General features: G+C 43.3%; 49 protein-coding genes, 1 tRNA gene and 3 pseudogenes (1 of these 53 running past the window's edge). 25 read left to right on the forward strand and 28 right to left on the reverse strand.

Features of this window, described 5'->3' with window-relative positions:
- Positions 1-231 precede the first annotated feature (231 nt).
- Both istA and istB read left to right on the forward strand, forming a co-directional pair.
- On the forward strand, positions 232-1,764 hold the full coding sequence (gene istA, locus P4S59_RS15775) for an IS21 family transposase (RefSeq protein ID WP_337167981.1): 1,533 nt from the start codon (positions 232-234) through the stop codon (positions 1,762-1,764).
- A gap of 10 nt (positions 1,765-1,774) precedes the next feature.
- Positions 1,775-2,515, forward strand: coding sequence for an IS21-like element ISVch3 family helper ATPase IstB (istB, locus tag P4S59_RS15780; protein ID WP_238131037.1), 741 nt, complete (start codon positions 1,775-1,777; stop codon positions 2,513-2,515).
- Between the two features lie 172 nt (positions 2,516-2,687).
- On the opposite strand, the gene P4S59_RS15785 is transcribed toward istB, so the two are convergent.
- The 4 genes from P4S59_RS15785 to P4S59_RS15800 all read right to left on the reverse strand — a co-directional run bounded on the left by P4S59_RS15785 (position 2,688) and on the right by P4S59_RS15800 (position 6,768).
- Positions 2,688-4,403, reverse strand: a complete 1,716-nt coding sequence (locus P4S59_RS15785; protein ID WP_337168656.1) for an LA2681 family HEPN domain-containing protein — start codon at positions 4,401-4,403, stop codon at positions 2,688-2,690.
- A gap of 148 nt (positions 4,404-4,551) precedes the next feature.
- Entirely contained in the window at positions 4,552-4,962 is a 411-nt protein-coding gene (locus P4S59_RS15790) for a hypothetical protein (RefSeq protein WP_253658258.1), read from the reverse strand.
- Positions 4,949-5,713 carry a hypothetical protein gene (locus P4S59_RS15795; RefSeq protein ID WP_253658259.1) on the reverse strand — a complete coding sequence of 255 codons (765 nt, stop codon included), beginning with the start codon at positions 5,711-5,713 and terminating at the stop codon, positions 4,949-4,951. The genes P4S59_RS15790 and P4S59_RS15795 overlap by 14 nt, the downstream gene beginning before the upstream one ends.
- A gap of 797 nt (positions 5,714-6,510) precedes the next feature.
- Positions 6,511-6,768, reverse strand: coding sequence for a helix-turn-helix domain-containing protein (locus P4S59_RS15800; RefSeq protein ID WP_228084435.1), 258 nt, complete (start codon positions 6,766-6,768; stop codon positions 6,511-6,513).
- A 566-nt stretch (positions 6,769-7,334) separates the two neighbouring features.
- On the opposite strand from P4S59_RS15800, the gene P4S59_RS15805 reads away from it, so the two are divergent.
- Positions 7,335-8,285, forward strand: a complete 951-nt coding sequence (locus tag P4S59_RS15805) for a hypothetical protein (RefSeq protein WP_253658260.1) — start codon at positions 7,335-7,337, stop codon at positions 8,283-8,285.
- Between the two features lie 157 nt (positions 8,286-8,442).
- Here the strand turns inward: P4S59_RS15805 and P4S59_RS15810 are convergent, their stop codons facing one another.
- A complete protein-coding gene (locus P4S59_RS15810) occupies positions 8,443-8,631 on the reverse strand; it encodes a hypothetical protein (RefSeq protein ID WP_104975198.1) in 189 nt (62 codons plus the stop codon).
- Between the two features lie 349 nt (positions 8,632-8,980).
- On the opposite strand from P4S59_RS15810, the gene P4S59_RS15815 reads away from it, so the two are divergent.
- On the forward strand, positions 8,981-10,243 hold the full coding sequence (locus tag P4S59_RS15815; RefSeq protein WP_337168657.1) for a hypothetical protein: 1,263 nt from the start codon (positions 8,981-8,983) through the stop codon (positions 10,241-10,243).
- Positions 10,230-11,123, forward strand: a complete 894-nt coding sequence (locus P4S59_RS15820) for a hypothetical protein (protein ID WP_337168658.1) — start codon at positions 10,230-10,232, stop codon at positions 11,121-11,123. Before P4S59_RS15815 ends, P4S59_RS15820 begins: the two co-directional genes overlap by 14 nt.
- Positions 11,124-11,201: 78 nt before the next feature.
- On the opposite strand, the gene P4S59_RS15825 is transcribed toward P4S59_RS15820, so the two are convergent.
- Complete coding sequence (locus P4S59_RS15825; RefSeq protein WP_253658262.1) at positions 11,202-12,239, reverse strand: hypothetical protein; 1,038 nt, start codon at positions 12,237-12,239, stop codon at positions 11,202-11,204.
- A gap of 110 nt (positions 12,240-12,349) precedes the next feature.
- Here P4S59_RS15825 and P4S59_RS15830 point away from each other — a divergent pair, with 110 nt between their 5' ends.
- Positions 12,350-12,721 (forward strand): hypothetical protein, encoded by a 372-nt coding sequence (locus P4S59_RS15830; RefSeq protein WP_253658263.1) that lies wholly within the window; start codon positions 12,350-12,352, stop codon positions 12,719-12,721.
- Complete coding sequence (locus P4S59_RS15835) at positions 12,718-13,440, forward strand: hypothetical protein (RefSeq protein ID WP_025612742.1); 723 nt, start codon at positions 12,718-12,720, stop codon at positions 13,438-13,440. Before P4S59_RS15830 ends, P4S59_RS15835 begins: the two co-directional genes overlap by 4 nt.
- Here the strand turns inward: P4S59_RS15835 and P4S59_RS15840 are convergent.
- Together P4S59_RS15840 and P4S59_RS15845 are read right to left on the reverse strand one after the other, a co-directional pair.
- Complete coding sequence (locus tag P4S59_RS15840; protein WP_025612743.1) at positions 13,437-13,880, reverse strand: hypothetical protein; 444 nt, start codon at positions 13,878-13,880, stop codon at positions 13,437-13,439. The genes P4S59_RS15835 and P4S59_RS15840 overlap by 4 nt on opposite strands.
- Complete coding sequence (locus tag P4S59_RS15845) at positions 13,877-15,055, reverse strand: hypothetical protein (RefSeq protein ID WP_253658264.1); 1,179 nt, start codon at positions 15,053-15,055, stop codon at positions 13,877-13,879. The genes P4S59_RS15840 and P4S59_RS15845 overlap by 4 nt, the downstream gene beginning before the upstream one ends.
- Before the next feature lie 196 nt (positions 15,056-15,251).
- Between P4S59_RS15845 and P4S59_RS15850 the strand changes: the two genes are divergently transcribed.
- Positions 15,252-16,631 carry a zincin-like metallopeptidase domain-containing protein gene (locus P4S59_RS15850; RefSeq protein WP_337168659.1) on the forward strand — a complete coding sequence of 460 codons (1,380 nt, stop codon included), beginning with the start codon at positions 15,252-15,254 and terminating at the stop codon, positions 16,629-16,631.
- An 82-nt stretch (positions 16,632-16,713) separates the two neighbouring features.
- On the opposite strand, the gene P4S59_RS15855 is transcribed toward P4S59_RS15850, so the two are convergent.
- The 6 genes and pseudogenes from P4S59_RS15855 to P4S59_RS15880 all read right to left on the reverse strand — a co-directional run.
- Positions 16,714-17,442 carry a hypothetical protein gene (locus P4S59_RS15855; RefSeq protein ID WP_253658266.1) on the reverse strand — a complete coding sequence of 243 codons (729 nt, stop codon included), beginning with the start codon at positions 17,440-17,442 and terminating at the stop codon, positions 16,714-16,716.
- Positions 17,439-17,789, reverse strand: a complete 351-nt coding sequence (locus tag P4S59_RS15860; protein WP_253658267.1) for a hypothetical protein — start codon at positions 17,787-17,789, stop codon at positions 17,439-17,441. The genes P4S59_RS15855 and P4S59_RS15860 overlap by 4 nt, the downstream gene beginning before the upstream one ends.
- Before the next feature lie 9 nt (positions 17,790-17,798).
- Entirely contained in the window at positions 17,799-18,005 is a 207-nt protein-coding gene (locus tag P4S59_RS15865; RefSeq protein ID WP_253658268.1) for a hypothetical protein, read from the reverse strand.
- 11 nt (positions 18,006-18,016) lie between these two features.
- The gene (locus tag P4S59_RS15870; protein ID WP_253658269.1) at positions 18,017-18,715 is read right to left on the reverse strand and encodes a pentapeptide repeat-containing protein; all 699 of its coding nucleotides are present in this window, start codon (positions 18,713-18,715) and stop codon (positions 18,017-18,019) included.
- A 559-nt stretch (positions 18,716-19,274) separates the two neighbouring features.
- Positions 19,275-21,242 (reverse strand): recombinase family protein, encoded by a 1,968-nt coding sequence (locus tag P4S59_RS15875; RefSeq protein ID WP_253658270.1) that lies wholly within the window; start codon positions 21,240-21,242, stop codon positions 19,275-19,277.
- A 58-nt stretch (positions 21,243-21,300) separates the two neighbouring features.
- Positions 21,301-21,420 (reverse strand): annotated as a pseudogene (locus P4S59_RS15880) (OsmC family protein); the annotation flags it as partial.
- Positions 21,421-21,623: 203 nt separating this feature from the next.
- On the opposite strand from P4S59_RS15880, the pseudogene msrB reads away from it, so the two are divergent.
- Positions 21,624-22,765, forward strand: a pseudogene (gene msrB / locus P4S59_RS15885) (peptide-methionine (R)-S-oxide reductase MsrB).
- Between the two features lie 51 nt (positions 22,766-22,816).
- A complete protein-coding gene (locus tag P4S59_RS15890; protein WP_074189751.1) occupies positions 22,817-22,963 on the forward strand; it encodes a DUF2256 domain-containing protein in 147 nt (48 codons plus the stop codon).
- 71 nt (positions 22,964-23,034) lie between these two features.
- On the opposite strand, the gene P4S59_RS15895 is transcribed toward P4S59_RS15890, so the two are convergent.
- The 3 genes from P4S59_RS15895 to P4S59_RS15905 are packed head-to-tail and all read right to left on the reverse strand — an operon-like array spanning position 23,035 to position 26,624.
- On the reverse strand, positions 23,035-23,742 hold the full coding sequence (locus P4S59_RS15895; protein WP_337168660.1) for an SDR family oxidoreductase: 708 nt from the start codon (positions 23,740-23,742) through the stop codon (positions 23,035-23,037).
- The gene (locus P4S59_RS15900) at positions 23,742-25,286 is read right to left on the reverse strand and encodes a cryptochrome/photolyase family protein (RefSeq protein WP_337168661.1); all 1,545 of its coding nucleotides are present in this window, start codon (positions 25,284-25,286) and stop codon (positions 23,742-23,744) included. Before P4S59_RS15900 ends, P4S59_RS15895 begins: the two co-directional genes overlap by 1 nt.
- 3 nt (positions 25,287-25,289) lie before the next feature.
- The gene (locus P4S59_RS15905) at positions 25,290-26,624 is read right to left on the reverse strand and encodes a DASH family cryptochrome (RefSeq protein WP_337168662.1); all 1,335 of its coding nucleotides are present in this window, start codon (positions 26,622-26,624) and stop codon (positions 25,290-25,292) included.
- 365 nt (positions 26,625-26,989) lie between these two features.
- Between P4S59_RS15905 and gefA the strand changes: the two genes are divergently transcribed.
- A complete protein-coding gene (gefA, locus tag P4S59_RS15910; RefSeq protein WP_005393654.1) occupies positions 26,990-28,003 on the forward strand; it encodes a diguanylate cyclase GefA in 1,014 nt (337 codons plus the stop codon).
- 111 nt (positions 28,004-28,114) lie between these two features.
- Here gefA and P4S59_RS15915 read toward each other — a convergent pair whose 3' ends face one another.
- The gene (locus P4S59_RS15915; protein ID WP_248379337.1) at positions 28,115-28,690 is read right to left on the reverse strand and encodes a hypothetical protein; all 576 of its coding nucleotides are present in this window, start codon (positions 28,688-28,690) and stop codon (positions 28,115-28,117) included.
- Positions 28,691-28,866: 176 nt separating this feature from the next.
- Here P4S59_RS15915 and P4S59_RS15920 point away from each other — a divergent pair, with 176 nt between their 5' ends.
- Positions 28,867-30,423, forward strand: a complete 1,557-nt coding sequence (locus P4S59_RS15920; RefSeq protein ID WP_104973366.1) for a DUF3612 domain-containing protein — start codon at positions 28,867-28,869, stop codon at positions 30,421-30,423.
- A gap of 388 nt (positions 30,424-30,811) precedes the next feature.
- On the opposite strand, the gene P4S59_RS15925 is transcribed toward P4S59_RS15920, so the two are convergent.
- Entirely contained in the window at positions 30,812-32,167 is a 1,356-nt protein-coding gene (locus P4S59_RS15925; protein WP_256956230.1) for a sensor domain-containing diguanylate cyclase, read from the reverse strand.
- A gap of 131 nt (positions 32,168-32,298) precedes the next feature.
- Here P4S59_RS15925 and P4S59_RS15930 point away from each other — a divergent pair, with 131 nt between their 5' ends.
- On the forward strand, positions 32,299-32,904 hold the full coding sequence (locus tag P4S59_RS15930; protein WP_048624683.1) for an alpha-ketoglutarate-dependent dioxygenase AlkB family protein: 606 nt from the start codon (positions 32,299-32,301) through the stop codon (positions 32,902-32,904).
- A 69-nt stretch (positions 32,905-32,973) separates the two neighbouring features.
- Positions 32,974-34,062: a DUF3541 domain-containing protein gene (locus tag P4S59_RS15935; RefSeq protein WP_337168663.1), complete on the forward strand. Its 1,089-nt coding sequence runs from the start codon at positions 32,974-32,976 to the stop codon at positions 34,060-34,062.
- 54 nt (positions 34,063-34,116) lie between these two features.
- On the opposite strand, the gene P4S59_RS15940 is transcribed toward P4S59_RS15935, so the two are convergent.
- Complete coding sequence (locus tag P4S59_RS15940) at positions 34,117-35,325, reverse strand: NupC/NupG family nucleoside CNT transporter (RefSeq protein WP_337168664.1); 1,209 nt, start codon at positions 35,323-35,325, stop codon at positions 34,117-34,119.
- 561 nt (positions 35,326-35,886) lie between these two features.
- Here P4S59_RS15940 and P4S59_RS15945 point away from each other — a divergent pair.
- Positions 35,887-35,970, forward strand: a tRNA-Leu gene (locus P4S59_RS15945).
- 32 nt (positions 35,971-36,002) lie between these two features.
- Positions 36,003-36,614 (forward strand): DUF2913 family protein, encoded by a 612-nt coding sequence (locus tag P4S59_RS15950; RefSeq protein ID WP_047102823.1) that lies wholly within the window; start codon positions 36,003-36,005, stop codon positions 36,612-36,614.
- 74 nt (positions 36,615-36,688) lie between these two features.
- Here the strand turns inward: P4S59_RS15950 and P4S59_RS15955 are convergent, their stop codons facing one another.
- A complete protein-coding gene (locus P4S59_RS15955) occupies positions 36,689-38,089 on the reverse strand; it encodes a tryptophanase (RefSeq protein WP_048624681.1) in 1,401 nt (466 codons plus the stop codon).
- 300 nt (positions 38,090-38,389) lie between these two features.
- On the reverse strand, positions 38,390-39,634 hold the full coding sequence (locus tag P4S59_RS15960) for an NADH:ubiquinone reductase (Na(+)-transporting) subunit B (protein WP_337168665.1): 1,245 nt from the start codon (positions 39,632-39,634) through the stop codon (positions 38,390-38,392).
- 162 nt (positions 39,635-39,796) lie between these two features.
- Between P4S59_RS15960 and P4S59_RS15965 the strand changes: the two genes are divergently transcribed.
- The 4 genes from P4S59_RS15965 to P4S59_RS15975 all read left to right on the forward strand — a co-directional run bounded on the left by P4S59_RS15965 (position 39,797) and on the right by P4S59_RS15975 (position 42,776).
- On the forward strand, positions 39,797-41,194 hold the full coding sequence (locus P4S59_RS15965) for a cytochrome ubiquinol oxidase subunit I (protein WP_337168666.1): 1,398 nt from the start codon (positions 39,797-39,799) through the stop codon (positions 41,192-41,194).
- 10 nt (positions 41,195-41,204) lie between these two features.
- Positions 41,205-42,203, forward strand: coding sequence for a cytochrome d ubiquinol oxidase subunit II (gene cydB, locus P4S59_RS15970; protein WP_301583302.1), 999 nt, complete (start codon positions 41,205-41,207; stop codon positions 42,201-42,203).
- Positions 42,203-42,301 (forward strand): DUF2474 family protein, encoded by a 99-nt coding sequence (locus tag P4S59_RS24430; RefSeq protein ID WP_074189740.1) that lies wholly within the window; start codon positions 42,203-42,205, stop codon positions 42,299-42,301. The genes cydB and P4S59_RS24430 overlap by 1 nt, the downstream gene beginning before the upstream one ends.
- A 76-nt stretch (positions 42,302-42,377) precedes the next feature.
- The gene (locus P4S59_RS15975) at positions 42,378-42,776 is read left to right on the forward strand and encodes a cystatin (protein ID WP_337168667.1); all 399 of its coding nucleotides are present in this window, start codon (positions 42,378-42,380) and stop codon (positions 42,774-42,776) included.
- A 40-nt stretch (positions 42,777-42,816) separates the two neighbouring features.
- Here the strand turns inward: P4S59_RS15975 and P4S59_RS15980 are convergent, their stop codons facing one another.
- The 5 genes and pseudogenes from P4S59_RS15980 to P4S59_RS16000 all read right to left on the reverse strand — a co-directional run bounded on the left by P4S59_RS15980 (position 42,817) and on the right by P4S59_RS16000 (position 48,643).
- Positions 42,817-43,344: a hypothetical protein gene (locus P4S59_RS15980; RefSeq protein WP_337168668.1), complete on the reverse strand. Its 528-nt coding sequence runs from the start codon at positions 43,342-43,344 to the stop codon at positions 42,817-42,819.
- Positions 43,289-43,984 (reverse strand): glycoside hydrolase family 19 protein, encoded by a 696-nt coding sequence (locus P4S59_RS15985; RefSeq protein WP_203342681.1) that lies wholly within the window; start codon positions 43,982-43,984, stop codon positions 43,289-43,291. Before P4S59_RS15985 ends, P4S59_RS15980 begins: the two co-directional genes overlap by 56 nt.
- 196 nt (positions 43,985-44,180) lie before the next feature.
- Positions 44,181-45,412, reverse strand: a pseudogene (gene lhgO / locus P4S59_RS15990) (L-2-hydroxyglutarate oxidase).
- Between the two features lie 8 nt (positions 45,413-45,420).
- Positions 45,421-47,544 carry a TRAP transporter permease gene (locus tag P4S59_RS15995; protein ID WP_337168669.1) on the reverse strand — a complete coding sequence of 708 codons (2,124 nt, stop codon included), beginning with the start codon at positions 47,542-47,544 and terminating at the stop codon, positions 45,421-45,423.
- Positions 47,545-47,632: 88 nt separating this feature from the next.
- On the reverse strand, positions 47,633-48,643 hold the full coding sequence (locus P4S59_RS16000; protein ID WP_134645369.1) for a TAXI family TRAP transporter solute-binding subunit: 1,011 nt from the start codon (positions 48,641-48,643) through the stop codon (positions 47,633-47,635).
- 837 nt (positions 48,644-49,480) lie between these two features.
- On the opposite strand from P4S59_RS16000, the gene brnQ reads away from it, so the two are divergent.
- Both brnQ and P4S59_RS16010 read left to right on the forward strand, forming a co-directional pair.
- Positions 49,481-50,791 carry a branched-chain amino acid transport system II carrier protein gene (brnQ, locus tag P4S59_RS16005; RefSeq protein ID WP_337168670.1) on the forward strand — a complete coding sequence of 437 codons (1,311 nt, stop codon included), beginning with the start codon at positions 49,481-49,483 and terminating at the stop codon, positions 50,789-50,791.
- 103 nt (positions 50,792-50,894) lie between these two features.
- Positions 50,895-52,103 (forward strand): diguanylate cyclase, encoded by a 1,209-nt coding sequence (locus tag P4S59_RS16010; RefSeq protein WP_337168671.1) that lies wholly within the window; start codon positions 50,895-50,897, stop codon positions 52,101-52,103.
- Between the two features lie 45 nt (positions 52,104-52,148).
- On the opposite strand, the gene P4S59_RS16015 is transcribed toward P4S59_RS16010, so the two are convergent.
- Positions 52,149-53,498: a sigma-54-dependent transcriptional regulator gene (locus P4S59_RS16015; protein ID WP_337168672.1), complete on the reverse strand. Its 1,350-nt coding sequence runs from the start codon at positions 53,496-53,498 to the stop codon at positions 52,149-52,151.
- Between the two features lie 169 nt (positions 53,499-53,667).
- On the opposite strand from P4S59_RS16015, the gene P4S59_RS16020 reads away from it, so the two are divergent.
- The 3 genes from P4S59_RS16020 to P4S59_RS16030 form a co-directional block, all read left to right on the forward strand.
- Complete coding sequence (locus P4S59_RS16020) at positions 53,668-55,740, forward strand: sensor histidine kinase (protein ID WP_337168673.1); 2,073 nt, start codon at positions 53,668-53,670, stop codon at positions 55,738-55,740.
- A gap of 213 nt (positions 55,741-55,953) precedes the next feature.
- Positions 55,954-57,081 carry a conjugal transfer protein TraF gene (locus tag P4S59_RS16025; protein ID WP_006741246.1) on the forward strand — a complete coding sequence of 376 codons (1,128 nt, stop codon included), beginning with the start codon at positions 55,954-55,956 and terminating at the stop codon, positions 57,079-57,081.
- Between the two features lie 217 nt (positions 57,082-57,298).
- Positions 57,299-57,671, forward strand: partial view of a glycoside hydrolase family 1 protein gene (locus P4S59_RS16030; RefSeq protein WP_337168674.1) — the start only. It continues 992 nt past the right edge of the window; 373 of the gene's 1,365 nt are visible here — the first part of the coding sequence; its start codon is at positions 57,299-57,301; its stop codon lies beyond the right edge, outside the window.

Genomic DNA, 57,671 nt, shown 5'->3' on the forward strand with positions numbered 1-57,671 from the left:
ATGCGTATTTCGGAGCATTCCGAACAGCCATTTCGGTATGACCCGAACACCTATTTCGGTTTAATCCGAACGTACATTCCGCGATTATCCGAACACTTTTAAGCGAACTCCGAAATCAGCGTTCGGAATAGCGAAAACCGCGTTCGGAATGCCCGAAATCCTTCCTTTTTCTCTTTTAAATCAATAGCTCGCTATTCTTTACTTCTTAAACAAGAACGTAAGGAAGCGACAATGGCTAAAAAGAGAACTCCAATGAACAAAATCAAAGAGATATTACGCCTTAAGTACGAGTGTGGGTTGTCCTACCGTAGTATTGCTAGTTGTCTCAATGTCAGCCTTGCAACAGTCTCAGAGCTTGTCGCTCGCTTTAAGCAAAGTCAGATAGGCTGGCCTCTCCCAGAAGGTTGCAGTGATACGGACCTTACCAAAGCCCTATATCATTCGAAGCAAGCCAGTCGAGACAAGGTTATGCCAGACTTCGCTCAGTACGCTGTCGAACTCAAACGTAAAGGCATGACAAAGATGTTATTGTGGCAGGAGTACCATGAGCAATATCAAGAGCAAGCTTACGCTTACACTCAGTTCTGCGAGCACTTCACTCGTTGGTTCAAAACCCAAAAGCGCAGTATGCGTCAGCTCCATGTTGCAGGTGATAAGCTGTTTATCGATTACTGTGGGCCTCGGCTTCAAGTGGTCAACCCTGATACAGGTGAAGTGCGCGAAGCAGAAGTGTTCGTAGCAAGCTTAGGCGCGTCCAACTACACCTATGTGGAAGCCTTCCCCAGCCAAGGGAAGTCTTACTGGTTAGAGGCGCATGCCAATGCCTTCGAGCACTTCGGTGGCGTCCCCCATCTCTTGGTTCCCGATAATCTACGCAGCGCGGTCAGCAAACCTAACCGTTATGAACCGAGGCTTAATGAAAGCTATCAAAAACTGGCAAATCATTATCAAACTGCCGTGATGCCAGCTCGCCCCTACAAACCGAAAGACAAAGCCAAAGCAGAAAATGCCGTCCTCCTAGTGGAACGTTGGATCATGATGCGACTTCGCCATCAAACCTTCCATACCTTTAAAGAGCTGAACCTCGCCATCCGTGAGCTTATGAATGACTTAAACGAACGTGAGATGAAGCAGTATGGTGCGAGCCGCAAAGCACTGTTCGACAAACTCGATAAACCCGCGTTAAAGCCCCTTCCTAAACAGCGATATCTCTATACCGAAACCAAGCGAGCCAAAGTTGGGCCTGATTATCACATCGAATATCGCCGTCACTACTACTCGGTTCCCCATCAACTGGTTGGCCACCATGTCGAGCTGGAAGCCTCCAACCGTCTGGTGCAGATCTACCACCAAGGTAACTTGATCGCTCAACATCCACGCAGCCAAAGGGAACGTGGAAACAGCACTCAACCAGAGCACATGCCGAGTAACCATCAACATCAAAAGTGGTCGCCTGGACGCTTGCTCAACTGGGGAGCCAATATCGGCCCAGCCACCCGAGAAGTCGTCAATAAGATGCTGAACGCCAAACCTCATCCAGAGCAGGCCTATCGTTCCTGTCTTGGGCTGCTCAATCTGAGTAAAACCTATGGCGAGTCGCGCCTAGAACAAGCCTGTAAAGATGCATTGATGCTGACAAAACCCAATTACACCTTCGTCAACAATCTACTCAAGAACAATCGTGAGGGGCACCTGAGTAAAGATAAAGCGAATACGCCGAACCTTGTTCACAGCAATGTTCGTGGCCCGAACTGTTATCACTAGGAGAAAGGATATGAACGCACTGAATGACCAACTCAAAACCCTGCGCTTAAGTCATGCGGCGAAAGCGTTAGAGCAGCAACAAGAGCAACTGACCACCTACGCAGAGCTGGACTTCGAGGAGAGGTTAAGCCTACTTCTGGAAAGTGAAATCTTGAATCGCAATCAAACCAAAATCCAACGCCTGAAACGACAAGCCAAGCTGAGAGTGGATGCTCAGCCGAGCCAACTTATTTACAAGGAGGGACGAAACCTCAACCGCAAGCAGATGAGCGAACTGCTAACGGGTGGCTATCTGCACAAGCACCAGAACATCTTGATCACAGGCCCAACAGGCGCAGGTAAAACGTATCTTGGTTGCGCACTGGCAACCAGCGCCTGCGACCAACAGCAAACGGTCAGATACTACCGATTAACTCGCTTGCTCGATGACCTGACCGCAGGTCGTCTGGATGGTAGTTATCAAAAACAACTTCAGTCGCTGGCTAAGAAAGGCTTACTACTCCTCGACGACTGGGGGATGGAAAAACTGACTCAAGAGCATGCTGGTCACTTGTTAGAAGTACTTGAAGATCGTTACCAAAACAGCAGCACAATCGTCATCAGCCAGTTACCAGTAAAAGAATGGTACAACATGATCGGCAACGCCACTGTCGCTGACGCTCTAATGGATCGTCTAGTTCACAATAGTCATCGAATAGAACTGGGAGGAGAATCAATGAGAAAACTGGCGCAATCCGAACACTTAGAGTAAAAATAGGGAAAGAGAAAAAGTGCTGGTTAAGGTGTTCGGAATAAACCGAAACAAGCGTTCGCAATCACCGAAATACGCAAGATCAATATGACGGTGAACTGATCGGTCATTTGACACACAAAAAAGAGAAGCGATGCTTCCCTTCTCTAAAACTCCTGATTCACAAAAATACTTAATCTTTAAGCGGTATTTCACGAGGCATTGCAAACCCCTTTTGATTTTCCTTTTTGAAGTTTGTATCTAAGTTGATAGCTAATGACAGGTACATAATTGAAGTTCTAACAAGCTTAATGAGTGTGAATAACCGCTTCTCGAATTCTTCTATCGATACATGGAGAGTGTGAGTTGACAGCTTTTGCTTTTCGTATTTTTTCTGCTCAATTTTATTACTCTTTGATTCAAGCTCTTTTCTCTTGTCTATCAGTTCAGAAAGTTGTTTAGTATCTTGTGCTTTTTTTGCAGCCCTAATCGATTGATAAACAGATTCTAACTCGCTCCCAAAGTCAGATAGCTCTTTATCCAATTCTTCCGATTTCATCTGGGCATAAGCATTATAATTCACTGATAAATCGTAGATTTCACCGTCAACTATGACAAGCGACCTATGTTCAATTGCATTGCGTATCTCAGAAAATGCTTTTGTGTCTGGATCTACCCACTGAGAAACTGATTCATGACCTTCCACGTCACGCAAATCTTGCAGTATGAAAAAAAGCGCATTGATGAAGAAGTTTCTACCATGTTCAAGCTTCTCATTTGGCTTCCACTTGTTGCCGTTTAGCTTCCTGAACAACTTATCGATATAGATTTTATTGTCCTTTGAAATATCATTCAGGTCGAAGAATCGATGCAGAAAATACGCGATTTTGTCGAATAGCGAATACAAAGTTTTAAACGATGATTTCAAATGACTGACTTTGAGATTATCCAAATTTCCACAATAACCATCTACGTGCTTATAAGTGTTGTTGAAGTAGTGCTTTTCTTCATCTTCAATCATAAATGCTTGATGCATTAGGTATCGAGCATAGCAATAGTCGTTTTTGATTTCGTCGTAGTTTACGTGATACGCCAGTTTTTCTGACTCGATAATTATTGGATTGATGTCTGACACGAATGAAGAAAGAGCTAATACATCTTGATAGACAATTTCATCTTTGCAAACGTCATTTAGATCATCGAGAAACAAACGATTCTCACCACACCATTTCAAATACTCAGCTTGTTCTTCGGACTCAAACTCTTCTTTGAAAGTTTTGAACGAGTCAAAATCATCAAAACTGAAATTACCGTGGAACCACTCGTTAAAATCGTGCAGCATTCCTCCTTGTTCTATCGGTGTTCGTTGTTCTGGTTCGAGTTGATCTTTATATGGTTCTAACTGATTCAATAGCTTTGCAGCAGTGTAGTAATGATATTGTGAGTGACTCAAGTCATAAAGTGAGCCAGCTACAAACAGTTCATTTCGAGCCTTTGCTACATACGCAACTGGATTATTGTCTAACCTAATCGCTTCATCATAAAGCTCAATACAACAAAACGCCCTGCCCTGAGAAGATAGATGGTTCGCAAGATTTGTGCAGATCATAGACTTCAAAGAGTCTGTTTCTGGTTTTGAAGCGAGTAAGTTAATCTTTGCTAACGCTTTCCGATAACAAACCGCTACTTTGGTCGATTCAGGTGCATACCATTTTGAGGTTTGTGGATGGAACAAAGCCGAGTAGCAGTTGCCGAGGGCGTAATAATACTGAGCTTCGAGGAAAGGCGAATCAAACTCGTCTTGCTGTGATGTATAATGCTCTACGTGCTGCTTAAGACCTTGTATGTCGCCTGAAAGCAACAACTCATCTGATTTTGTAGAAAATTCGATTAGCTCACTCTGATTCATACGCCAAGCCACTTATTGCATACTATGACGCTATTGTAGCGCAACTTGATAATTTATTGCTTAACATATTGTATAAAAAGGATAATTTTAGCACATAGAATGACAATTGAGCTGATATTTTGATTGGCAATTGTTGAAAAAATCGGAGCTAATGATCGTTTGATTTTAACTGTGAGAGCTGGGCTTTGATGTAACGATTTCGCAGTTGTTTGGCAGTAATGTGTCGTTTATCTGAACAGATAGATTCTGTTCGTTGCTTCAACTGCTTGAGCACATGTTGAACAAAAGCAGATGGATTGGGCAGTCGTTTCTCAACACGCTCAAAGAAATGTTGTTTGTTAGAAATAATCAATCTTTCGTAAGCTAATAACTGATAAAGACATTGCTCGATAGGCTGACCTTGACTGACTGTAAAAAGCTCCTCACCATCAGGCACTCCCACTACATCAACTCGCCAATGTTCTCGATGCTCTTTAAGTGTTATGCACACCACACAAGGGTGTGCATGTTGCCAATACGCCAAAGATTCTTCATATGGCAAGATCTTACATCTTTTCATAATACTCCTCGTAATAAAGAGGATAAACATCATGTTCCTGATCTTGAGCTGCATTAAGCTGTGAAAGATAGATGGAATAATCTTCTGGTTGAGTCAGATTCTTCTTCGGTTCTGCCAAAACAAAGCAATAATTGTGATAAGAATAACCTTGTGATTTTGATGCTCGTTTTATGACTCTTACAGCATTTTTACGGTCTTTTTCTGTCTCACGGTCATACCCGAATAAGTCGAATAAAAACTCTCGTTTAAGTTTTACTTGCTGACCATAAAAGCTTTTAAAATTGTTCATCATCCAGCCAATAATGGAACGGTGCGGTTTCATATCATCTAAGTTTATGAAGTAGCTTTGATTTGTTTTATAACCATGATGGTTATCATTCATCACAACTTTTCTTGAATTAAATGAAGCAGTATCAACCGAGTATGTCACGTAGAAATTGTCAATAGAATCAATCTGAATTAAAGGATGTTTTAGATCGTATAGTATCTCCAGCATAGGCTTTCTGCTGGATTGAAAATAACTGCATAATTCCGACAGAGATATACGGCAAGTCACAATCTCATTGCTTTTGTTGTAGTAATTGAATAGTTGATTATGATGCAGAAGAAAAAACGCCACTTTTAGCGCTTTAAAGCTCAAACCTGATGGTAAGAGTAGGCTCTGGTACATATTAAAGTGAGTATGAATGAACTGGCGTTCTACGATTAGAACCTTATGTTTTGGGTTGTTTTTCGTGGTTTTAACAGACATTAGCTTCTCCTTTGATGTTTGTCGTTAAAGAGCAAAAACCAAAGCATAAAAGCCTATCCCAGCGTGTTTGAGTGCGGTGATGGAAGTGATTTAGCGTTAGTTTATTCTGTAAATTATCTCAATTTGATTTTTATCTCTTATATCGTTGTTACATATTGAAAAGATTTGTCAAGACCGTTCATCAAAATAATTTACAAATTGTCCACCCTATGCCATTCGTCAATGAGAGAAAGGTCAAAAACGAACAAGTTGGTGAGCAGTCCATTCGACCTTGATAAACCGTCTACGTTTTTCTGATGAAACGTCCGATAATCCTGATAGAGTGCCCACCTCTTTTAATATATTTAATAATCTTAATATAATTTCTTTTTTAATATAAAGTCGCTGACCAGCCAGCCGACTCGCCACACTTTAAAAACAACCCTTTTCATTCTCCTTTTGTCTTGAAGCCCAGTGCAAGCGTTGACCGTTTGATCGTCATCCAAACTCTGCGAACAAGTTCGCCTTTTCTGGTAAAGCCAAAACAAGAATTGCAATGAGATACATGAAAATCATGCCTGATACGCTCAGAACGTGCCCCCAACGGGGCGGATTTGCTCTGGAGATTAGAGCGATTGACAAGATTTAGGGTAAATAAAGGCAGTGCAAGCCTAAAGACTGACGAAACTATCTTTCAACGATCGTTAATTGCGGTTTTTCAACCGCCGCTCTGGTTTGATAGGCCAATACACCTTCAAATCGAGATCGTGACAATACGAGCTAATTTTGAGTGATAGAAATTAAGAAATCGAAATGTGTCAGTCAATCCAAAGCTTACGCTCACGAATAGCGTTTATCTTTGAACGGTAAGTGCCACGGTTCATCCCCAATAGTCTTGATGCTTTTGCCTGATTACCACGAGTATGGACAAGTATCTGCTCTAATAACTCATCACTGACCATCTGAATAACCCAAGACATATCGGGCGTTGCTTGTCGATCTTGGCGTGTTGGTTCAAGCTCCGCTTTAATGGACTCAATAATCAATTTCTTATCAAAAATGGTAGGGGTAGACACAATTACTCTCTGGCTGGTAAAAGGGGCAAGGATTATCATAGATCGTTGATCGATTGTCCAACGGTCTGCCCAAGACAAATCAACAAAAAACCACCTGGACTATCCACCTGTAAGACCATTAACCAACGATACTGGTGAACTGGCAAAACTCCCTTCCCCCTAAAAAGGGAGTATTCAAAACCGCTAAAATCACAAAACATTCAAATCAAAAGATCAAAAACCATTGCAAGACAAGGGTTTATACTCCCACCGCTGCGTGGGTGTATCGTATGAAACCTAATCAACGGTCACCGTTGACTTCTTACCAGTCGTTTAATGAAGTGCTATTGCAATATCTGAAAAGTGCGATACAACATAGAGATAAGCACAGGAAAAGGAGACGCTATGACGACACAAATCAAACACACAAATACACTGTTAAACCGTTCTATCAGACACTCAAACCCAGAAATTATTCTTCTCTCAATAGCCCCGAAGTGGACAAATAACCCCATCACTTTCACGCCCCACTCAAAAGAATCGTTATCAAAACTGATAACTTTTAAAAACTCGATTGGGGAGAATTAATGAGCAATAAATTCTTTCACTATTCAACGAATCAGGAGGTCGAACAATACCTGTCAGAATTGACGCAACAATGCGGATTTAAGCACAAAACCCAGCTAATCAATGCAATATTCAATGGCGAAGTGTTAACGATTCAGAGCGATGATTTAACGCTTCACAACAACCAATCAGCGCTGTTTAAACGAAACGCACAGCAATTGCTGGATTTAGATACACTGTTACGAGTACACCTGCCTGATACAAATCCTATTGATTTTGACATAAGCCAGTATCAGAGCATTGAAGATAAAATTGCAGCAGCAGAACAACTCACCATTAAGAACCGCCAGTTTTTACCTACGTATCTGCATATTTTGCAAGTGCTGCTACTGGTGTTTGACTTCGAGATAGCACAGCCAAAGATCGAACAATTAGGTGATGATGAAGAGTTTATACAGGAGCATAAGGCGAAGCTAAAGTCATTGGCTCAATCAAGCAGTGCAAAATCGAAAAGACGGATTGCCGTGAGCAATCAAGTGAGATTTGAAAAGACAATGGCTCAGTTTACAACTAAGCCATTAACCAAAGCGCAAGAGGAAGCGTTATCTGTAATTAACATCGCCAAATTGCAACTAAAAGACATCGCTCTTTCAACACAAGTCAAAACAGCTTTACTACAAGATTTTGACCGAGCGAAGCAAAGGTTAACCGCTACTCAAAAGCCACTTTCTCAACTTAACAAGCTACTATTACTGTTAGGCAAAGCCAAGTTTCAGCGACTGACCATCACTGAGCAGAACAAGCAAACCATTGAAGTAATGACAAAAGGACTGAATGAATTAAACCAGCACATCAAAGCATGTCATCAAGCTCAAATTAATACTGCCTTAACCGTTAAGCAGAAGATGGTTGAGATTGTAGAGCTGGAGATACAGTTAAAACACTGTGTTGCAAAAACAGAGAAAGAATAAGCACTATACTGCAGGGAAGTAGTGCTCATCAGGCGACTCCCTTCGCATTGATTACGGCTCGTTGAGGCGAGCTACCTAATAACAACTGTAGTTAGCAATTTCGAGTAGATCAAAAAATTAACCAGATATTAAAAGTACAATAACTCAGGAATCGAGCTTAGCAGCCATCTCGGGCACAGTGGTACATTGCACGAAAATCCCCACCACAGTTGTTTTTCAGTAAGAAAGCAGCCAACGTTTCATTTGGGCCATTCATCAACGCTTCCAGCTCTGATAAATCACTACGCTCAATCAGTTCACATGTCCCTTGAACTTCATTGTAGTTCATACACTTCTTATCACACATATCAAGTAACATCCTTTTAACTTAATAACCACAATTTTAATGTAGGACATTTAAGTGGCTAATTTTGATGGTTTGAATAAAAATGTGAAAATACCGTATAGATGAACAGTGTGAATGCTGTTTATTATGACGCTGGTCACACCAGTATATTAGTTTTACTTTCTAACCGTTCGCTTATCATTCTGTCTTGGAACAACGAGAGCGGTACGCTGGCTGCCATCAGGCACAATGAAACATCAACAGTAAAAGCTGCCACTTTTACAAACGGCTCTGGGTTTATCCTGCAATACGGATTATTTGACATTTTGCGCTCTCATGATACGACATAAGTATACATGGACGTTTACTTATGATCATCAAGATGAAGAAAGTCGCTTTCTCTTGCGACAACAAACGAAAAGGGAAAAACACAGGCTCGTTAACCAACCACATCCTTTACCTCATCACAGATAAGAAGACCAAGCGCTACTCCGACAAGCGCTGCAACCTTTCCTTTTCTCTAAACCCAAATCAACCCGATTTAGGTGCATTACTGACGCACAAAGGCGCATCTCTCAGCCAACCTGAACTGTCTGAATTGGTAAACACCTACTGTTTAGAGCAGCATTGCTACATAACTCAGCATTACGTGAAAAACAGCCGTAAAGCCAAGCAACTGGACGATTACCAAGAATGTTTAGATCCTCAGAAACTGTTCAACTATCAAGGCTCATTGAGCTTTACCCAAGCGGAATACCAAAGGTTATTAAAAGCATCTGGTGGTAACGAAGCACAAGCCAAAGCGATGATGGAAAACATCACTCGCCACTATCTTGCAAGCTATTACAACCAGATAAAAAAAGAGCAGAAGATTAAAGGGAAAAAGACTAAGCCAGAAGAGATTGAGCTTGTCTCGAATTTTCATATTGAAGGGGAAGCGAATCCGCACATCCATTTTTATACCCATGCTTTTTGTCCAACAACTCAACGCTACATGAACCCACGTTATTTCTATGAAACAAAGCAAAAGGTTCATAAGCAGATTGAGCGCCAATTCGCTCAGTTTTTAGAGCAAGGTGTTGCGACAGGTCAACAAAAGAATCAAGCCAGAACAGCCCGTAGGGAGTATCTTTCGTACCTGTTAGATCATTGCCACAATTGGTTTGAAGTTAAAAAAGTGTTTAGGGATTTAGAGGGATTGCTCAGTGAAGTGTTGAACAGCGATGATCCGTTACATGCGAAAATCAATGAATTACAAAAAAGAGGAATCTCCCTTAAGGTTAAATCTAATCAACAGGTTGAAATACAGCAGAAAGACGTACCAATCACCCTCTCTATTAATACGTTCATCAACAGAAAGTTGAAACAATCGTTAAAGCGCTTCGCTAAACAACACCAGTTTGAACAGCAAAGCCAACGCTACGGCAATACAACGCCAGTCGAAAAGATGGAAACGGTACTGTTAAACAACCTTAACGCTGTGAATAAGGCACTTTCTCAAGAGTTAGGTCAAATACCACCAAGCGAACATCAGGAAGCCAGAAACAAGGCATTTAAGACGTTCTATGAGCGATGCCTTGCCACTCGGCGTGTTAGTGAATCTAAACAAGCAACATCATTTGTCGTTTCATAAATTGGATGAGAATAAGCAAGTGAGCAGCCAAAACAACCTTAAAGCGACAAAATACAACGCTTCTCTATTCAACTCTCCAGAATTGTCTGGCAAAGCGATAGCGCAGCAGTTTGAGTTAGATTTGGACGACATTCGCCAGCACCAATGCGAATTAATGGAGCTAATGCCACGCACCATCAACTATCGCAAGGTGGTGTTTTTCTCGATGGACAACCAACAGCACAACCATGTTTATCAAGAGTATTTCCACCTCAACCGTTACCAGTCTTTTTTTGATTATTACGGCTTGGAGGTCTTTGAGAATGATGATGAAACCACGGTATTGAACCGCAAAGGCGAATCACTGATCCAGATAAAGCAGATTGATGAAAATTATTCTCGCATTACGATGAATACGCTGCACGCCCCAAGTGCTGCTAAAGTCTTACACTCGATGTTGGTTCGTGAAGCCAAGTCATTATCCGATGATCAAGCAATCTTTATCAGACCAGCGAAATATTCTTTTGGGAGACAACATTTAAGGTATCTACACCTTGAAATCATGTTCTCTACCGACAAGCACAGTAAACGAATTGTGGTTGACTACAATGGGATGAGCAACGACAAAAAGCTACAACGCATGATTGATGCGAAGCTTGAGCAAGAGCTGGCAAGGTTTGAGAAGAATTTTGTCAGATACAGTCAGAAGAATCCAGACCAATACCAGTTTGGGGAAGCTGTTGGGACGCACCTTTTAGACAATGAGCACCTATCGCCAGAGCAGCGTGAACGTGTGAAGAAACAGATTGAGAGCCAGAAGCAGCGCTTAGAGATGAGCACCGCTAAGACAAATAAGAATAAAACTGAACCCGCTCCTAAGACCAAAAAGTTAAAACTATGAGATCTGTCCTAAACAGCTTGGTTCTATTTTGTGGCGCTAAAATTTTCTAATTCAATTGACAAGGTGAGCACAAATGGCTCACCTTCTCTTAGGTTTCGCAGTTGAATACTCTTTAAACTCAAACATCGATATTTTCAAGCACTCCGTATGGAAGCACCACAGATAGTGACTCAACATGCGAGTAATTAGCTCTACCCATTCCTGATACAGTGATAACGATTCACCACGTTCGCCAGCTAACATCATCTGATCCCAACCAATCTCATCAAGCGCGTCAGCAACTGCTCGTTGAGCAATCGTTTTATTCTTATCAACACTCAGATCATCAAGCAAATGGTTGTAAGTATGAATATGCGGAATCGCTTCGATTACAGCTTTGCAGAACTGCTGCAAACTCACTTCAAAATCACAGCGATAAAACAAGCGCTTAACTTGTGGGTCAGTATCAAGAGATGAAACAATTTCCCTGAGATCTCGTTTCGCTCCTTGCTCCAGTGCCCAGCGCATTTCTTGCGGCATTTCCATTTTCAACCAATAACGAGTATCACAGTGGTGGTTGATGATGAACACGAGCCCTGAGAGTGTTTGAGGGTGTAATTTAATCTTTTTCCCTTTTTCATTTAGGCACTTTGTCAGATTTCCTTGCTGAGATTCGAGGAGTAGTGTTTGTCCATCAAAGCGCAGCAAATCATCAGAAAATTCTGCTCTCCAATCGGTATGGAGATAGTCACGACAACCTTTCAAAAACGACTTAGTGACAACGAAGGTACAACGGCTCGGAAACGGTGTCGCAGAGTTAAAATCAAACAATCTGTCTTTGTTTGATAATACTCTTGAACGTAGGCGATCGACCTCTTTCTGATTCGCTCTTATTTCAACACGAAGATCGTGTTTTTCTATGTATTTTTCAGCCAGTTTCTCAAGCTGGAACAGCGTGATTTTAACTCTTTGCTGAACTGACGATAACGACTGTGCTTCTTCCAATTTTTCAGGATATTTCTCAACCAAAATCGACCAGTTTTTCGGCTTACTCTCTTCAATTTTTACGATAAGACCACTGTAATCTTCTCGCTGCTTTAACTCTTCAATTCCGTCTAAAAACGCTTTTTTATCCATAGAAACTCCTTATGTTTTGGGTACATAACCGTCTTATCACGCCAGCTAAATATTGCAAATAACCCAGTCTGTGGTAAGCCAATAAGAGGTCATTCAAACAAGGAGAGTTTATGAATTGGAGCATTGAGCAGATCGAAGATCAGCTAAATAGAAACGAACTAAAAGGCGTGATCGATTTGATTGCGAACCAAACCGATTTTGAAGTGTTATTTGAACAACAGTTGTGCAAGCAAGGTATCTCAAAACAGAGCTTCAATCGCCAGTTTTTCAGAGCCAAACAGCAAATGGATATTGTGCGTTTGCCAACCTATCAACAGGCGTTGGTCGAGGCAGAAGAGGTTAGCGAAGCGGATCGTTTGTTCTTAGTCGATTTTTTCAAACCTCTGGTTAAAAAATACCAGTGTCTACTGGCGTATCATGACAAAACCGAAGAGAAGAAAATTGCGGATTTTATTAAGAGAGAAACTCAGGAAGGTCAATGATGAAATCCATAATTAATCAACTGAATAATTACACATCCAACCTGACGATTGAGGATATTTGCCTACTATCAAACTATGACTATGGAGCCTTTTTGCAGCAGTACAAAAAGTTGGTGTATATCACAGGCATGAGGCAATACTGGTTGATTATAGCGAAGCAACAGCGCAACCACAGCAACATCAAGCAGTTTAAAACGTACCATAAAGCACAGCAGCACTTCTATCGACAGTTAACGCAAGAGTTTCACCTTATAACGGGTATTAATCCAAGTCAGTCATACAGTATTACTGAGCTGTATGACGCATTGGTAGAAAAGCATTCGCGCTTCCACATAGCGACAACCGTCTATGCGGATAATCTACTCACTGCTATTCAATATGCACGATGTAATACTCAACTATGGCAAAGATTTAAGCAAGAGCTGGCTGCTGTCGGTATCGCTTTTAAAGATGTATCGCAGCTACTTACAGCGTTGCACTATGCTGATGAAACGGATTATCAAGAAGCCACTGACAGAATGGCGAAAGGATTTCGTAGGTTTTATCAGTATCAAGTAGATCGAGACTTTGAAGCACTGGTAATGGAAGCCATGAGTTTTGGGCAAATATTCCAGCATTGCACACCGTGCTTTAAAATCTACAACTTGCGTCTCACCTTTCCTGAGATTTACGTCATTAAAGCATGTTTATCGCAGGCCATAGCCACACAGAACGGTTAACGAAGCCTCAATCGAGGCTTTGTTTTACTTTGCTTAGATTGTTCGAAGAAGAACAGTTTATCAATGACTTTCTCGCACTCAATATAAAGCGATGCCACTGATGGATGTGCCAATATCGATTCTAATTTTTCATTACAATCAGCCGAGCCAAAACCATACCAAAACGTATGAGGTTTATTCTGGCATTGATACTGACAAGTCATAAAGGCTTGTTTAACCGCTCGCAATGCGTCACCGACCTTGCTTCTTTTCGACTCTTCAACCGCTTCAACTAACACCTGATTCAAGCGCTCAAACATCGATGAGACAAACGGCTCATTCAAATCAAGATAAGCATTTTCAAATGCGGAATAGTCGTCTTGTGCTGACGGAATTGTTTCAAAATCACTATCAAACAAATGACCGAAAAAGCTCAGTGTTAATAACTCTTTTTTGGTCATAGTCGCAATCCCTTAGAGCGTTTAACTTTACGCTTCGCGACCGCTGGCTCTTCAAATAACCCCTCTTGGACTTCCCTTCTTAATTCAGCGATGATCTGTTCTTCATAATCTGGCACATCACTTGGCACTGGTTGAGCAACGTCTAATTCAACACCTTCAAATGGATTATCTTGTTCTTGTCCCAATACCTTATCAGGGAAGCAAACTTGCTGCACCGCCAGTTTGACACGCTGATCGACCTTTTCACCTACCGTGATCTTTTCCAAATCAAACAACGCATCTTGTTTGATTACTTCCAATGCCATACGCAGGCTTTCAACACTCAATTCTTGATACGGGAAAGAATGAATGTGTTTATCTTTGACGACCAATAGAGCATTAATCAACTCATCAACACTGGGATTTTTACCTAATAGCAAGCCATTCGCTGTAACAGGTGAAGCAAGTGATTTTTGCTTACCATTATGGTAATAAATGCTCTGACGCTGTGCTGTACCTCCAAGTAATTCAAGATAGCCATTTAACCACTCTTTTTGCTGCTTTAAGTCGTAATACTCCTTGATCATCGTTCCACTATCGCCAATAGAAATCGTTGAACTGCAATGCAACTGACGTAGGGAATCCAACGAGAGAATTTCGTCAACACCTTTCGGTTCTTCTAACGCATCAAATGCCACATCAGGCAGCGTTTCACCATTAAAACTCGACAGAATCTTATCGCCAAAATAGAATCCTTCTGGCACATCAACACTTGAGCCAATCACAACTTGTTTTGCTGGGTAGTTCTGCTTTATTTCCGCCATTCTCTGTGGGTTTAAAGGCACTGACTGATTGAGCGGATCAAACACCCAGTCGGGTACATCAAAACCGGTGCCAGCAAGATATAAACCTCTCTGTTCGTGATCTTGATACTCCAGCAGCATCGCTTTAAACAAGTCATATTGCTCAAAACTAAACAACATTTGAGCTGTAAACGGACTTCTCTCCTCAAGAATCAGCTCTGGTCTTAACAAATCTTGATCATAAAAATATTGAAACAACTCTCTCACGACGTTCTTATCACCGGATCCTTCCAACGTCTTAGCAAAAACAACGTATTGTTCGAATAGCTCAGGACGTTGCTCAAGCAACAATTTGCTCTTTTGTAACATCAATTTGGTATACGCATTTCTCATCTTTTTTCTCCTTTCGTTTACTTAATTGCATACCACAAATCCAACGTTTAACAAGAGTGTGCTGTTTTTCCCAAGCACCAAACAAGCAAAAAAACAATATCTAAAAGAAAAACTAACCATCAATAATTTCAGTAACTTGGAGATATTCAAAAGCGTGATACGACATAAGTAAGCTCATCAACAAAGGAGTGTATTTATGAGTAAATCCAAATCGAGTGCTACTGGCAGCACTAAGAACAAAAAAAGCCAGCAAGACCAAGTATTAGATCGATTATTCGACTTTTTCTCAAAGCCTAAAGGCGAGAAGCCAAGTTCTGACAGTGATGTTGAAGTGAGTTTCTACCGTTCAACGTTAAATGCTTTACCAATCAATTTTTTCGGTAACGAATACAACGGAATCAATATCATCATGTTGTTAGAAGCACAGCAAAATAGCGCTACCAAAATACCGATTTACTGCACGTTCAAGCAAGCATCAGAACTACTCGAAAAGCACAAAGAACTACCCCCAAAATCTGACGATTTTGACCCTAATAAGCCGTTAAAAGGTATTAAACTGGAAAATGTCGTGGTGAAATATTTAGAGAACTACGCAAAGGACGGGGAAAAAATCAGTAAAGTACAGTTCGAAAAATTGACTAAGGGCATGAGCTTTAGCGAGATGAAAGACAAGGGTTTTGAGGCAAAGCGTGGGCTGCGTACTTATCGTGTTTTTCCGATAGAGAAAGTCAAACACTTATTGCCTCAGTCATACATTGACGAACTGCCATATTTCGCCAAACAAGAAGTGTTAGCCAGCCAAGTCATGAGCGAAGAAGAGCAAGATTCAACTTTTGTTCAAAAAGCACAGCTCATCATTGATGCAATGGGCGTTCCTGTCATCGAGAAAGACGAAGACCGAGCTTATTACAGCGTCAAAGAAGACCATATCGTCATTCCGCCAAGAGACAAGTTCAAAAGCGATAAGGCGAGATTTGCGGTCATTCTTCACGAACTGAGCCACAGCACTGGTCATCCAACCAGATTGGACAGAAAGTTAGACAACCCATTTGGCTCTCAAGCCTATGCCAAAGAAGAATTGATCGCTGAAACAGCCACGTTATTTATGTGTCTTGACCAAGGATTAGAAACATTTAATTCACATGCTGCTTATCTTGAAAGCTGGACACAGCAGTTTGCGGATCAAAAGAAAGCGTTGTTATCTGTGTGCAAACAAGCCAAAGAAGCGCAGAACTACATCACTGAACAAGTGCGACTTTACACGCTAAAATTAGAGCAAGAGACACTAAGAATTGATTTAACAGATCAATCTCAATACTCCCTTCAATGCTACATTGCCGAGGAAGCTGAGTTTGATAATCAATTTACACCACTTATTGGAAAGCATATCACTGGTATGCGTGAGATAGAGAACGGTCTGGAACTCGGCACCAATGAAAACTTGCGTTATAAGCTCGACAGCACCGCTTCTAAGCCACTTTCTCGCAAGGTAGATGAATTGATACAGGCAGACAAAAAGAATATCGAAATGGAGCGTTTAAAGACGGAACAGCCAAAGAGACGATTGACGATATAACAAAAAGACCGCATCAAGCGGTCTTTTATGGGCGTAAGTAACTGATAAGATACATATTAATACCTCTATCTTTAAACTCTAATTAAGGCAGCAGTCCATTCAATCCGTCAGTAAGAATACTATTAGCCAAAGATGAGTAGTTCTTGTTCATGACAAATTGCTCTAAATCTTGATATTCATACAGTTCGACATAAAGATAAGAGTCTGGAAGCTGATCTAACGGTCGTAATTTTTTTGCAATATCATCAAACGTCAATCGACTAAGTTCCAGATCAATAAGATTATCCAACGGTGCTAAATAATCATCATCACCTGTCTGTAACCAACTTGTATAAGCATCGCTCCACCCAAGTGCATACCTTCTCATTAATGTTTTTAGGTCGAGCTGCATACAAGCAACAACATTCTGAAAATCTGTCAGATCAGCATCAATACAATAGGTTTGACCATCATCAGCTTTAACCGTATAAACCACCTCATTGTACCAATTCTCAACGAGATCGATAACGACAGGACGTAAACCATCTTCCTTATGTATTTCTACATAGACTTTTTGATCGTGCATGACAAAATCATCAGCATAACCATCCACTCTTTCAAAAAGATTGACCATTTTTTCACAGTCAAAGTTAAATGTTGGTAAGTGGCATAAAGTTACTGACAGCTCTTCTACTGAAATAACCTCAACCTCACCATAATGTTCCAACATTTCAGCATCACCCGATAAGATGTAGATAGGCTGATCCGCTGCATAGCCTATGCACTCATCTGCAATTTGTTCAAACTGTGACTCAACGATATATAGGTTCATTTCGCCCCCTTACAACAAGAGCTGAGAGAAGCCATTACATCACGGTGATAGGTACACAAATCCATGTCATCAACTTCACAGCCATCACTGGTGTTTTGTAACTCATGCTCAACCATTCTTATATGATCAAAAGTTAAAGCGTCATGGAATATCAAACTCTCAATCACCTTCACTCTTGTGTATTTTGGTAGCATAGAGAGCATCAGCGTTTTATGCGTGACACTTAAATCGTTAGCGACACGCTCAACCACCCACGTATCACATTGGCTATGCTCTTCGATTTTGCTCAAATACTTCTTCTCAATAATCGCTTCAGCTTTTTGCTCAATACTTGTCATTAATTCCATACCATCCTCCTATTGTTGTGGAACATAAACTTGTTTAATTTCATAGACTAACTGCCATGTTGAGTAACAGTCATTACACTCAACATCTTGGTTTAGATAATCGCCATGACACTCTGTTTCACCAGCACTGTAATCACTTGAACCGCAGCGCCAGCGACTTGGCTCACTTGTTACATCGACTAACTCATCGAAAGGTAATTTGTTGTAATTACACATCTCTCACCCTCCTATTGGTTTGTTTGTTGTTGGGTAACATAGCCATAAGTCGTTTCAAAAAGCGGCAGATACGCTGCTTCTGAGATCACGCCATTTACCTTTGGCTTGATGAACAGCTCACAAAGTCTGATTAACTGAGATTTATTTTTAAAACCTTGGCGTATCAGGTAAGAGATCAGATTCAACATAGCGTTTGACGCAATATCTGCATCGATAATGTTATCAACATTGATTGCGATTGCTTTCTGAGGGAAACCTACATTCACATTGATATTGTTGTCTTCAAACCCATCAGCTCGCTCCCTTGCATACAGAAGGTTTACCCCTTCAAAATCACACTGCTTGAACGTTGCGGAGTACATAAACGTCTCAACGAACAACGCACCGATAAAATCGCAGTCTTTGATTTCCGTATACTCAAAACTGGCGTTAGACAAATCAGCACCACTAAAATCACAATTCTTAATCACTGAACCGCAGAAGTTCACGCCACGCAGATCTAAATCAGCTAAATCCAAGCGCTCTAAACGCAAACATTCAAAATCTGTTACATTCAGCAAAATCATCGCTACTACGACAGAGCGAGTCACTGGTTTATCGGTCTTGAAGAACAGAGCCGTTTGCTCAAACAGATACTGTGAATCTTCTCTCTTCAATGCCTCTAACTCATGATCTGCCATTGTTGAAATATCAATATTTTCTTTTTTCATAATCAGTCCTCTCGTTATTTATTAGATTAATTTAGGGTGCAAAAAGCCCCACCCAGTGGGCGTAAATATTAAGTTTGTTCTTTATGTTATGGTGAAAACCGACTATCACTGCCAACAAAAGCACAGCGATACTGGTTATCAGCAAGCAATAAGAGGACGGTATGACAACAACTAAGACGTAGTTCCTATTCAGCAGATAGATCTATCCCTGCAATTTGAATGAACAAAGCGAACGATGATCCTTGCGGAAAGAGTGCTTTTTAGATTGTTGAACATGAATCTGCACATTGCAGATAAGCCGTTCTTGCTTAATATTTTGGAGGTAGAAGTGGCGCACCACGACTATCAATTTTGAGAGGAAGAAAAAGTGATTAGCTCTTTCAACGGTGAGAATAGTAACATTAATCAGAATGAAATGTCAATATTTATTTTTAGCAAATGTCAAGGTTTATTTTTGCATTTTTAAAAACAATTTCATAATTTCCTTTTATATCAAATAGATAAAAAGGATTGACGGAGTATTGCTCCAACAATCCCTTTACTTCACGCAGTTAAAATTTTACTCGTAAATCTCTTGCGACTGGTCGATTTGGTGTTTTAGTTTCAGATATTTAGCTGGGTTTTCTTGGTAGTACTTCGCCATTCCATCTAAATGTGGATACTTACCGCTTTCAAGCCCCTCAAGGTAGTCTGTTGGTAAGATAACCGTTTCAGAGAAATCAACTGAGTCTACTTTGACAGCATCCTGATAAGGCAAAATGTTATGTATTTTGTCAGTCATTTTTTCATGAGCAGGGATAAGTCGGTGAACACCGTCTAAAAACTGAATTGAAATCATATGATAACCAAAAGGATTATCTTCAGTATCTCGATACAGCACAGTCATGCTCTTGACTACTTTCTTCAATTCAACATTGAAGCGTTGTCTAATCTCATCATCAGCGTTTTCATCAAGAGTCAAGTCGATCAGCTCTTGCAGCGAATTATCACCATCTGACATAGCGATTTGCTGTTGAAGTTTCATGATTGATGTTTCAATTAGATCAATTTCCTGAACAACTTTTTTCAATTCATTTTCTTTTGCCAGATAATCATCTTGAATTTTTTCAAGTAAAGACGGTATTTTTATACTACTGATGTTCTTAACAATCTGCTCAATATCATCTTCAAGTTCAGATTTTCTAACTTTTAAAGGTATCATTTTTTGTTCAAGCTCTTTAAGTGAACTATCAAGAACTTGATCACTTGCTTGGTTTGAAATGATTTTGTTGATGTTTAAACCTTTGCAGAATTGAAGCAGGTTATGCTCAAACACATCATGCTTAATCACTTTTGCGTTACACAAGCCTTCTCGTGCTAAGTTACAGCGCAAGTATACGTTTCGCCTATCTTTGCTCTTAATGTATGTACTATTGCAATAAGGACAACGTAGAATGCCCTGTGCAAGATTCTTAATGCTTTTATTCGGTTTTGTACCAGAAGTGCGTCTTTCATCCATCATTTTACGAATGTATGCCGCTTGGCTTTCTGTCATTAACGCTGGATAGTAATTCTTTAAAACAGCGACTTCTTTTCTTACACGTTTACCCAAATGCTTTTCTGGATACTTGCCTTGTTCCACATCATCTTCAGTCGGATAGTAAGATTCTGTTAAGAGATAATCACCTTTAACAGTTGAGATCACCGAGTTAAACAAACCGCTATAAGCAGCAGCTCTAAAATGTCGAGTTTTTCGGTTTGCCTTTTTCAACTTAGGCTTTAGATTGCCATTGTCTATCTCATCGTTGAGAAGACGTACAGCCCTTGTCATTCCGTTACCGTCTAACAGCTTTTCAATCAGAAAATCCATCACTTTCTTGTTTTCAGGAATGAAATCGTAACCGCGACCGTCTTTCTTCGCGGTTAGCCAGAACGGACACATAGCAGTAGCATTTTTTGGTCGTTCAAGGCCTTCCCTTTCGTCTTCTGGTAAGGTGAAGTAGTTAAGCAAATCTTCACGCTTCTTTTCCCATGACTTTCTCGAACGGTATTCTTTCATCAGTGATTCAGTGTGCGAACGCTGCAAGCTGATCAAAGCCATGAAGAGATCCATCATCCCATGCGTGGAGTCTATAGATTTTTTAGAATAGATTTTCTTTTCACCGTCAGCCAAAACTACGATGTTTGTATATTCGAGCAATTCAGTGAAAATTTGGGTAGATTTGAAGGGGCCAGTTCGAGTAATCCGATCTAAACTTTCGACAATCAGATAAGTGTTAATTTCACCATCTTCGTTAAACCTTTTCTTGATCTCACCAGACTTAAATTTCTTGATAGTTTGGCTGAACGAGCCAAGTGTTAGGTTTAAGCCACGATATGCGCTTACACCTAAGTCTTTTAACGATATAACTTCATTTAAGTCAACACCATGCTCTTCACAAAACTTCTCTACGAACTTCCTATTGATTTCACTTTGTCGAAATTCTGATAGACCATCAGCTTGCTGTTTGCTCGAATATCGCAGATAAGTAATGATTGTTGGCTTCATAAAATGATTCGCTAACTCGCTGTATTTACATCATTTTACCTTACTGTACAAATAGTTCAACCATCTCCATTGGGCTTGGTGCCGTTGCACCGCCATTGCCATCCATCACTACGGAGTGACCCGACTGAGATTGCCCAAGGAATTTAAAATCTTCTACCCATTTAACTTCTGCTTGCATGATTTACCTCATTTAGCATCGCTCGTTGAAGACATCGTTGCCCTATCAAGCGGTGTATTTCGTGTCGATACTTTAGCTTTCTCGCATAAAAGGGCAACGGAATTTTCAACATTGCTGTAATTTTTTCGCTCGGTTGCCTTTCTCTATACGTAACACTTTTTATTTCAGTCACACTTTCTACGGAAAACAACGTTGAGGTAGCTATGAAGAATATATCTAAGTTATTGGTCGGATTCTCTTTCGCACTTCCTGTCTTGTTTCTACTTTTGAGTAAAACAGGCACCGCCGATACGATGGATAAGATGAAGGCTTCAGAGAATGCAGAAATCGCCACACTAGCTGGCGGCTGTTTCTGGTGTACAGAATCGGATTTGGAACAGTTGACTGGCGTAGTCGATGTCGTATCAGGCTATTCTGGTGGTCATGTTGAAAACCCAACTTATCGCCAAGTTTCATCAGGTAAATCAGGTCACATAGAAGTGATCGAAGTTAAGTACGATCCAAAAGTGGTTAGTTACGAGCAAGTGTTGGACTACTTTTTTCGTCATATCGATCCTACTGACGATAAAGGCTCTTTTGTCGACCGTGGCCCACAGTATCGCCCTGCTATTTTCTATCATAACGCGGAACAAAAGCAGATCGCAGAACAGTTTATGATGGAAATCGACAAGGCGATGATCTATCCAAAACCGTTGAAAACAGAACTGATCGAGTTTGAGAAGTTTTATCCTGCAGAAGAGTATCACCAAGACTATTACAAAAAGAGCAGCTTAAAGTATAAGTATTATCGCTATGCGTCTGGTCGAGATAAATACTTGGATGAAGTATTTGGTGATGATCGTAAAGAGACCCCAAAAACGCTTCGTCAGTTGATCGAAGAAAAAAGTTGATATCAAAAGTGAAAGCGTACAGTAAGCCTGCTAAGTCCGAGATCAAATCAAACTTAACGGAGCTGCAATACTACGTAACGCAAGAAGAAGGCACCGAGCGTCCGTTCGACAACGAATATTGGGACAACAAAGAAGCGGGGATTTACGTTGATATAGTAACTGGTGAGCCGTTGTTTTCTTCTACCGATAAATACAAATCGGGGACGGGTTGGCCAAGTTTCACTAAGCCAATCAACCCAGGTTACATCGTTGAAAAAACCGATTACAAGCTGATTTATCCAAGAACGGAAGTTCGCAGTAAGTTTGGCGATTCTCACCTTGGTCATGTTTTTAAAGACGGTCCGAAGCCAACAGGATTACGCTACTGCATGAACTCTGCGGCAATGAAGTTTGTCCCTGTAAGTGAAATGAAAACGCAGGGGTATGAAGAGTATCTGTATCTCTTTGATAAATAGTTCGTATTCATTCAACTTCAAGGGCATACGATGGCGAATGGGGAGGACCAGATGAAAGGTTTTAAAACACAATTACCAACCAAAATCTGCTCTGTTTGCCATCGCCCATTTTCTTGGAGAAAGAAATGGGCAAGAAATTGGGACGAAGTCGTTTACTGTTCTGAGCGCTGCCGAAGAAACAAATCAGTCAAAAGTTAGAACCACAAAAACTTTATGTCGCACTGCTAGCCTTATTTTCCAAGGTAACGTGGCTCAGACCAAGCTGCGCTTCACCAAGGTAACAAGGCACCATCATAAGCCCAAAATGCCCCGCTATCCTGCGGGGTTGCTTTGTCAATCAATCCCCATAAGTCTCGCGCGACACGCTCTGGCCTAAACAGCTTTCCTTCAGGTACATTCGCTTGAAAAGGTGCCGACAAAGCCGTATCTGTTGTGCCTGGGTGAAGAGCGAGTACAGTCCCGTGTTTGACCATTCTCCGCCATTCAATCGACATGGTTTTGAGGAACATATTTAACGCGGCTTTCGATGCACGATAGCTGTACCAACCGCCTAAGTGATTATCACTAATACTGCCAACTTTGGCCGAAATGGTCGCAAACTTGGGGTTGGTACTGCGTTTTAACTTGGGCGTGAAGTATTTCGCCAACAGTAAACTCGGCAAAGTATTAACCATGATGGTTTGCTGAAAAAAGTCTGCGTCGAGCGAGCTAAGATTCTTCTCAGGACCTTTATCTTGGGTATGCAACATACCAACGCAGTTCACTAACCAATCAACATGTTCAATTTGCTCACTGAGTGCTTTCACCTGCTCGTCCTGCGATACATCCACTTGATGCCAAAATACATTTGGGTGTCGCCAATCTGGTTGGTGATTACGATAAGTGGCATGCACGCGAGCTTGGGGAAAGCGAACTAGCGCTTGTTGAACCATCGCCAATCCAATGCCGCCATTTCCACCAACGATCAGTATGTCCATTACAAGCTCTCCAAGTTTTCCATATAGTGCTCAGCAGTATCTAATATCGCTTGGCGTTGCTGCTCTTCCATATTGTCCCAAGATCGGAAAATCATCCCAACACGTGGATTCGTTGCTAAGCGTTTGTCGTGTTTGTTCATAAAGCGCCAATATAAGCTGTTGAACGGACAAGAGCCTTCTCCACTCCTAGCCTTATTGTCGTAGTGGCAACCCTTACAGTAGTCGCTCATTTTGTTGATGTAAGAGCCACTCGCCGCATACGGTTTGGTGCCAACAATCCCACCATCTGCAAACAGTGCCATACCGCGCGTATTGGGCATTTCTACCCATTCAATCGCATCAACATAGATACCGAGATACCATTCATCCACTTGATCTGGGTCGATCTCGGTTAATAAACAAAAGTTACCGGTTATCATCAAGCGCTGAATGTGGTGCGCGTAAGCGTAATCAAGAGACTGACCAATCGCGTTTCGCATACAGGCCATTTTGGTTTCGCCGTTCCAGAAGAAGTCTGGCAGCTTTCTACCCGCTTCCAGTTCATTCTTTTTCGGGTAATGAGGCATGTTCGCCCAATAAACGCCTCTGATGTACTCTCGCCATCCCAAGATCTGACGAATAAAACCTTCTACCTGAGAAATGTCTATGTCGGCATTGGCATGAAATGCCTTAAGTGAAGCGTCAATCACCTCTCTCGGATGCAGCAGCTTGCTGTTCAGCGAGAACGAAATCCGGCTGTGATACAAGCTCCATTTAGCCTCGTGCTGACCTGTCATGGCGTCTTGAAAACGACCAAACAGTGGCAAACAGACCTGACAAAAATGCGCGAGTAAAGACAAGCTTTGAGAGCGATTTACTGGCCAAAGTAAATCACCATTTAATTTACCTATGGTTTGAATGTTGTGCCGACCTAAGCGCTCGACAATATCACTGACGTCATGACTAAACATTAATGGCTTTGGCAGCTGTTCAATGTCTTTTGCTTTAAGTTTATTTCGGTTATTGGCGTCGTAGTTCCACTTTCCACCAATAGGCTTACCGTCTTGCATCAAAATGTTGAAACGCTTACGCATACGGCGATAAAAGTGCTCCATCATGATGTGTTTACCTTGGGGAAACTGCGATTCTATTTCCTCAAACGGTAACAAAAAATGTTCCGAATCGACGCGGCGCATCACGACCCCATCAAGCTTTAGTTTGGCTAACTGCTCTAGTAAACGGTATTCGTCGGGGCGTTGATATTCAAACTTACTTGCACCAACTTCACTCACGTAGTGTTGTAAGACTTGCGCAAGATCCTCGAAAGATTGTGTGTCATCCAACGTGAGGTGTAAAACTTGATGCCCTTCTTCCTGCAGCTCGTTAGCAAAATTCGCCATCGCAGAGAAAAAAGCACACACCTTTTGAATGTGATGCGTAACGTAAGTATTTTCTTGTTTCAACTCAGCGACAAGGTAAAGCACCGAGTCGTCTACACGTTGAAACCACGAATGCTCGCTATTAAGTTGGTCACCAAGAATGAGCCGAACCGTCTCGTAATGCATTGGTTATCTCCCGCTCTCTTTTTTTGGCGCAATCGGCCAATCCACCATATCGACACTATCAAGATGTACGCCTACGCATCTCCCCTGCCATTTGTCGATAAATGAAAAATCTGGATCATAAGTTTGTGTCTGCTTTTCTAGATTAAACTGACGTGAGCCACGTGGGTCAGCGCCAACACCAGCCAAATACTGCCAGTTGCCCCAATTAGAGCCGACATCGTAATCAATCAACTGAGTTTCAAAATAAGCAGCACCGTAGCGCCAGTCGAGTCCGAGTTCATGAACCAGACAGCTCGCGACCAGTTGGCGCCCTCGGTTAGACATATAACCCGTTTTATTAAGCTGATGCATACATGCGTTGACTATTGGAAAAGGTGTCTCGCCTTTCTTCCACTGTTTGAAGCGTTGCGCATAAAAACTGGTCAGTGGTGGCTGGTTGGCGATACCGCCAAATCGAAACAACTTCTGTTGATACTTTCTCGCGTACCAATAAAAGTATTCCCGCCACAACAACTCGAAATAGATCCAATAGGTTGAATCATTTGCTCCGTTCTTTTGCTCATATTGTTTGAGCATGGCATAAATGATTGTAGGCGAGACGCAACCATGAGCTAACCAAGGTGAAAATTTAGTTGAATACTCCACCCCATCAAGCCCATTGCGCGTCTGTTTATATTCGCTCGCTAAACTTGAAGCAAAATAGCGTCGACAATGTTCAAGACCGCTCAGTTCTCCGGCATCAAATGCTGGTTTGGTGTCAAAGTAATATGTCGTGGCGGTAGGAAAATTCGTACCTGAAGGTGCTGGCGGTAAAGCATGAACGCTCTCGTAAGGCTGAGAGAGGTCTAAACCTTCGACCTGCTTTCTAAATTTCGTGAAGGTCACAGGCAGTTGCCTTAATTCAAATGGTAACTGTTCTTCGCACAACAAAGTGCGGATCGCTTGCTGTTTTATGTTCACATGGGGAGTGCCTTTAATTGCACGCTCTAGTGCCTGTTGCTCGTCCGAACCCGCAAACGCATCAGCATAAATATGAGTGATACCGAAATGACTGATGGCATATTTGATCGCTTGATAGGGCGTCAATTCAACCGTCCATAATCGTTGCCCCAATTTAGCTAAAGATTGATTAAGTTCATTAAGCGATGCCTCGAGAAACTGCAATTTCGCACGCCCTAAAGAGGTCTCCTGCGCAAAGTGCTGCAAGTAAGGTGTCACCGAGGGGCGACAATACAAACAAATTAACTCATCCATTTCTGCATAAGCGTCTATCAACAGCGGGTTGTCATGCAAACGCAGGTCATTAGTGAACCAATACAGTCCTATTTTCTTATCCAAGTCGCACCCTCTTTTTGTAAACTCGTTTTTGTAAACTCGGAGTCCCGCGTTCTTGTTGCAAATAGCCCAAGCGCTAAGTCTTTTATTCCACTCGTTGTTGTACGGGCAATAGAGCTTTACGATCATTAGGTTACTGACAATCTCACTAAACCAATTGGCTGGTCATCTTAGAGCCCTTAACACCAAAACATCGTTCGCGCATGTTTCATACTAAGATTTTATAAAATTAAAATTTGGCGATATTGATAACGGTCTTAATCACTCATTTTTTATATAAACCATGCAAAAATGATAAAAATTAAAGCGATATTGGTTAATATCCGTTAATCTAAGTCCAATTCCATTTTGCTAGTACCATCGCAGAAATGACCGACGAGTTTAAAAAATCGACCGCTAATTTGAAAAAAGCGGTCCCACTAATGATCAAAAATCATGTTGCTGCCACGCCAGCCAACTATGCGCTTTGGTATACCTACGTTGACAAGACCATTCCTGAACTCAACTTTGAGTTGGATACGGTGTTAGAAAACTACGGTATCTGCCCGCCTGCAACCAATAAACAGCTTTACAACAACTATGTTGCCAGTAAAGCAGAAACTAGCCTTGAAGATCTTAGAACCAATGTAGAAGTTCTGCTGCATGAAGTGTCCAGCTCGATGAGCGATACACTTTCAGATACTTCTTCCTTTTCTGAAATGGTAGACAAAAGTTTTAATAAGCTAGAAAAAGTTGAAGACAACAGCTTAAGTATTGAAGAAGTGATGGTGGTGATTCGTCAACTTGTCGCAGAGTCACACGAAATTCGTCACTCGACAAAGTTTTTGAATAGCCAATTAACTAATGCGAGTGAAGAAATTTCTCGCCTCAAAAATCAGCTGGCTGAAGTACAGCAAGACGCATTATTTGATGGTCTATCCAACCTTTACAACCGTCGAGCTTTTGATAAAGATCTGTCTTCGCTTATCGCATCAAATCAAGCAATGACCTTGATCATGCTTGATATCGACCATTTCAAGTCATTTAACGACAATTACGGCCACCTTTTCGGCGATACGGTACTAAAAGCCATTGCCCGTCGACTACAACAAAGCTGTCGAGATGGAATATGCGCGTATCGTTTTGGTGGTGAAGAGTTCGCTTTAATTGTGCCCAATAAGTCTCTGCGAATTGCTCGCCAATATGCAGACACACTACGCCGCATGATAGAAAAACTGCGCATCAGAGATAAGCGTTCTGGTACACAAGTTCACAGCATTACCGCTTCTTTTGGGGTAGCAGAATATGAGGTGGGTGATACGCCTGAAGCTCTGGTCAATAAAGCCGATAAGCAACTTTATGAGGCAAAACAACTCGGTCGTAACCGCGTGATGCCCATTTAAATCAACTTGTTATGTAAGCTTGATTAATAGGACCGAATTTTTCGAAATAGAATAAAAACCCCGCACTATTGAGTGCGGGGTTTTTATTCTATTTATCTGGCGCTTCACATCTTAATCGACACTGTAGCAGTAGCTTAGAATATAGTCGTCACCGTTTTTCGCAGTGTATTCTTTATCTTCGCTGCATGCCATCGGCTTACCTTTTTTGTCGCCTTTGATTAGGCTGATCCAGTGGCGCATCGCCGTCGGCGCATTACCCGTTAGTTCAGGATTAAACGTAGTGCGGGTTTCCAGTTGAATGTCATCAATATCCATCAACTCCACACAACCGGTGCCTTTATGACAGCCAAATAGCACTTCTACGTGGTTACCTGAATCGTCTTTAAACAAGATCGATTTTGGATCTTCTTTCTCACCCGTATACGCCACAAAGTGTTTTGGGCTTTTCAGGCCGCTGTGTGTGCCGTCTTTGAAGTAAGCCAATACATGGCGGTAATCAATTACGTAACTTGATACATCTTGGTGCGACCCGTTCTCCAATGGGAACATGCGGTCTAGTAGTTGCTTCGCTTTTACTTGCTTCTCGCTCTGCTGCTCAGCACTTACCGCTTCGACGGCAAATACAGCTTCAGCGATAAATGGGCGTTGTTGTTGCATCTCTTTTTTATCGAAGTTCAGCATATTCATCGTCATATCCTCGCACTTAAAAAAACTCGTCCTAGAGTAAAAACTTAATTCCTTCGTTTAAGTTTCAGGCAATTCTGTGAAGTTGATGGTTAATTTCCTTGCCTGCTTATTATGTAGACTAGCGAAATATTGACTACAATTTCACAACAAAAATTTTACAATGTGAATTTTACAAAATGTCTGTGTCAAAAAGCCTTATTCGTCAGTCCCATTTTCTAGGTACGAAAATTCGCAACCTAAGGAAAAACAACCATTTAACTATGGAGGATTTATCTGCACGCTGTGTAAGGATCAATCCTGAGTACGCACCGTCGGTATCTTACCTTTCGATGATAGAGCGCGGAAAACGCGTTCCGAGTATTGATATGCTCGAAGTAATCGCGGAAGTTTTTCAAAAAGATCCTGCCTGGTTTTTAGATGATGAACCGGAACTAGAAGCCATTACACCCAACAAAGGGAATCGTGGCGGTATCAACGGTATGGCATTGGAGCCGAGCTTTTTGTTCTCCAATGATATTCTCCAAATCGCGATTCCAGAGATGTTGTCTCAAACGGGTATTACTGGACGTCAATTCGCCCACTTATTGATCCGTGCGCACCAAGAAAACCATCAAAACCATTTTCCTGATTTAGAACGCGCAGCCGAAGAGGTCGGCTTGAAACGCCTGAATCTATCGGTAGAAGATCTGATAGATATTGCGAAAAGCATGGGGTTGGATATTCGCTGGGTAGACCGAGCACCACAGGATGTGATTGATGAACTGGGCGTCAGCGCCAAACAGTTGATTACGTCTTTCATGGAGCCACCTGGCACCATTTATCTCAATAAACGAATGCGAGACTATCCAACCCGATTGAAATATGACTTGGCGGTATACATCGGCCATCGCGTGCTCCATAGCAGTGATGCAATGAATAACGTTTTATCTATTGGGCATCAAAACAACTGGGAGCAAATGGACAGCCCAGTTTCCAACTCTGAGCTCAACTCGCAAGATATCCTACAAGCTTGGCGCGATTTTGAGTCCAGCTTTTTTGCTGGTGCCCTGCTTTGCCCCAAAGTACCATTTCGTCAGTTGCTTGACCGTTCCGGTTACGAAATTGATGTTCACAAAAAGGCCGGCGTTTCTCCTTCCGTTGCGATGCGTCGTATGACCGTGGTTTCTCCGTACCCTCATTGGCACTACTTTGATGCCTATGGTCCGGGCAAGTTGAAAGCGGTATATCGTGGAAATGGCATCCCGCTTCCTTGGGGCAATATGCGCAAAGTGAACGATCCCTGCCAACACTGGGCTGTATTTAGACGTCTAGCCCAACCTTTGGATACCAGTTCAGCGCAAATTTCGATTTTGAATGTGGGCGACGAGCCACGTATTTACTGTTGTGAATCAGTCAACGTATTTGACCCTGCGGGGAACAACCGAGTGTTGTGCGCGGGGATAGATTTAAACCCTGCGATTTCTGCACAAGGTGGTGATGCAGTTTCTATTGCGGAAGAGCTGAAGTCACTTTGTGTCGCTTCCGGCGGAAGTAGTGTCATTCCTCCCCACATCAAAAAAGACTTAACAACCATTGCTAAGATATTAAACATCAATTGGATAGAACGAGGTATTCAAACCCAAGCTAGGCTAATCTGCTCAAGAGGGGCCGTTTGTCCAAGGCAGCCTAGTTGTTACAGTAAGTGCGGAGAAGCCGATGAGACAGGTGACAACGTGAATATTATTGGTCTCTAGAAAGAAAAAACGCCAATCACAATAATCGTGATTGGCGGTATATACTTGTGAACAATGTGTATTCACTAACAACGTCAGTTGGCTAGGTGACCCTCGGCTTAATAAGGGTCACTCTAGATAAAGCACGATGCGTGCCAACTTTAAAAAGGCCGTTTTTTAATAGATCCAGATGCATATCGTTGCTTTATTGACCATAAATTTCGCAAACTGCATTTGCAAAATGCAACAACATGCAAATATGCCACTTCATGCACTGCTAATAATGACTCTCTCAGCAAAGAGTCTATTAACATGTAAAGTCATATATTCTTATACCCAAATGATGGTGAGATTTCGGATTCTTAACCTTACCACTGCTCCAAAGTCCTGATTGAAACTGGGCTCAGGTTCATCCGCCATGTTTTTGTTGATACATTCTCTCATCGGCTATTTTCATCATTTGCTCTGGAGATGACATGTCCGGATCAAATATCGCGTACCCAATGCTGGTTCTCAGGTAGATGAGCGCTTCATCGTAAATCACGGGCGTCGAACATAAAGCTAACCTGAGCTTTTGTAGCAGAGACTGAACATTTTCTTCCGTCCCAGGGTTATGAACGACAACTAAAAACTCATCCCCTCCCATTCGGGCCACAATATCTGATTTACGCAGAGAGCTTTTCACTCTTTCAGCCGTAGCGACTAAGACCTTGTCGCCTGCGTCATGACCATAGGTATCGTTAATATGTTTAAACCTATCCAGATCTATATTGATTAAGGCGAAGCTGTAACGCTTTTTGTAACGTTTCGCTATTTCAAACTGCTGCTTGTAAAACTTCATAAAATAGCGACGGTTTGGTAAGTGCGTCAGTTCATCATGCAGTGCTCTATCATCCGCAATGGTGTACAAGCGATAAATCGCAATAAGCGCGAGGCTCAGTGCAAAAACAATGGGATAACCGATGAGCCTTGCTAAATAAAGCTGATGCCAAGGAATTTGACGGTCGAGTTTGTCTCCGGAGAAAACCACCATACTCCATCCACCATAAGGAAAATGAACCATTTCTTTCGCGTATGGCTTTTTGGTTTCACTCAGTGCGCCAAAGAAAACGTCACCAAAAGCACCGCCACTGTCGTAACCACGAATCATCAAAGGGTAGCGATAAGAGAAATCGATCACGCCAGTTTCTCGCATCAGAGCATCAAAATTAATCACCGCACTGATCACACCCCAATAATCCTGGTTCAACGGTGGATCAAGAAAAACCGGAACCCGCACGATCAAGCCTTTGCCGCCTTGAATCAAGTTGACAGGCCCTGCTATAAATATTTCTTGTATATCCTTAGCTTTTTGCACCTGTACCCACTGCTGTGGCACCGTTCGGTAATCGAGGCCGATTAAACGCTCATTACCTTGGCGTGGAAATATATGACTGATAACATCATTCTTCGCAATGCCAATGATCGTAATATGTTTGCTTTTGCTCAGGATGCGGTGAGCCGCAATGTTCAATTCGTCTTCTTGGTTTTTAGGCAGTAAAGTAATGAGTGTCGCCAAGGTACTGGCTTTATAGATATCCGCCATAAGTACCGCTTCCAAATTGGAACGGAGGGTGGAAAGTTGTTCTTTGGCCTCAACTTGAACTCGCTCTTGGTGAAGCTCTTGCTGATTTCGATGCAACAGCTCAATAACCCCAACGCATAAAGCGAAAAAACTGAGGAAGAACAATGCAAAATAGCATCGCTTTCTGGGTAAATAACGCATTTTCTCCCCACAACTCGTATATCGTTACGAGATTTTTATTTATTGTTAAAATTCTTATTATCACAAGAATAACCAATCCCAATCGGAAAGGTAACAGTGATTAAAATTTTTTATGTTTTAGGTATGAGATGATGCATCAACAAGGCGATTTATTTGGCGGTACTCAGTGGCAAGAAGTAGAAAGGGGTAAACTCTATTACGATCCTTACTTTCTTAGCCATCTAGAAGCGGATCACTACTTTGACCAACTTCTGGAAACACTGCCATGGCATCAAGAGCGCATTACCATGTTCGGCAAGTCAGTACTTCAACCTCGTTTACAAGCGTGGCACGGTGATGCAGCATATACTTACTCAGGCTTAACCATGCAGCCTCACCCTTGGACTCCTGAATTAACTCAGCTCAAAGTGCGCTGTGAGTCGATTGCGGATGTAGCCTTCAACTCTGTACTTGCCAACCTATACCGACACGGCCAAGATTCGATGGGCTGGCACCAAGACAATGAACCAGAGCTAGGTAGAAATCCGGTTATCGCCTCTTTGAATTTAGGTGAAACACGTCGATTTTTGCTCAGAAATTTACATTGTAAAACTGAGATTGAATATGAGCTTTCTCACGGCTCCTTACTGGTTATGGCTGGCGAGCTCCAACATCACTGGAAACACTGTGTACCAAAAACCGCGAAAACCAAAGGTGAACGTATCAATCTGACTTTTCGACAGATTTTTAACTATTGACTCAGCTTTTACATTCTTAATTAATATTGATGGTAGGTTTAGATTCAGGACTTCATAGGGAATGGATTTATGCGCATCAAACCTCTTAGCTTAGCGGTCTTACTCTCTTGCTCACTTACCTTTGCTGTTCAGGCATCACAGGAAGAGATACCGCTCCTAGATAATGCTCAATCAGCACAGTTGATTCGTAATACCTACGAGCAGGAACTGTTCACTTTACCTGCGTTTAAAGAGGGGCACTTTGGCTTACGCATGTACCGCCAGACATTAGATGAGAAATATCACGCTGCCGTTTGGACCGACATGGCACAAATAGCTAGCCGATTAAACCGATTTGCTAATGAAGTCGTTGAACCTGAAGATATTATTCTTTATTCATCACAAAGATTGACCGCGTATCAAGAGAAAGAAAGTGAGCGAGGGCAACGACGCTATACCGTCACTAAACACCATCCTGAATATCTTTATCTTGGCGTGGATTTGCTTGGCGCAATGGCAAGAGCAAACGAATATGGTCTGAAACATAAGCAAGACAAAACGCTGAGAAAGATCCTGAGGCGCTACGATTTCTCGCGTTACGTTACGGACAAAGAAATGATAGAGGCGTGGGCAGCTCAGCTCGCAAACCAAGTCTACTGGCTTCGCCAGCTTGGTGAGCAAGATGTGGTCGAGGAATTTACTCAAACCTTTCGCAATACCTACCCCGACGATAAAGATAAGATGCTGTCAGCTCAGCAGTATTGGAATAAACTCTATGGTATGACGCACATCATCTTTGCCGACTCACAGTACTATCAAGAACGAGTAAGCGAAAAGAAACACCAATGGATTTATGATTACTTTCGCAACAACATCGACACTATTCTACTGCGCGCCAAAGAAGATGTGATTGCAGAAGTCGGCATTTCGTTTTTATTAGCAGGCTTGGATCACGATCCGGTCGTCGAGAAAACCCGCCAAGCCATTCGTCACGCAATCAACGCTGAAAAAGGGATGATTCCATCGGTCGATGGGAGTTTTGATCTCAAGTACGGCGAGCACCGTAATGTCCTAGCCATCATGCTGCTCGATTGGAAAGGGGTACATAAAGCGCCAACTTATCAAGAGCACCCTGACGCTTTTAAATCAATACCCTACGGCTTAATACCTAAGCCTTAGAAATAATAAAACCCGCCATTTAGGCGGGTTTTTAGTGTGCATCTTCAATCTAAATTAGAGCGAGATGAAAATGCCCGCTAAACACGCACTCATCAGGTTAGCGAGTGTGCCAGCAGCAACCGCTTTTAGGCCTAAACTTGCTACATCTTTGCGGCGCTCAGGTGCCATCACGCCGATAGAACCCAGCTGAATCGCAATTGAGCCAATGTTTGCAAAGCCACACAACGCAAAAGTGATGATGACTTGAGTATGCTCAGACAGCGTCGCTTTGTGCTGTACAAAATCGATAAACGCGACAAATTCGTTCATCACAACTTTCTGACCAATGTATGAACCCGCAGCAAGGATTTCGTGGCTTGGCACACCAATCAACCACGCTAGAGGTGCAAACAAGTAACCAAAAATCGCTTGTAGCGTCACACCAGAGAAACCAAGTATGTCACCTAAGTTTTCTAGTCCCGTGTTCACCATCGCGATAACACTAACAAAAGCGATAAGCATGGTACCAACAGCAACGGCCACTTTCATACCGCCCATAGCACCGTTTGCTAGCGCATCAATAACGTTGCTTTCTTCTGATTTATCTAGCTCAATATCGTTGTAATCGCTTGGCGTTTGGCGTTCAGGAACAATGATTTTTGCCATCATCAAACTACCTGGAGCTGCCATAAAGCTTGCCGCAATCAAGTATTTTAGGTCAACACCTAAACCGGCATAACCACCAAGCACACTGCCCGCCACTGAAGCCATACCACCAGCCATCACAGCAAACAGTTCAGAGCGAGTCATGTTCGAAAGAAATGGACGAATAAGAAGTGGGGACTCGCCTTGAGATAAGAAAATGTTACCTGTTGCAACCAGAGACTCTGCTTTGCTGGTGCCCAAGAACTTCTGGATAGCACCGCCAATAAATTGAATCACTTTTTGCATAATGCCCAAGTAGTAAAGGGCGGAGATAAGAGCACTGAAGAAGATGATGATAGGAAGGACACGAATAGCGAAGATAAAGCCAGAAGAAGCGAGGTCACCAAAGAGGAATTTAATCCCCTCATCAGCAAAGCTGAGTAGCCCCGCGACACCATTACTTAAACTCGCCAGCGCCGCCTGACCTAACGGGAAATAAAGCACTAAGGCAGCAAATCCCATTTGTAGCATCAAGGCGCGAGATACGGTTTTCCAATTAATGGAAGAACGGCCCTCAGAAAGTAGGAAAGCACAACCTAGCAGTGCAACAATACCAAATAGACTAAATAGAACACTCATGAGCTGGACCTACTGAACGTTGAAAAAGAAAAAAGAGCCAAAGGAATTGGCAGAAGAAAGGGACAACGCAGCGAGTGATAACTCGCCTTCAGATCCAGAATGTAGACAGAACGAATAGTTCGACATCTTATTTTTACCTTATACAAGCAATTGAACGTAGCTGGTCCGGTCCGTGGGGTCATTCACTGCTGGCGAGCGTATTGCTTGGCCTGCTCCATGTGACGGCTTGTATGGGTAAGGGTCCTGAACAACTAAACCCTAATTCCCGCTTAAACGGGACGCAAGTATAGCCAACAAAAAGAGATATTCATCACATTTATTTACGCAAACGTTCAAGCGTTCAAAATTTAGGCAAAAACGTTCTTTTGTCGTCATACTGTTAATAAAAGTAAGGGCATAAGGACAGACTTTGATGGTAAAAAACGCAAAAGTGACCAATAAATACGCAATCAAACTCGAAAGAGCCAAAATTCGTCATTTTGCTCTCGCCAACAGGTGGATTTTGGTTATACAATTCGCGTTGCTTCTTTCGAGGCCTCTGAGTATTCAGAGCATCATGATGCCGAGATGGTGAAATTGGTAGACACGCTAGCATGAGGTGCTAGTGCCTTTGGTGTGAGGGTTCGAGTCCCTCTCTCGGCACCATTATCCTTCTTCCCTAATTTTGTTCGAGTGTAATGCAAAGTTCTAAGCAGGCAAGACAGTCTACAGATGCTAACCAACTTCTGAGTGAGCTTGCGGTTCACGCTTTATTACACCTGCACTTTAAAATTCACGCGTCCTCACATGGTCTCTCCCTTAAAGAGCGTAACGACTTACTGCAGAAATGGCTGAAGCCAAAACTGAAGAGTAATCGCTATAAGCTGATTAAAAAGCCGTTAAAGTCTTTGACTCAACAGGCAAAAGGCGAGAACGGAAATCTGGAAGCGTTACTCGAACGTTGCGTGGGTGCAGATAAACCACGTAACCCTCAACCTGATCTAGATAGCTACTTGCTGTTGATTAACGAAATTGAGAAGAAGTTGGGGACTACCGTATTATTATCTCGACCGGAAGACGTCGACTTATCTCACGACCAACACGGCTGTTTGCTATGTGTGCTTTCTGAGAACTTAAATCAGCATTTCGATGATAATAACGCCCTAATCGCTCCTATTTCGATGCTGTTCCGTGGACCAATGAGCCAACGTTCACTTTTCCTTGGCAGCATTTACGCCAGTGGTACATTCAATTATGAAGTGCAGTACCAGGACGATCAGTTCGTTCGCATTACATTAGAGTTGGCGTAACTGTAACGCTAAGAAACAAATCGAAAAAGGCCGCGAAACTCGCGGCCTTTTGCTTTTCTATATTCAAACCTTAATTAATCGATTTCTTTAAACCGAGCAGTAAAGTGGCGCAGCACTGGTGGTTCATACTCAAAAGTGAGCCCTTTTAACTCATGTGCACGATTTTTCAGCTCGATAATCGCATCCGCAATGTAATCCATATGGTCGTTGGTATAGACGCGGCGTGGAATGGTCAAACGCATTAATTCTAACTCTGACGCTTTTTGTTTACCCGTATCAGGGTCACGACCAAGCAGTAGTGATCCTATCTCTACTGCTCGAATACCCGCCTCCAAGTACAAGGCATTACACAATACCTGCGCAGGGAACTGATCCGTTGGAATATGTGGCAAAATCTTAGCGGCATCCACAAACACTGCGTGACCACCCGTTGGGTATTGAATTGGAATACCGCCTTCACGTAAGCGCTCACCTAAGTATTGAACTTGGCTAATTCGGTAGTGAAGAAAATCTTCATCTGCCGCTTCATACAAACCGCGAGCGAGCGCTTCCATATCACGCCCAGCCATACCACCGTATGTCACAAATCCTTCCATGGGTACACAACGTGTCTGCACTGCTTGGAACAACTCTTTATGATCACGAATACAACACATACCACCAATGTTTACCATCGGGTCTTTCTTAGCCGACATCGTCAACATATCGCCGTATTGATACATCTCGCGAATGATTTCCAGAATCGATTTATCTTCGTACCCCTCTTCACGCTGCTTAATAAAGTAGGCGTTCTCACAGTAACGAGCCGAGTCAATCACCACCGGAATATCGTACTTGGTTGCGATTTCGTACACGCTGCGCATGTTTTCCATCGACACAGGCTGGCCACCGGAACTATTACAAGTAATCGTGGTGATAATCGCACAAATGTTATGTGAACCGTGCGCTTCAATTGTTGCCACCAGCTTATCGATATCAAAGTTGCCCTTCCAATCATAAGGCGTAGTGGTGTCGAATGCTTCTTCCGTTACCACGTTAATTGCTTTACCGCCATTGAGCTCGATGTGACCCGCGGTGGTATCAAAATGGTAGTTCGATATAAATACTGGCGTTTCACCACCACGCACTTGACGCATACGCTCAATCAAAGCTGGGAACAAAATTTGCTCGGCACCACGCCCTTGGTGCGCAGGCACGGTGAGCTTGTAACCAAAGAAGTGCTCTACTGCATCACACAGGTTGTAGTAATTTCGGCTACCCGCATAGGATTCATCCCCCATCATGATGCCAGCCCACTGATTATCACTCATGGCACCAGTGCCAGAGTCAGTCAGCAAATCGATATAAACATCATCACTACGAAGAAGAAATGGGTTATAACCCGCTTCTTTTAACGCGACTTCACGGTCTGCCAAAGTGGTCATTTTGATTGGCTCAACCATTTTGATACGGAAAGGTTCTGGAATACGTTTCATTGTTAATTTCCTTATACGCATTGCCCTACGCGCTATCACGTAAGACTAAAAAAAACAAATAGATAAAATGCTTTTCAATGCGGTTGCATTGAGGAAATCAACGAGAAGAGATTTTACTAAGAAGAGACAAGCAGTAGTCTAGGTTGTACCAGAACGACAGCACCAAACGGCTATCGAGAATATCCTTTATTCTCATCGTCTTCGTCCTCCTGATAAAAATAAAAAGCCAGAAACCCCATGTTTCTAACCTTTTCAATATAGTGCAGTTTTCAATCAACTTTCAGTGAAGTCACCCTCATTTTAAGAAGGTCTCGCCCTTTTCATTCTGCGTTTGATATTACTTTCTTTGACTAAATAATCGAAAAGTGGCGCGAATAAGTTAGCAAATAGAATCGCTAACATGATGCCTTCTGGATAAGCTGGGTTCAGTACTCGGATAAAAATCGTCATCACACCGATTAATAGTCCGTATGCCCATTTACCGCCATTGGTAAAAGCCGCCGAGACAGGATCTGTCGCCATAAAGAAGGTACCAAACGCAACCCCACCAATCACGAAGTGCCAGTAGAACGGCATGGAGAACATTGGGTTAGAGTCCGAACCGATCGCATTCAATAGTAATGAAGCCGCCACTAAACCGACCAACACGCCCGCAACGATTCGCCACGACGCTATCTTCATAAAGATAAGAATAAAGCCTGTTAGTGCAATCAACAGCGTGGAGACTTCACCCATCGAGCCTGGCAAGTTACCAACAAAAGCATCTCCCCATGAAATTGGCTGCCCCGTCATATTATTTATCAAGGCACTTTGCCCACCTTCATACCATTGGCTAAGTGGAGTAGCGCCAGAGTAACCATCAGCCGCGGCCCACACGGCACCACCGGACATGTTGGCAGGATAAGCAAAGTATAAGAACGCGCGCCCTGCCAGAGCTGGGTTTAGGAAGTTTCGCCCTGTACCACCGAAAATCTCCTTCGCCACAACAATACCGAAAGTGATACCCAAAGCCGCTTGCCACAGTGGAATTGTCGGAGGAAGGATCAACGCAAAGAGTATAGAGCTGACAAAAAAACCTTCATTTACCTCGTGCTTTCGCACAATAGCAAACAGAACTTCCCAGAAACCACCAACGATAAACACCGTCGCATAAACGGGTAGAAAATAAGTAGCACCAAGCCACATTTTACTTGCCCACCCCGCTTGTGAAACCGCATCTAACGAGCCCCATACCCAACTCAGTTGCCACGAAGAAACCAGCGCTTGCTGAGCTGAGGCTTGATCCATTCCATACAACAAAGCATCGCTGGACTGCTGACCTATGTTGTACATACCCCAGAACATGGCAGGGAAGACCGCCAGCCACACCATGATCATAATACGTTTTAAATCGATGCTATCTCGAACGTGAGTCATGCCCTGGTTAACCTTACCAGGCGTGTAAAAAATGGTTTCGACAGCTTCGAACAATGGATAGAACTTGTGATACTTCCCACCAGGGCCAAACTTAGGTGTCGCTTTCTCAAAGTAGTGTTTAAGGCTCATAACAACTCCTCCTTTATCTAAAAGATGGTACGCACTGCCGTAAAAAGCGATCGTTTTTTAATCTCTTAGCCTTCCTTCTTCGTATTCCATTTTGTTCGTCGCTCTTCCCTCATCTCTTCCAATTCGGCGAACTGTTAATTCGAAACTAAAAAGGGAATGCCCATGGACACACTCGCCATCGATTTAGCCAGATTCCAATTTGCCTTTACTGTCTCTTTCCACATCATTTTTCCAGCGTTTACGATTGGTTTGGCAAGTTACCTCGCCGTGTTAGAAGGCTTGTACTTAAAAACGGGCAACAAACAGTACATGCAGATCTATAAATACTGGCTCAAAATCTTTGCCATCAGTTTTGGTATGGGTGTGGTAAGTGGCATCGTGTTGAGCTATCAATTCGGGACCAACTGGAGCGTGTTTGCCGACAAAACAGGCCCAATCCTAGGCCCGCTAATGGGTTATGAAGTTTTTACTGCGTTTTTCCTCGAAGCGGGATTTTTAGGCGTGATGCTTTTCGGTATGGATAAGGTGGGTAAGAAGCTTCACTTCGCCGCAACTTGTATTGTTGCATTCGGGACGTTTTTGTCTGCGTTTTGGATACTTTCGGTTAATAGTTGGATGCAAACACCAGCGGGCTACAGTATCAACGAAGCCGGACAGTTTATCCCAGAAGACTGGTGGGCGATTGTCTTCAACCCTTCCTTCCCTTACCGGCTCGTTCATATGTTGCTCGCCGCTTACCTTACTACTGCTTTTGTTGTAGCCGGCGTTGCCGCTTATCACTTGCTAAAATCAAACCATAACCCTCTAGCCAGAATTATGTTCTCGATGGCAATGTGGATGGCTGCCATCGTGACACCAATTCAAATCGTTGCTGGAGACATGCATGGATTAAACACCCTTGAACATCAACCCGCCAAAGTCGCCGCGATGGAAGGGCACTATGAGTCTCACCAAGGCGCGCCATTGATCCTCTTCGGTATCCCTAACGATGAAGAAAAACGTATGGAATACGCACTGGAAATCCCCAAACTCGGTAGTTTGATTTTAACTCATGACCTCAACGGTGAAGTGAAGGGATTAGATGCTTTTCCAGAGGAGGAACACCCTCCTGTCTCTATCGTTTTCTGGTCTTTCCGAGTAATGGTCGCGCTTGGTTTTGGCATGATTGTTATTGGTTTGTGGAGCCTATGGCTTAGAAAACGTCGCAAACTTTTTGATTCAAGGGCACTTCAACGTATTTGTGTCCTGTTTGCCCCAGCGGGGTTCATTGCAGTTTTAGCAGGCTGGATAACCACCGAAGTCGGTCGCCAGCCTTACACCGTATACGGTCTTTTAACCACAGCCAATTCGGCATCGCCTATTGATGCCGCCGCGGTGAGCGTCTCCCTGACGGCGTTCATCGTGGTTTACTTTGTGGTTTTTGGAGCTGGCTTCTTCTATCTCCTACGTTTGATGCGCAAGTCTCCAACTCGATATGAAGAAGGCTTAGACAGCCGACTTCCTGATGGCCCTGATGGCACGAAAACCGATGCCATCACACATTCTAACCATCTAACCTAGGAGCTAACTCATGGATTACGCATTAATTTGGTACGCTTTGATTGGGCTCGCCGTTCTGATTTATGTCGTGTTAGATGGCTTTGATCTCGGTATTGGTATCCTATTCCTCAGCGCTAATGACGATGAAGAGCGCGACATGATGATGAACAGCATCGCTCCTGTTTGGGATGGGAATGAAACTTGGCTAGTTCTTGGCGGTGGTGGGCTTTTTGCCGTGTTCCCCCTCGCCTACGCGGTCATTATGCCAGCACTCTATGCTCCCCTGATTTTAATGCTGCTCGGGTTAATTCTGCGCGGGGTTTCTTTTGAGTATCGCTTCCGAACACAACGCGGAAAGTTTTTATGGGATAGCGCTTTTTTCATTGGTTCACTCACCGCGGCATTGATGCAAGGCATTATGCTTGGAACCCTGCTCCAAGGTATAGAGGTTAGTGAACGAGCATACGCAGGTGGATGGTTTGATTGGCTTTCGCCGTTTAGCATATTTTGTGGCTTGGCGCTTGTTTGTGCTTATATTCTGCTCGGTTCATGCTGGTTATTAATCAAGCTTCCAGAAGAGCTGATGGGGCGCTATTACGTGGTCGCGCGACGATGGGGACTAGCGATGGTAGCCTGTATATTCATCGCCAGTTTGTGGCTGCCATTGAGCCAAAATATCGTATTTGAACGTTGGTTCTCATTACCAAACTCGCTGCTGTTTTTCATTTTACCAATCATTGCAGCGGCACTCATTTGGCAGCTATTCAAAGCCTTACTCGACCACAAAGCTGTTCGTGCCTATGTACTTGCCATCGGCCTGTTTCTTGTTTCCGCGATGGGTTTCGGTGTCAGTACATTTCCTTACTTGGTTCCCTTCGCACTCACTTATCAAGACGTCGCCGCGCCAGATAAAAGTTTGGCATTTTTACTTGCCGGTGCGGTGGTATTACTTCCTCTGATCATAGCCTACACGGCTTATTCGTATTGGGTTTTCCGCGGTAAGATGAAACGTGGAGAGGGATATCACTAATGAAACTAAAACCCATTTTGTGGTTCATTGGTATTTGGCTGGCAAGCGTGGTCGCCTTGTTTATCATCAGTTCGTTGATACGAGCTGCGATATTGTAGGCCAAGAGTCTACTGCACCACATCTGAAGTCATTGAGGTCTATACTCAAGCAAGAGTAAAACAACGGAGTGTTTTTATGACCTTAAAGCAGATTCTGGCAACTTTGATTCCTTTGACAGGTCTACTGTTTTCACCAAATACATTGTCCGTAGACAAGCAGATGTCATCCGCCATGAAAAGTAAAATGCGGTCTATTTGCTCCACAACAGACAAACAGGGCCATTGGCAAATTGCTCAAGTTACTCCTGACGCTAGACGCTCACTCAACATGGTGCTTTATCAAATGAATGCCGATGATGAATTGAAAGCGATTCATGAAGTGAGAACGAAAATGGTCGGCGGAACCCATTATGCATTTGAGTTCGAGTTGCAAGATGGCCAAGTCTGGAATGCGATTGTTTTACACAGCGCTCGTGGCGATTACATGATCGAAAGACACGCCAAGAAAGGTGAACTTTGCTCCAAAGAGCAATAAACACTACAGCTCTACAGTCAAAACAGTAAAGGCGACTGAGTCAGTCGCCTTTACTGTGGGTATGTTTAGGTATCGCTTCAAAAGCTTGGGAAAAGTAATAGCTTTTAACCTGAGGTCTAATCAAATCACAAGCTAACCCAAGGTCATCATGCTTTGTGAAAGGTAAATGTTCTGATACTAATTCCTGGGAATCTTTGTCCACGGTCTGGAAAGATTCAACAATTCTAAGTGGCCAGTAAGCTTTATTCTCAGTAACAAGAAAAAAGTAATATTGGAGCTGCTCTCCATGAGTCACGGCATTGTTAATTTCACTTCTAATTTTAACCACTTCGATTTTGCTACCAACACAAGCGAAGTCATATGCATCAGTAATTTCCGCTTCCTTCGCGCCCGGAGTATATACCATATAATCCGATTCAAACTTATTATCAGTCAGCAAATAACCATCGTCGACACTAGTTAACTGAAAGGAAAATGCAGGGTAATGTACTATCAAACAAGCTCCAAAAGCCCTACTTAAAAATTTCTTTAAAAATACCTTTTTTATACAGTTCGGTAAATATCTCATGTCTTTGTCCATATGAATCTGTATTTTTATTAATAACCTTAGTAATACTATCAGTTACCGTTCTAGATGCTCCCTTATCGGCTTTTAAATATAGTTTATTCTTCAGCCAAAAAATCATAGCAGTCCTGATGGCATATTTAGGTTGAGCAACTAACTGGGGCGAAGAAGAGAAACTCGTATTTTCGTTCCAAATATTTGCGTGTATGCTTTCTGTCGCTAAATAGTTTCCTTTCCCTGTTAACTGTATCATTCCTCTACCGCGATATTTCCATCCATCTCCGGTACTTGCATCACCATTGCCTATTTTCATGGCATAGGCATTATTTGCTATCGCTTCTTGGTTTGCTTTTTGATTGATGGCATTTTTTCTCCCGTGCTTTTCAGCTAACTCCGGCCTATTCCGATAGACTCTGAAAGTGCTTTTCAATCCTTGAACTGAATAATTCAGGTTTTCCTCCATTCTCATTCCAGGACCAACCTCTTTTGCTAATTGAGCGACAAAGTGTGACAGTCTCAGTTCACTGTCTAACTTACATTCAGAGATCTTCATAGAAAGTTCTTTGCTTATAATCACTAAATAGTCTTCTGAAACTTTAGTTTCATTCTTCCATACTTTTCTAAGGTGCTGTTTTGTAATCATAGTCCCTCCATCTGATGAAGATTAAAACTGAAAGAACAAAAAAATCACCTATAAAATTTGAAGTTGACATTGTATTACGACACTTTAAAACCATTTCTTACATACTAATTACATTATTGTGCGGCAAATGACATACCAGTCAATATTCTAGAAAAGCATTCTTTTCGCTCATATATTTTAATATGGCTTTTTACTGTTAAACCAACTCGGCTTTCGCTTCTATCTTCTCATTCACTTTATCGCAAATGTACTCTCCAATAGGCATTGCCGATGTCGCTGCGGGAGAGGGGCATTGCAAACGTGTAGGCTTCTTGCGCTCTCGGCAAACAAGAAGTCATGAACCAAAGTGCCATCGGATAACACTGCTTGTGCGCGAATACCCGCAGGATATGGTTTGAGATCTTCTACCTTGATGCTTGGGCAATATTTGTTGACCAATTTCAGATAGCCCGGCTTCCACCACGAGTTCTTAAACTCATCCAGTCCGGTTTTTAGATGCTTTTGTGTCACCTTCCAGAAACCGGAGAAACTGAGCATTTGCATGGTATCTTGCAAGCTGAAATTAACCTTGTTGTACCCTTCTCGCTTCCAGCCTTGCACCGCATTTGGACCAACAGTCACACTGCCATCAATCATGCGAGTTAGGTGGACGCCCAAGAATGGCAAATCAGGGTCTGGAATTGGATAAATAAGATGATTCACCACTTGGTCGTGCTTACTATCCAAACGGTAGTATTCGCCGCGATAAGGGATGATCTGAAAATCGGTTGGAATACCCATCATCTTAGTCATACGATCCGCCATCAAGCCGCTGCAAGTGACCAAGAACTTAGCATTGAGCTGCATGGTTTGCCCGTCTGAAATGCAGGTCAGTTGGACTTCCTCATCCTTCTCTTCGGCAGCCACCACTTTGGTTCTCAAGCTAATTTGCCCGCCAAGCGTTTTGAACTCTTCCGCCATCTGCTCAGTGACTAAACGATAATCGACAATACTGGTGGTTTTGACATAAATCGCGCCCAATCCCGTGATGTTTGGCTCAGCCAGCTTGAGTTGAACTTCATCGAGTAGCTTTACGTCGATGCCGTTGACATGGCAGCGCTCATAGAGGGCATTCATGCGTTCGACTTCTTGCTCATTGGTCGCAACCAGTAACTTGCCACAGTTCTCCACCGGAATATCGTGCTCAGCACAGAACGAAATGGTTCGCTCTACCCCACGCTTACAAAAATCGGCTTTTAAGCTGCCCGGTGCGTAGTACACCCCAGCATGAATCACGCCGCTATTGTGTCCGGTTTGGTGCTTGGCAAAACCGGACTCTTTCTCAACCAATAAAATGGATTTGTCTGGGTGACGCTGCTGCAGTTGCCATGCCGTCGACACACCAACGATACCGCCACCAACAATGATGTAGTCATAGACTGATTTCATACGACCTCTTATAAAACCGATAGTTGAGATTGTTGCAATTTGAACTTGCGACCACTGTAAATGAACACCGCGACAAATACCGCGCAGCTTGCCACACGAACCAACATTGGTATGTCGTGCCAAACCAGCAATGTACCCACCACTACCAACAAGAGACGCGTAAGAATGTTTAGAGGGCCTTCTAAGTAACCTTCAATCGCACCAATCAATGCATAGGTACCTATGATGGCAAAAAAGCCCACGGTAATTACCGACGTTACATCCCAACTGACTAAGCCTGTGTAAGCAATAAGTAGCGGCACAAGATACAAACCTTTGGCGATTTTCCATGCCATCAAACCAGTACGCATTGGCGGTGTTTTCGCGATGGTTGCTGCTGCAAATGCGGTCAAACACACTGGAGGCGTTACGTTACTGTCTTGCGATAACCAGAAGATGATGAGGTGAGCAGCCAGCAATGCCAAGCCTACCGCTTCCATACCCAAACTTTGCTCTAGTAGGGTTTCCATAAAGTCCGCAGGTACTAGCGCCACCATTTCTTTCGCGGTTTCCAACGCCATTGGTGCATTAAGCAGCTCCAACTTTTCTGGCGCCGCCAACATAAAGATGGCTTTTGCTTGTTCAGGCAATTGACCCGATACCATCAATTCAAGCAATTGGTTTTCTGCAATCAACTTGTAAAGCGCAGGGGCAGACAGTGTTCCCAATACAATATACGCCGCTGTTACAGGTAAACCCATACCCAAAACAAGAGAAGCGAGCGCAATCAGAACGATCATGATGAACAAGTCGCCATTCGCCCAACCGTCGATCATCAGTGAGAACGTGTTGCCGATACCCGTAGTGCTGATCACGTTGATCACCAGACCAATACCCACCAGCAATACGGCAGTTGTCGCCATGTTTTTCGCGCCTTGCGAAAGTGCTTCGATGATCGCTTTTGGTCCCATCTTGTGATCTTTCGAGAACCAAGACGCCACCACCACTGAGATGATCGACAAGCCCGCAGCGTAAGTTGGCGTAAAGCCTTGAACCAACAAAGTAACCAATACCGCCAGCGGGATAAGGTTGTGCCAACCGCTGAACAACACTTTTAATAGAGATTCATCGCTGGTCGTGATTTTTTGAACGCCGCTGCGTTTGGCTTCGATACGCACAAAGAACGCCACAGACAAGAAATAGATAAGAGCAGGAATGAAAGAAACCGCGATGATATCGACATAAGGAATTTGCGTGTAAGACGCCATGATGAAAGCACCCGCCCCCATCACTGGTGGCATCAACTGACCACCTGTCGACGCCGCAGCTTCAACACCCGCCGCAAAGCGCGAAGGGAAACCTGCTTTTTGCATTAAAGGAATACTGATAACACCGGTTGAAACCGTATTTGCCACACTTGAGCCCGATACTGAGCCCATCAAACCGGAGCCAATCACAGCAATAAAACCGGGGCCGCCGATGATTTTGCCTGCCGCAGCACGTGCCACATTGATGATGTAATCACCGACACCAGAGCGAACAAGAAACGCACCAAACAGAATGAACATGAATACGAATGTCCAACTGATGCGCGAAATAGAGCCAAACATGCCCTCAGAAGAATAAAAGCTACGGTAGAGCAAAGTTTCCATGCTCAAACCCGGGAAATGGAAAATGCCTGTTGCCCACTTACCCCAAAGCACAACGTAACTCAAACACACCAGAATCAGCACTGGAATAAACCAGCCCATGGTGCGTCGGATCAGCTCAATAACAATCAAAATTGCCATGATGGCAAAGACCCAATCGCTGGTCACGAACTTCACGCCACGTTCATACAGCGCATCTTCGGCATACGGAATGTAGAGCAAACACGCGACCGCACCCATAGCAATTAACACATCAATGCCGAGCGCAACCTTACTCTGCTTGAGAGAGATATGAGCCGGATACCAAAGCGCACAAATCACCGCAAAACCAGCAAAGTGGGTCGCGGAAATCCATAACTCCGGTAACGTCGATAAGGTATTAAACCAAATGTGCAAAGCAGACAACACCACGCCAAACACTGTGATTGTGGTGGTTACCCACGGAAAATCTGTGCGCGTGGGCAGCTCAAATTTCTGCAATTCCTTTTCTATTGAGTCGCTCATCTCATACTCCAAGCTCTGGCGGCTTTTTCCATCTTAGATATCGGTAGGGATAAAATGCCCCGAGCCGAAACTCAGGGCGAAGTTGGCGTTATTTCGCCATTAGGTCTGATGGGATTTCGATTCCCATTTCTTTGTAGTAACGCGCCGCACCTGGGTGAAGAGGCACTGGCAAGCCAGCAATCGCTTTCTCAATCGCCATTGCTTTTGTTGCTTTGTGGATGCCTTGTAGGAAAGGCAGGTTTTCGTAGATCGCTTTGGTTAGCTGGTAAACGTCTTCTTCCGAGATATCTTCACGAACTGCCAAGAAGTTTGGCTGTGCAATGGTGGTGATCGGCTTATCTAGACCCGGATACGTGTTCGCTGGGATCTCGTACTTCGTCCATAGGTTGTAGTTGCCGTTCGCCTTTTTGATTTGCTCGTCAGTAAACGAAAGAATCGAAATGTCTTTACCCAGCGCAGCAAAAGCTTGAGTGACCGCACCAACAGGTACACCTGCAGGCGTGTTCATACCGTCAATGGTGCCGTTTTGAAGTGCGCTCGCACTGCCGCCGTAACCCATGTAAGCAAGGTTGAATTTATCAGGGTCTACCTTCAGACCTTTCATGATTTGGCGACCCGAGTTCTCAGTACCAGAATTCTTCTTACCGATAGAGAACTTTTTACCGTCTAGGTTGTTCAGATCTGTCACCGTGCCAGTTTTTGCTAAGTCAGAGCGAACAATAAAGTGCTCAACGTTTTGCCACAGCATAGAGACTGAACGCAGCTGCTCTTGGCGACCGCTTTTCTCATAAGGACCTTCGCCAGACCAAGCCCATGCACCGTAAAGACCTTGTAGAATTGCGAACTGTGCTTCGTTTTCGTTCAGCAGTTTGACATTTTCACCAGAGCCCGCAGAGCTGATTGCAGAAAGGGAGAAGTGGTGCTTTGGTGCCAATTTCACTTTGCTTAAAGTCGCCAGTGCTACGCCCACAGGGTAGTAAGTACCACCTGTCGATGCCGTTGCAAGAATGTAGCTACGATCTTCTGCCGCAGCGTTAGCAGCAATACCAAAAGAAGTCACAGCGACAGCCAAAGCTTTTACCAGCTTATTCATTTTCATTATTACTCTCCGTGTAGTCGTTTCACGATTGGGGATTTACATCATGTTAAATCTTTATTAACAACACATTCCCTGGAGCAATTGAAATGCCAACTTTTAACCCTTTGTATTTATTGAACTAAGTGCTAAAAGACATCAAAAATGAGCAAAATCATGCTGATTTGATAGCAAAGTAATGAGCAAAATCTTGCTCATTGAAGAGAAGAAGGTTGCACGCCTAGATCGCAAAAGGTTAATAAAATGTGATCAAGACAAAATAAATGCACGATTCACTAATAAGCAATATTTTGCCGATGCAATTTTGGATTGAACTGCAACTAATGAGTATCTTAACAATAAGAAGAAAAAGCGCATCATTCTAAACTGCTCACTTTATCAGCGGAGGTTTATAGCCTAAACGACTACAAATAGCACAAAAAAAACAGCAAAACAAGCCATGTTACAGAAATGAAAAGTCATTTATTCTAGTTTTGAATTTAAAAAGCAGTTCGATCCACCAGTTAAGAAACAAACATTAACCGTATCAACTTATTTTCTACTTCGGGGTTGTGCCAATAGCCCTATGTTCGTTAGGGTAACAACACACCAAGGCAAACGTATTCCTTGGTATTTTTTCGTCATTAAGGATCATCCATGTCAGCAACTGCGCAATTACAATTCGCTTTAAAACGCCCATCTGGCGTTGCTGCTGCGATCCTCCTGCTCTCTCTGAAACTGATTCAGAGCTGACAGGCTATATCTAAACTTTCTGTCAGCTTGAGAAGAAGCTGACGGGAACACCACATACTCCTCCCATTCCTTTCAGTTTCTTCCAAGCGAAACATAAGAGGAATAACAATGTTAAGCGCACGCAATATCGCCGCTTTGGGCTTCATGACTTTCGCCATGTACTTAGGCGCGGGTAACCTGATCTTCCCTCCATTTTTGGGTTATCAAGCAGGTGAAAACTTTCTGAGCGGGATGTCTGGCTTCCTCTTAACGGGCGTAGGTCTGCCTGCAATGGCACTGGTGATGGTCGCTATCGTAAACGGTTCAGACAAATTAACCGCCGCCCTACCTAAACCTTTGGCGACCAGTTTTTGGGTGATGGTATTTATCGTGATTGGCCCTGCGTTCGTGATTCCGCGCGCAATTACCGTGGCTTACCAATTCAGCTTTGCGCCAATGTTTGGTGATGCCGCTTTGGTGCCTTTCACAATTGCTTTCTGTGTTATCACCATTTTGTTTGCGCTATACCCGGGCAAATTGGTCGACAACCTAGGCAAGATCTTAACCCCAGCATTGATGGCTATTTTAGTGATCATGTCTGTAACCGCTCTGGTTTACCCAGCCGGCGAGCTTACTACTGCAACGGGACCATATGTATCTGGCGCATTTGCTGAAGGCTTGACTCAAGGCTACATGACTATGGATGCGCTAGGTTCTATCGGTTTTGGTTGGATCATCTTCCGAGCGATTCGCAGCATGGGTGTGGATTGTCCGAAGGCCACCGCAAAATACACGCTAATTGCAGCTTTGATGTACGCCGTTGCCATGGCATTTGTTTACATCTCATTGGCTTACATTGGCTCAACAAGCTCATACTTAGGTTCTGAATTCAGCAATGGTGGCGACATCTTAACGGCATTCACCTTCAGCCACTTCGGCGCATTTGGTTCACTATTACTTGGTGCCGTGATGGTATTGGCGTGTTTGACTACTGCTATCGGCGTAACCACAGCAGGCAGTGAGTTTTACGACAACACTTTCAGCAAAGTGAACTACAAAGGCTGCGTGATCACGACCATGGTATTGGCTGGTTTGATCGCCAACGTAGGTCTGGAGCAACTATTAGCTATCACATTGCCAGCGGTTGTGGCGCTTCACCCAGTAGCAATTGCGTTGATGATCATGGCACCGGTGCGCAACAAGATGTCGCAAATCATGGTGGTTGTGACCGCATTCACTGCTCTAACGTTTGGTTGTGTTGATGCGCTGCACATCCTAGGTTACATGCCAGATTCCACCGATGAGTGGATGGGTAATTACATGCCTCTGTACAATGACTTTGCTAGCTGGATTATGCCTAGCGTATTTATGATGATTGTTGGTCTGCTGTTTACGACGAAAACCAACCAAACCGAACAATTCGAGCTGGTAAATGAATAGCCGTTTAACATAAGACATCACTCAATAAGTAAGTTAATATGTAGTTCGCTTATTGATATCAGGCAAAGGAGTTGCCTGAACTATGGATTGATGTGGAGCGCTTATGGACAATCAGTATTTAGACATCAGAACGCTCAACTTTATCGTTATTCTGTTCTCTTGCATTTACTCAATCAGTCTACTTTGTTACCAATACACACAGAAAAAAATCAAAGGCTTAAAGACTTTTTCTCTCTCGCTGTTATTTATTGGCTTTGGGCCTTTTTTACTGGGATTTAGAGGCTCCGCACCAGATTGGCTTACCATCGTCATAGCTAATACGCTCATATTAATCGGCTTCTTGCTTACGCTTTACAGCGTGAGCATTTTTCGTCAATTCCCTCTAAAACTGGCCCACTCACTCGCTTTTTTAACGCCCATTTTCAGCGGTTCGTTTTATTATTTCACCTTCCATGACCATTCAATTAAAAGCCGTATCATTTACTTAAGTGTTTATATCTGCATCGTTACGTTTTTTAGTGGGATCGCCATGCTGAAAGGCACCAAGCAAGACCAAAAACTCCCAATCATAGTGATGGCGTGCTCCTTCTTTTGCTTCAGTATTTTTATGGGCTTCAGAGCACTTTGGAGCGCTTTCGCCAATGAAGTGCCAAATTTTATGACCGCAGGTTTTATCCACCAGATGACGTTTTTACTTAGCATCTGTCTGATTGTCGCTATGAGCTTTAGCATGTTGTGGCTAATTAATGGCCGCTTGATACAGTCAATCAATGATCTCTCACATTTAGACGCCCTCACAGGGCTTCATAATCGTCGCGCGATGGAAGAAATTGTTCCAAACCTTGTTAATCAAGCGCACAAACGGAAGCAATCAATAAGCATCATCATGACCGACATGGACGAGTTCAAAGCGATTAATGATCACTACGGCCATGCGGTAGGAGATTCCGTCATGGCTACGATTGCCGCTATCTTTAAGAAACACCTCCCAGAGTCAGCTTGCACAGTACGATTTGGTGGTGATGAGTTCATGATTGTTTTACTTGAAAAAGCACAACGCGCCAAAATTGTTGCCGAGCAAATTCGCCTGGCGGTGGAAACTGAAGCCTCATTGCAGTCATTCGAAAATGAGATCACCATGAGCTTTGGAATCAGTGAGTTATCAGAGGGACAACCGCTTCACGAGGTCGTTGCTGAAGCAGACGAAGCGCTGTATAGCTCTAAACATACGGGCAGAAACCAAGTCACCTTGTTTGGAGAAGGGAAAGGCCTAACTTATAAGTTTGTCCCAACTCCCTCGAAAAGCGCATAATCATATTTGTGACGCCCATAGCGGTAAGTCAGCTTAAAAATTGCGTTAAGTATAATCCGAGCGATTTAAACCAAACTTTTGCATCTTTTGATTCAAAGTTCGACGAGGTAAATCCAACTCCTGCATCACCTCGTTAATGCGTCCGTGATGCCTGACCAATGAATCATGCAGCACCTTGCGCTCAAAATTGTGTAATTGAATAACCAGTGGAACACCCACTTGCGTCTCCTCCGTGGTTGACGAAGGACGGCTAGAGAGAATTTCCATCACAGATACCGTTTCATCCAAGGCAAAACGCATAGCCACGTTTCGCAGCTCTCGAACATTTCCAGGCCAAGCGTAGGAAAGCACAGCGTTTCTGTCGGCGTCACTCAATGGTCGGGTTTCAGGGTTAGTTTGCAAGGTGAAGTGCTCAAACAAAATCAGTGAATCTTCTTCTCGCTCACGTAATGGTGGCAAATAGATCTGCGCCACATTGAGTCGATAATACAAATCTTGACGAAACTCATCATGATCATTGAGATCTTCTTTCGCGGCGGCGATCACTCTCAAATCAACCAAGATCTGTTGATTGCCTCCAACGCGCTCAACTGTATGTTCCTGTAATGAACGCAGCACTTTCACCTGCATCGACAACGGCATGCTTTCTATCTCGTCAAAAAACAACGTGCCTTTATCGGCGTATTCCAACTTGCCGATGCGTCGTTTGTTTGCACCAGTGAACGCCCCAGCTTCGTGACCAAACAACTCACTCTCGAAAAGGTGTTCTGGAATCGCACCACAGTTTATCGGCACAAAGTGATGAGGTTTTCTTTGGCTTTCATTATGTAAACTGGTCGCCACCAGCTCTTTACCACAACCTGTTTCGCCGTAAATGATCACGTTAGTATCGATTTTCGCCAATTTCGCAACTTGCTCGCGTAATTGCTGCATCACTCGACTTTGACCAATGAGCACCTCTTCTAAACCACTCACGCTAGCTAGATACTCTTGGCGGTGAAGCGTCGATGTTTGCGCGCGATGGCTCTCGACCGCATCTGTGACACGTTGAGACAAACGCTCCGGCTGGAAAGGTTTTTCAATAAAATCAAACGCGCCGTTTTGTAGCGCATTCACCGCCATATCCACATCACCATGACCAGTAATTAGTATCATTGGTGTTGGAATGTGGTTCGCAATAAGGCTCTCTAAAATCGAAATTCCATCAGTATCTGGCAAACGAACATCACTAACTATCGCATCAAACTCTTGGTTCAGAATGGCGGTTTTGCCTTCCTCCCCCGAGCTAAAAGCTATGACGTCAAACCCCGCCAATTGCAGCCATTGGCTTGTTGCTTGACGAACGATGTCATCATCTTCAATTAGGGCGATACGCGGAATGTCGTCAAAAGTCATGAGTTACTGCCTGATCGGTGATAGAAGTCTTTGCTAAAGTTAGCAAAAACCATGCTATAGAAAAGGAGCTAGATCCCACTTCTTAATCACAATTCTTTAACATCCAATCAGTTAAGCGCACTCTTTCACTATCAACTACGATAACTATGTTCAGCCAAACGGAGCTCGTATGCAGCGCACTAAGAATGGGAAAATGTGGCTAACCGCCGTATTGATCAGTGCGCTGGTGATCTTTTTCTACGGTGCTAGCCGAGAGGTGGCCCATCAATGGCTGAGCGTCCAAACTCAACAAGAAGCACAACAGAAACTCCTCGACTACATTGGTGAAGTCCGCCGAGCATTAAAACGTTTCTATCACCTTCCCTATCTCGTCACGAATAACCCAGAAACAATTTCGTTTGTGAGAGGTAATTTAAACTACTACGAGCCACTTCAAGCACAACTGACACAGCTCGATAAAGCCGCGAATACAGAGGGCTGGTTGATACTTTCAACCTCGGGAGAAGTGTTGGTATCGAGTCTGATCGATGAACGGTTCAGCCGCTCTGACCGCCGTGCGATTGTCGAACAAATACAACGTCAGGGAGAAGGCGTCTCACTGGTGAATAAAACAAAAGGTTCTAGTCCCCTTTACTACCTCTCTGCACCAATTTTTGATGGTTTGGAGATAGCGGGCATCGTTGTTGTTCAAATCAACCTGAGTTTGCTAACGGAGCAGACCATCACCAGCCAAGACATCATCACGCTACAAAATCGCCATCAACGCTTCTTCCTCTCCAGCAGTACAAACTATAACGCCGACTGGTTTAATGAACCGAATAACCAAGCCAAAGTCGAAACTCAAACGCTGTATGACAATACGGTGATTCATTTCTGGACTCTCAATCAGCAGCGCTACTTTGCACACACAGTAAAGCTGGACGACTTAAACTGGTTTGTCAGTTACCTTATTCCGACCAAACCTGTTCAGCAAACGATTAGTGTCATTGGATGGAGCATCGCAGCGCTCCTCCTGCTCCTTATCCTGTTGGTGATCATTGGTTTACAGCGTCGACAAAAACATCTCAATCAGCAGCGTATTCAAGCCTTACTAGAAGAATCGCAACGCCGACTTAAACAGATGATCAATAAAACACATGTTGGTTTGTTGTTGATTGATGAACAAGGTCTATTGTTCGACCTCAACCCAATGGCAAAACGCCTTTTTTGTCTTCCTGAAAGTGTGAATCGTCATACCTTCGCCTGGGAGTTATTTGATGCGGGTAATTCAAATTCGACCACACTCACTTTGCTTAGAGATCTGCCAAAGCATAAGGAACTAGCAGAGATTAGCGCTGTAGAAACCATGGCGCGACGCAGTGATGGCAGCGTATTTCCTGTACTCTTTTCACTCACTAGCTTCCCATGGCACGGTGAGCAGTATTTCCTTGCTACCATAATCGACATTAGCAAACGTAAAAAAGCGGAACAATCGCTGCAGCTGATTAACCAAGAGCTCGCTCAAAGGGTGGAAGAGCGAACTCAAGCTTTAAAACAAGCCCAAGAGCAATTGATTGAATCAAGCAAAATGGCAGCATTGGGCAGAATGTCGAGCGCGATTACCCACGAGTTAAACCAACCATTGACTGGCCTGCGTACCCTTTTAACCACCAACGAGTTGCTAGCAGAACGTGGACAAACAGACATGATGAAAGCCAATAACAAGTTAATTCAAAAGTTGATTGACCGCATGGCAAGCATGACCAGTCAGCTAAAAACGTTTGCCTACAATAAACCAGAGACACTGCACGAGATATCGCTGACAAACGCTTTAGAAGAGACGCTACGCGTCTATCAATCTCAACTCGCGAAGGTAGATGTTCGGGTACGCATTCCCAACGACTTACCCAATATCATTGGCGAAGAGCAACGCCTACAACAAGTGCTCGGCAACCTAATTTCCAACGCATTAGATGCGATGAAAGAGACCCAAGATCCACAGTTAATGATTGCCGTTACACCCACTTCCGATAATGTCGAGGTCGTGGTAAGTGATAATGGGTGTGGGGTACCTTCAGACCAACTCGATACCATGTTCGAGCCTTTCCAAACCAGTAAAAAAATTGGTGAAGGACTAGGGTTAGGGCTTTCCATCACCACCAACAATATGCGAGATATGCATGGGAAAGTCAGTGCGCAGCTCAACGCTGATAAAGGCATGTCCTTCACCTTAATGTTTGAGCTCGCTCCTCATCGTAGCTAACCCAATACCATCCACCTCTTCAGCTTTTCTCCACACAATTAAAGAGCAATAAATCTTGATCAACTTTATAAAGCGAGTTGCCTAACCTACGCTTAACTTGATGAATCGCCACATGCTATTCATCAGCACAATTTTTGGTGGTTGACACCAAGTTTTAGCTCCCACCATCTAATTTATTGATAAGTAATTATTTAAAGTAAGAATGGATGCGTTATGAGAAAACTAACTTTAGCAGCAACAGGGGCGCTTTTTATTTTATCACCTCACGCTTTTGCAGCACCTTACGCAGCAGACGCTCGAAGTCACGGAATGGGAAATACAGGCGTCGTTTCCGCTGACTATTTAACCGCTCCTCTACACAACCCAGCCCTAGGCGCTCTCTATCGAGAAAATGACGATATCGGCCTACTCATTCCTGCTCTCGGCGTCAATATTCACGATGAGGATGAAGCTTTATCAGCCGTTGATGATGTTCAAGACCTTTACGATAGTATTCAGGGCATTCCCACACCTGCGAACGAAGCCGAACTTAATCGACTACTCGATCAATTAGATAAGAGTGCTCCAGTCGTCATAAATGGAGGTCTGAGCCTCGCGATTGCGATTCCGACACGCTACATGTCGGTAAACCTTTTTAGCGCTGGTTATGTGGAGATACTTGCGGCACCCGATATCTCAGATTCAACAAACACCGCAGATCGATACCTCAATTCTGCCGTCGACCTAGCGGCTTTCGGTAGTGCGGAATATGGCGTTGCCTTGGCTCGCGCTTACACGATAGGTGGGCAGCAATTCGCATTTGGTATTACGCCCAAATACCAACAACTTAAAACCTATACGCAGCGTACAACACTAGATGACTTTGATATCGAGGATTACGACAAAAGTGAAGTATCAAAGAACACGTTCAATATGGATCTTGGGGTCGCTTGGTATCACAACGCATTTAGAGCTGGTCTCTCGTTAAAAGACGTCTTCGAACAAGATATAGAAACAAAACTTGGCAACTATACCTACGAACTCACGCCACAAGCGACCCTTGGTATCGGTTATGTAGGGGACTATGTAGCTCTGAGCCTAGACGCCGATCTCACCAAACAAAAGCGCTTTAAAGAGCTCGACGATGACACCCAGTTTATTCGCGTTGGTATCGAGGGGAATGCTTGGGGATGGGCGCAACTCCGTGCTGGTTATGAAGTTGACCTAGAAAATAACCTCGATAACTCGGTGACAGGTGGCATTGGCATCAGTCCTTTTGATGTGATCAGTGTAGACCTCGCTGGGTCTTACGCTGGCGATAACCAGTTTGGCGCGGCGGCGAATTTAGCATTTACGTTTTGAATGCGAATGCCAACCTAAATTCATTTAGGTTGGCATTGTTAACAACCATCCTATATCTCACTGTTTATCATTACTGACGTTTGGTGATGAACTGACGAAAATAAGATCTCGCTACAAGTATCGAGATGTCTCCTACACTATTCTCAAGCAATAAATCCACAAACATTTCCTAAATATAAAGAGTGAGAAACATGATTAAGTTTCCAGATAATTTCCTTTGGGGTGGTGCCATTGCGGCAAACCAGGTAGAGGGGGCATACAACCTTGGGGGAAAGGTTTATCAACATCAGATATGTTGCCAAACGGCATTCTGAGCCCGCATCAAACGCGTGAAGAACGAACGCCTGGTATCAAAGATCTTGCGATCGATTTCTACAATCGCTATCCAGAAGATATTGCCCTGTTTAAAGAGATGGGATTCACCTGCCTGCGCTTGTCCATCGCTTGGAGTCGTATTTTTCCTAATGGCGATGAGCTTGAGCCAAACGAAGAAGGACTGGCGTTTTACGACAAAATTTTTGATGAGCTGGCCAAACACGATATGCAACCATTTGTAACGCTTTCTCATTACGAGATGCCTTACGCCTTGG

It is taken from the genome of Vibrio sp. M60_M70 (assembly GCF_037162085.1).
In the GTDB taxonomy this organism is placed as follows: Bacteria; Pseudomonadota; Gammaproteobacteria; order Enterobacterales; family Vibrionaceae; genus Vibrio; species Vibrio diabolicus.

Coding starts and splice junctions, on each gene's coding strand:
- P4S59_RS15900 (WP_337168661.1), bottom strand. CDS start 25,286: ATGCATTACGAGACGGTTCGGCTCATTCTTGGTGACCAACTTAATAGC.
- P4S59_RS16010 (WP_337168671.1), top strand. CDS start 50,895: ATGGACAATCAGTATTTAGACATCAGAACGCTCAACTTTATCGTTATT.
- P4S59_RS15865 (WP_253658268.1), bottom strand. CDS start 18,005: ATGTGTAATTACAACAAATTACCTTTCGATGAGTTAGTCGATGTAACA.
- P4S59_RS16020 (WP_337168673.1), top strand. CDS start 53,668: ATGCAGCGCACTAAGAATGGGAAAATGTGGCTAACCGCCGTATTGATC.
- P4S59_RS15805 (WP_253658260.1), top strand. CDS start 7,335: ATGAGCAATAAATTCTTTCACTATTCAACGAATCAGGAGGTCGAACAA.
- P4S59_RS16000 (WP_134645369.1), bottom strand. CDS start 48,643: ATGAAAATGAATAAGCTGGTAAAAGCTTTGGCTGTCGCTGTGACTTCT.
- P4S59_RS15830 (WP_253658263.1), top strand. CDS start 12,350: ATGAATTGGAGCATTGAGCAGATCGAAGATCAGCTAAATAGAAACGAA.
- P4S59_RS15825 (WP_253658262.1), bottom strand. CDS start 12,239: ATGGATAAAAAAGCGTTTTTAGACGGAATTGAAGAGTTAAAGCAGCGA.
- P4S59_RS16025 (WP_006741246.1), top strand. CDS start 55,954: ATGAGAAAACTAACTTTAGCAGCAACAGGGGCGCTTTTTATTTTATCA.
- P4S59_RS15785 (WP_337168656.1), bottom strand. CDS start 4,403: ATGAATCAGAGTGAGCTAATCGAATTTTCTACAAAATCAGATGAGTTG.
- P4S59_RS15975 (WP_337168667.1), top strand. CDS start 42,378: ATGACCTTAAAGCAGATTCTGGCAACTTTGATTCCTTTGACAGGTCTA.
- P4S59_RS15795 (WP_253658259.1), bottom strand. CDS start 5,713: ATGTCTGTTAAAACCACGAAAAACAACCCAAAACATAAGGTTCTAATC.
- istB (WP_238131037.1), top strand. CDS start 1,775: ATGAACGCACTGAATGACCAACTCAAAACCCTGCGCTTAAGTCATGCG.
- P4S59_RS15875 (WP_253658270.1), bottom strand. CDS start 21,242: ATGAAGCCAACAATCATTACTTATCTGCGATATTCGAGCAAACAGCAA.
- P4S59_RS15890 (WP_074189751.1), top strand. CDS start 22,817: ATGAAAGGTTTTAAAACACAATTACCAACCAAAATCTGCTCTGTTTGC.
- P4S59_RS15810 (WP_104975198.1), bottom strand. CDS start 8,631: ATGTGTGATAAGAAGTGTATGAACTACAATGAAGTTCAAGGGACATGT.
- P4S59_RS15920 (WP_104973366.1), top strand. CDS start 28,867: ATGTCTGTGTCAAAAAGCCTTATTCGTCAGTCCCATTTTCTAGGTACG.
- gefA (WP_005393654.1), top strand. CDS start 26,990: ATGACCGACGAGTTTAAAAAATCGACCGCTAATTTGAAAAAAGCGGTC.
- P4S59_RS15955 (WP_048624681.1), bottom strand. CDS start 38,089: ATGAAACGTATTCCAGAACCTTTCCGTATCAAAATGGTTGAGCCAATC.
- P4S59_RS15930 (WP_048624683.1), top strand. CDS start 32,299: ATGCATCAACAAGGCGATTTATTTGGCGGTACTCAGTGGCAAGAAGTA.
- P4S59_RS24430 (WP_074189740.1), top strand. CDS start 42,203: ATGAAACTAAAACCCATTTTGTGGTTCATTGGTATTTGGCTGGCAAGC.
- P4S59_RS15940 (WP_337168664.1), bottom strand. CDS start 35,325: ATGAGTGTTCTATTTAGTCTATTTGGTATTGTTGCACTGCTAGGTTGT.
- P4S59_RS15860 (WP_253658267.1), bottom strand. CDS start 17,789: ATGGAATTAATGACAAGTATTGAGCAAAAAGCTGAAGCGATTATTGAG.
- P4S59_RS15935 (WP_337168663.1), top strand. CDS start 32,974: ATGCGCATCAAACCTCTTAGCTTAGCGGTCTTACTCTCTTGCTCACTT.
- P4S59_RS15790 (WP_253658258.1), bottom strand. CDS start 4,962: ATGAAAAGATGTAAGATCTTGCCATATGAAGAATCTTTGGCGTATTGG.
- P4S59_RS15845 (WP_253658264.1), bottom strand. CDS start 15,055: ATGAGAAATGCGTATACCAAATTGATGTTACAAAAGAGCAAATTGTTG.
- P4S59_RS15925 (WP_256956230.1), bottom strand. CDS start 32,167: ATGCGTTATTTACCCAGAAAGCGATGCTATTTTGCATTGTTCTTCCTC.
- P4S59_RS15995 (WP_337168669.1), bottom strand. CDS start 47,544: ATGAGCGACTCAATAGAAAAGGAATTGCAGAAATTTGAGCTGCCCACG.
- P4S59_RS15840 (WP_025612743.1), bottom strand. CDS start 13,880: ATGACCAAAAAAGAGTTATTAACACTGAGCTTTTTCGGTCATTTGTTT.
- P4S59_RS15855 (WP_253658266.1), bottom strand. CDS start 17,442: ATGAACCTATATATCGTTGAGTCACAGTTTGAACAAATTGCAGATGAG.
- P4S59_RS15965 (WP_337168666.1), top strand. CDS start 39,797: ATGGACACACTCGCCATCGATTTAGCCAGATTCCAATTTGCCTTTACT.
- P4S59_RS15960 (WP_337168665.1), bottom strand. CDS start 39,634: ATGAGCCTTAAACACTACTTTGAGAAAGCGACACCTAAGTTTGGCCCT.
- P4S59_RS15895 (WP_337168660.1), bottom strand. CDS start 23,742: ATGGACATACTGATCGTTGGTGGAAATGGCGGCATTGGATTGGCGATG.
- P4S59_RS15980 (WP_337168668.1), bottom strand. CDS start 43,344: ATGAGATATTTACCGAACTGTATAAAAAAGGTATTTTTAAAGAAATTT.
- P4S59_RS15985 (WP_203342681.1), bottom strand. CDS start 43,984: ATGATTACAAAACAGCACCTTAGAAAAGTATGGAAGAATGAAACTAAA.
- brnQ (WP_337168670.1), top strand. CDS start 49,481: ATGTTAAGCGCACGCAATATCGCCGCTTTGGGCTTCATGACTTTCGCC.
- istA (WP_337167981.1), top strand. CDS start 232: ATGGCTAAAAAGAGAACTCCAATGAACAAAATCAAAGAGATATTACGC.
- P4S59_RS16015 (WP_337168672.1), bottom strand. CDS start 53,498: ATGACTTTTGACGACATTCCGCGTATCGCCCTAATTGAAGATGATGAC.
- cydB (WP_301583302.1), top strand. CDS start 41,205: ATGGATTACGCATTAATTTGGTACGCTTTGATTGGGCTCGCCGTTCTG.
- P4S59_RS15870 (WP_253658269.1), bottom strand. CDS start 18,715: ATGAAAAAAGAAAATATTGATATTTCAACAATGGCAGATCATGAGTTA.
- P4S59_RS15850 (WP_337168659.1), top strand. CDS start 15,252: ATGAGTAAATCCAAATCGAGTGCTACTGGCAGCACTAAGAACAAAAAA.
- P4S59_RS15915 (WP_248379337.1), bottom strand. CDS start 28,690: ATGAATATGCTGAACTTCGATAAAAAAGAGATGCAACAACAACGCCCA.
- P4S59_RS15950 (WP_047102823.1), top strand. CDS start 36,003: ATGCAAAGTTCTAAGCAGGCAAGACAGTCTACAGATGCTAACCAACTT.
- P4S59_RS15835 (WP_025612742.1), top strand. CDS start 12,718: ATGATGAAATCCATAATTAATCAACTGAATAATTACACATCCAACCTG.
- P4S59_RS15815 (WP_337168657.1), top strand. CDS start 8,981: ATGATCATCAAGATGAAGAAAGTCGCTTTCTCTTGCGACAACAAACGA.